This is a genomic window from Desulfonatronum thiodismutans, from assembly GCF_000717475.1.
Taxonomy (GTDB): Bacteria; Desulfobacterota; Desulfovibrionia; order Desulfovibrionales; family Desulfonatronaceae; genus Desulfonatronum; species Desulfonatronum thiodismutans.
Window position 1 is genome coordinate 1 of sequence record NZ_JPIK01000010.1, and the last position, 57,671, is coordinate 57,671.

Here is a 57,671-nt window from a genome sequence, read left to right on the forward strand (position 1 = left end):
TTCAAAACCTTGAAATATCATCCCTGTTTCCCTGGAAACTTTGGTTCACAAGAAGACGCTTTGGCCTACGGCAGAACCTTTTTCCCTTGGTATAACGAGGAGCATCGGCACAGCGGTATCGGATTCATGACGCCCGAGCAGGTTCATTACGGCATCGTCCCACAAATCCTGGAAACCCGGTCAAACGCCATGACACAAGCTTTCCTTGCTAATCCCATCAGATGGAATGGCCGTCACCCTGAACTGCCCAAAATCCTCCGGCCCCAAGAAGCGGTCTGGATCAACCCTCCAACCATGATGAAAACGCTACACTAATTTTATGGACCTGGCTGTCTCACTTTCATTGACACATTCCGATGCAGCTGAAAAGTGTTCTTTGCCAAGTCAATGCCGATTACGCTAACTGTACTCATGGGATGGCCTCCTTCAAGGGTTGGTGTGTCCTTGACGCATACCCCTTTTAAAGGGGCGGGGCCATCCCATCACTGTTAATGTCAATTAAGAACCTGTCCCCATTTTTGAGCATGAAGATTTTGACCAAGGGGTTGTTAACATTGAGAACTATAACTATTTCCCTGAATCCATTGGCACAGATGAATCATAGAGGGTTTCGGGCGCTATATCGATATTTCCCGGCCAGACTACTGTCCCATAATCAATAGAGGCACATGCAAATAAACCCGAAGATGTTAAACGATGAAAAGGCTTTTTCCGTAAGTACGGTTTCATGTCAAAAAGGCGTTGTTCGCCATTTTCAAATTCAAGTTCAAGTGTAAAGTCATTTTTCGCATTGACTTTAACCACGTCGAGTAAATCTTCCATGAATAACCTCACATTATTGCAAAGGAGCGATTTTGAAAGGTTCCTCTCCACTGACTGCAAGCTCCCAATTTGCCAAGAGTTCGTCACGGTGGATTTCGATCCATGCTTGAACAAGTTTCATCTGCTTTCCAGGAAGATGTCCCGCTAATATTTGGCCGTCTTCAATGGCTACTGACGCCTTGGCCCCTTGATAGCGGACATGAATATGCGGCAAATTATGACGTACATTGTCTTCGTAAAGCAAGGTAATCAGAATGCCGTAAAACATGCTTATTGTGGGCATACGTACTCCAAAATCAGATGAGAATGGTCAGCATATCCAGCCGGATATGCTCCAACACCTTTGCCGGAAGGTAGTTGGTCAGGAAGTCGGCGGCGACCTCCTTGTGGCTCATGGCTTCCCGGAAGAAGGTGTCGTGGATGTGAAGTCCTCGCGAATCTCGTGTACTCCTGCTCCCACCGCCAGCAACTTACGAAGGATGCGTTGATGAATGGTGCTCGTTGAAGTATTTCCGCAAGGCTTTATTGACCGCTTCCGAATCAGGGAAAAACTTGAATAGGTCGGGCTCGATATAAACCAAATTCGTACCCTCTTTCTGATATTTCTTGGCAAACTTGCCGCGTTCTCCAGATTTAATGAGTTCAGAGGGGTACTCAGAGCGTAAGGTTTCGCTATGATTCATATGCTGTACGCTCCTTGCGGGTCATGTGTCTTGCTGAAATGATTCGGATTACCCCTGTACGTTCTGTAAACGATACTACGAGATGCCTTCCTTTGGAAGATGAGCCGAAAAGCAGGTAGCGTTCTTCACCAAGTGAATGGTCTGGGTCTGGTACGCAGGACGAAAAATCATCTCCAAAAACTTCTGTTGCTTCGTTGAAAGACACACCGTGTTTTTTCAAGTTTAAGCGGGTTTTTGACTCATCCCAGGTGAAATCCATTGCTCACCGTTCTATTTGCCATAAAAAATCACCAGGAAGTCGGCGGCGATCTTCTATGGCTCATGTTTCCCGGAAAAATGCGACGTGTTTTTTGTTGATTTCGCTCATGAATCTCGATAGTAGACGAGCATTTACGTCAAGGCAAGACCGTCGGGCTACCCCCCGACAGCACCGCCCAACCGCTTCATCAAATGCACCTACCTCCATTCCGCCACAACCATGTTCGAACACCGTTCCCAACCCAGGCAGCGTCACCAGCTGATGACGTCCTCGACCTTGGGCCGGCCGGGGTGGTCGCCGTAGGTGGAGCTGCTGGCGGCATACACAAAGCGGCGCACTCCGGCGTCTCTGCCGACCATTAAATAAGGCAGGCTTTTTTAACCAGGAAGAACACACTCTTGACGAGACCCCGGCGTAAGGCATATCGACAACTTTCAGGAATTTGTGAAAGTAGAGTTCGGAGCGGGTGGGAAGATTGGCAGCTCATAAGCTCGTAAGCTAAGATAAAGATAATAAGCTGGTAAGCTGCGTAAGCCGCTCGTAAGCATCTCATCATCTCATCATCTCGCCAACTCAAAAATCGCCATGGACATCATTCGATTCGAAAACGTCGAGAGCAGGATTCTAGAAATCAGAGGGTTCAAAGTCATTCTGGACAGCGACCTGGCTGAACTTTACGGCGTGGAAACCAGGGACATCAATAAAGCCGTCAAAAATAATCCGGATAAGTTTCCAGTCGGATACCTGATTGAGCTGACCAAGCAAGAGTTTGACGATTTGCGGTGGAAATTTTCCACCGCAAAGTTATCAAAAACCAGGGTCATGCCCAAGGCCTTCATCGAGAAAGGGCTGTACATGCTGGCCACGATACTCAAAAGCCCGCAGGCTGTTCAGACTACTTTCACCATCATCGAAACATTCGCCAAGATCAGGGAGTTGTCCCGAAGCGTAAAAGCCCTTGCGGAGGTTAAAGACAAGGATGAGCAAAAGAGCCTGATGCAAAGAAGCGGGGAGATCATTGCCGAGGTTCTCGATGACGACTTGCAGACAACGGATACGGAAACGACCATTGAGATCAATTTTGCAGTATTGAAGTTCAAACACTTGATCAAGAAGAGGAAATAGATTGAAGATTGAAGATTGCGGGTGGGGAATGTCGCAGAGAGCAGATCAAGAGAATCTAGCCATCTTCCATCTTAACATCTTGTAATCTTAACATCTTGTAATCTTCAATCCGTAATCTTCCCATCTTCCCATCTTGAAATCTTCCCATCTTAAAATCTTCTAATCTTCCCATCTTGAAATCTTCCCATCTTAAAATCTTCTAATCTTCCCATCTTGAAATCTTCCCATCTTAAAATCTTCTAATCTTCCCATCTTGAAATCTTCCAATATTATGCCATGAAAAAGATAGAACAATTCGAGGATCTTGAAGTCTGGCAGTTGGCGCGAGAGTTGGCCAAGCAGGTTTATTGCTTGACAGCCGGCAAAAATGTGGCCAGGGATTTCGGGCTGGTTGGGCAGATGCAGCGGAGCGCCGTGTCCGTGATGGCCAATATTGCCGAAGGGTTTGAACGGAGATCAAACAAGGAATTCATCCACTTCCTCTCCATTGCCAAGGGATCCTGCGGAGAAGTGCGCAGCCACCTCTACGTTGCCCTGGATGTCGGCTACATCAACAACGATGAGTTCACCCAAGTGTCCAACCTCGCCGAAACCATCTCCAAATCCATCGCCGGCTTCACAAAATACCTCAAATCCAAGGATTCAAAATAATGCAATCTCCCCATCTTTTCATCTTCAATTTTGCAATCTTTAGTCTTTACGTCTTGCAATCTCCCATCTTCTAATCTTTAAATCTTCCAAATCTCCTAATCTTCAAATCCACAACCCATGATTTTTTCCCAAATCCTCCACTACTTCTCGGTCTACAAGAAATACATTGGCCGGCGGCTGTATATTGTCTTCATCCTGACCGCCCTGGCCGCGATAACCGAGGGGTTTGGCATTGCCATGCTTTTGCCGCTTATTGACGCGGCCGGCGTGGGCCTGGGTGGGGAGGGCATGGAGCAGTCCGGGGTCAAGGCTGCCTTGCAGGGGGTGCTGGATTGGTTGGGCATTGGCACGTCCATGGTTGGGATATTGCTATTCATTGCGTGCGTGTTTCTGTTCAAGGGATTGATCATTTTTTCTGCCGGGGCGTATCAAAGCCATCTCAAATCGCAACTAATGCGAGAAATGAAGGCCCTGATGTTTGATAAGTATTCAACTATGACTTACGGGTATTACACTAGGCGCAGCACGGGCCATTTTATAAATGTGCTAAATGGTCAAATTTCTGGCCTTATCGGATCATTCAGCAATTACAAGAAATTTCTTTGTACAATTATTACAACCTCTGCGTATTTCGGAATGGCTTTTTTTCTGTCCTGGCATTTTGCGCTTATGGCTGTGGTTGCAGGGGGAGTACTTCTGTTTCTTTTTCGAGGCCTGAACAACTATGTACATAATTTATCGCGAAAAGCTGCCAATGAAGCGACCACGTTGAATAAATTCATTGTCCAGGCCATGCAATCCTTTAAATATTTGGCATCCACGGCACAAATGGGTTATATTAGAACCGGGGTGATGCAGAGTATTCACAGATTGACTGCTTACATGCGGAACAAGGACATTGCCCAGGATCTGACCACGGCCTTGAACGAACCTGTGGCCATTTTTTTTATCCTCATGGTGATCGTCATTCAGGTGGCCGTGCTGGATGCCTCTCTGGCGCCGATTTTCGTAGCCCTGATTCTTTTCAACCGGGCTATTGGAGGGGTTTTGAACATTCAAAAATCTTGGCAGTCCACTTTGAGCAATATCGGTTCGCTGGAAGTCGTGGAAAAGGAGTTCAAGGCCCTTGAAGAATTCCAGGAAGACGCCGGCACGATTCAGCTCAAGCCGCTTGCCCAGGGCATTGAACTGAGCCATGTCAGCTTTGCCTACGGCAAAGGCAGTGACGACGTACTTAAGGACATTGCCTTGACCATCCCGGCCAACGCCACGGTTGCTTTTGTGGGCGAGTCGGGCGCGGGTAAATCCACTCTCGTAGACATGCTCACCTTGATGCTTCGGCCCCGTGGTGGGGAGCTTTTGATTGACGGGATTTCCAGTAGCAAGGTAAATCTTGCCTCGTGGCGCAGCCAGATCGGGTACGTGTCCCAGGAAACCGTGGTTTTTGACGACACCATTGCCAACAACATCAGCCTGTGGAAGGACGACTACAACCAAGATCCCAAGGCCCGTGAGCGGATTGAACTCGCCGCCAAACAGGCCTATGCTGAAAAGTTCATACAGGACTTGCCCGATCAGTTTAATACATTTGTTGGCGATCGGGGTGTGCGCCTGTCCGGTGGACAGCGGCAGCGGCTTTTTCTGGCCAGGGAACTCTACAAGAACCCCCGTCTGCTCATCCTGGATGAGGCCACCAGCGCCTTGGATTCCGAGTCCGAGAAATACATCCAGGAAAGCATCGAGGCCTTACGCGGCAGGACCACGGTGGTCATCATCGCCCATCGCCTGTCCACCATCAAGAATGCGGATTATATCTATGTACTGGATAAAGGCAAAATCATCGAGCAGGGATCTTTTAATCAACTTTTGTCCACGAACAATGGACGTTTCAACCGGATGGTGGCGTTGCAAAGCTTGTGATGCTTACTCTAACCAATAGCTCATCAGCTCAACAACTCATCAACTCAACAGCTTCTATCATGCTCAACAACAAATCCATTCTCATCACCGGCGGCACGGGTTCATTTGGCAAGGCGTTCGTCAAGACGGTTCTGGAACGCTATCCAGATGTGAAGCGTTTGGTGGTCTATTCCCGTGATGAACTCAAGCAGTTCGAAATGGAGCAGGAATTCGATAGTCGAAAATATCCGGCCATGCGCTTTTTTATCGGCGACGTTCGCGATTTTTCCCGCGTTCGCCGCGCCCTGGAGCAGATCGAGATCGTGGTGCATGCCGCGGCACTCAAGCAGGTACCTGCCGCCGAGTACAATCCCTTCGAGTGCATCAAGACCAACATCCTCGGCGCTCAAAATATCATCGAGGCCGGTTTGGATACACCAAGCGTCCGCAAGGTGGTGGCCTTGTCCACTGACAAGGCGGCCGCGCCAATCAATCTTTACGGCGCGACAAAACTTTGCTCGGACAAGCTGTTCATTGCAGCCAACAATATCAAAGGTGGACGGGATATTCTGCATACCGTGGTGCGCTACGGCAATGTCATGGGTAGCCGGGGTTCGGTGATTCCCTTTTTCCTGGACCGGCGTAAAACCGGCATCCTTCCGATCACCGACCCAGCCATGACCCGGTTCAATATCTCCCTGCAGGAAGGCGTGGACATGGTGCTTTGGAGCATTGAAAATGCCCATGGAGGCGAAATTTTCGTGCCCAAGTTACCTAGCTACAGAGTCGTGGATGTGGCCGAAGCCATTGGTCCTGAATGCGAAAAGCCGGTGATCGGCATCCGGCCTGGTGAAAAGATCCATGAGGAAATGATCACGACAAGCGACAGCCATTGCACCGTAGACCTAGGGAAATATTTCGCCATCCTGCCCACCACGGGCAAGCATGGTACGCAGCATTACTGCGACCAGAATGGATGCAAATTGGTTACGCCTGGGTTTGCGTATAATAGCGGGACGAATGACGAGTTCTTGACGGTTGACCAGTTGCGGGAACTGATCCGGTTGCATGTTGACCCTGATTTTGTCTCCAAATAGGATTGTTGTCCACGAATCGCACGAATTTTCACAAATAGATGCTTCATAAATTTGTGTCCATTTGTGCCAGTGTGGAAAAATTCTTCCCCCTTGGATGCATGATATGCAACACTATGAATACATTGGCGAAGTGCTACCCGACGGCAGGCTGCCTATTGCTCCTTCCATCGCCAAAAAACTGATTCCTGGTCAGAGGATCAGGGTCAGGATTGAGCAAATACCTGATGCACCTATTGCCACTGGGAAAAAGGAATTGGATGCTGCCACACTGCGGCTTCTGGAGCGAATGAAGAATGCCCGACCTCTTGGCGCTCCGGATGATCCTGAGAGCCTGCGTCACAGCGTGCTGTTCGAGGAAAGGATGGAGGAAAAATTTCCATGGAGGGGGTAGATAGCAATATCTTGATTTATGCCTTTGATAAATCTTCCCGCTTCCATGTCCAGTCACTGGAGTTTATCCAGGAAAAAACGCAAACAAGTCAGTTAGCCGTTACGGAATTCAGCTTGTTTGAATTTTACGGGGTCATCACGGACGGTCGAAAAATAGGGATGCCGTTGGCCCCTGGTGAGGCTTGGGATGTTATCCGCGATTTTTATGAAGCCCAAAGTTTTGCGGTGCTTCCCTGTACGTCCGCCTGTTTGCGCAAGGTACTGGAGAACGCAGAGCGTTTTTCCGTGAAGCGAAATGATATATATGATTTTCTCATCGCAACCACGTTTCAAGAGCATGAGACAACTACGGTCTATACGCTGAATACCAAGGACTTCAAAAAATTTGACTTCATCCAGGCTGTCAATCCGTTTTCTGATATTTCCCAGACTTCTGATCCCCGACCTCGGACTACCAATCCCGGATACATCCCCTACGGTCGGCAATCCATATCCGAGCAGGACGTTGCCGCGGTTTGCTCCGTGTTGCGCTCCGACTTTCTGACCCAAGGCCCGAAAGTCCCTGCTTTTGAACAGGCCGTGGCCGAGTACTGTGGGGCAAAACATGCTGTTGCCGTCAACTCGGCCACCAGCGCCCTGCACATTGCCTGCTTGGCCCTGGGGCTCGGGCCGGAAGATTGGCTTTGGACCTCGCCCATCACTTTTGTTGCCTCGGCCAACTGCGGCCTGTATTGCGGGGCCAAGGTGGATTTCGTGGATATTGATCCGCGCACGTACAATATGAGCGTCAGCGCCTTGGAGGCCAAGCTGGCCCAGGCCGAGCAGACGGGTTGCCTGCCCAAGGTGGTCGTTCCAGTGCATATGTGCGGTCAGCCGTGCGAGATGCAAGCCGTTCACGCCCTGTCCCGGGAGTACGGGTTTCGAATCATCGAGGACGCTTCCCATGCCATTGGTGGCAGGTACAAGGGCGAACCCGTGGGCAACTGCCGCTACAGCGACATCACCGTATTCAGTTTTCACCCGGTGAAGATCATCACCACGGGTGAAGGGGGCATGGCGCTGACCAATGACCAGGGACTTGCGGAGAAGATGGCGTTGTTGCGCAGCCACGGGATCACCCGTGACCCAACGCGGATGACGGGCGAATCAGACGGTCCGTGGTATTATCAGCAGATCGACCTGGGCTTCAATTATCGTATGACCGATATTCAGGCCGCTTTGGGTTTGAGTCAGTTGCAGCGCCTGGATGCCTTCGTTGCCCGCAGGCGTGAGCTTGCCCAGCGCTATGACGAGCTTTTGCCCGAGCTGCCCGTGGTCATCCCTTGGCAGCATCCGGACGGGGCCTCGGCGTGGCATCTGTACGTGATCCGGCTGCGAGCCGACGCGGGGCCTGCTACGCATCGCCAAGTTTTCGAGACAATGCGTCAAAATGGCATCGGCGTGAACCTGCACTACATCCCGGTGCACACTCAGCCGTACTACCGGGAATTCGGCTTTAAGTCCGGTGACTTTCCTGAAGCGGAAAGATACTACCAGGAAGCCGTCTCTCTGCCTCTGTTCCCGGCCATGGCCGAGGAAGAACAGGATCGGGTGGTGGGAGCTCTGAAAAGATTTCATCCCACGGAACACACGGAAGGACACGGATAGGATAATATTAGGATCAGACGACAGCATATATTATTTTCACTGCTTGAATAATTTAAACGAGGCCTCTGATGAATGAAACAAGTTATGCTACCGAACAGGAAGCTTTCTGGGCCGGACAATTTGGCGCGGAGTATATTGACCGGAATAAGAGCCATCAACTTATTGCTGCCAACATATCTCTTTTCAACCGTGCACTCCGCATGGCCGGACCGATTCATTCCTGTATTGAATTCGGCGCAAACATAGGCTTGAATTTGGCAGCCCTTCGTATGCTTTATCCGTCTCAAAAGCAGTATGCCGTTGAGATCAATAGACAGGCGACAGCGGAACTTCGAGCACATATTCCTGAGGACAATATTTTTGAGATGTCAATTCTTGATTTTGATGCAGAAAGCATTCCGGATGGCAAATGTGACTTGGTGCTCAGCAAAGGGGTGCTTATTCATATCAACCCTGATATGCTGCAGCATGTATATAGCCGACTTTATCAGGCTACGAACAGGCATATTCTTCTGGCTGAATACTACAATCCTTCTCCTGTTGATATTCCATATAGAGGGCATAAAGGTAAGCTTTTCAAGAGAGACTTTGCAGGGGAGATGCTTGATAGATTCCCGGATTTAAAACTTATTGACTATGGTTTTGTCTACCATCGGGAAAAAGCATTTCCGCAAGATGACATCAACTGGTTCTTGCTGGAAAAAATTACGGCATGAACATCGCCATCCGTGTTGACGCATCTTTGCACATTGGCACCGGCCATGTCATGCGTTGCCTGACCCTGGCCGAAGTGCTCCGTGCCAAAGGTGCCCGGGTTGTCTTTATCAGCCGTGAGCTTCCAGAGCATTTGCGGGAGCTTGTCGCAGGGAAGGGGATTGAAGTCGTCAGGCTGGGGGAGTCTGGTACGGATAACACCCCTGAGCAAGCTGATCCTTCACCACTTGCTCATGCATCCTGGCTTGGGACGACGCAATCCTCTGACGCCATAAAGACCATCACGGCCATGGAGAGCATCGCTCCCTGGGACTGGGCCATCGTTGACCATTACAGCCTGGATTATCGCTGGGAATCAGCCGTGCGCAGAGTTGCAGACAGAATCATGGTCATTGATGATCTCGCTGACAGAAAACATGACTGCGACCTGTTGTTGGATCAAAATTATTTTCAGGATACAGGGAAGCGCTATCAAGGCCTCTTGCCCGACAAGAGCCAAACGCTGCTTGGTCCCAAATACGCTTTGCTCCGCCCGGAATTCCGCCAGGCCAGGAAATTCTGCCGCATGCGCGGAAACGGCATTGCGCGGGTATTGATCTATTTTGGCGGCAACGATCCGGACAACCTGACCGGCATGGCTCTGGGGGCCATGAACGACATAAGCTTATGTCACCTGCTTGTAGACGCCGTGATTGGCCCCAACAGTCAGCATCAGGCGCAACTTGAGAAGCAAGCGGCCAATCGTCCCGGCACATACCTGCATATCCAGCCGGAGGGATTCACCGAACTCATGCTCAGGGCGGATATTTGCATTGGCGCGGGTGGTTCAACAACCTGGGAGAGGCTTTGTCTTGGCCTGCCCAGCCTTGTGATCACCGTGGCAGAAAACCAGGTGGCTTTTACTGTAGAGTTGGATCGGGACGGACTTGTTTCCTGGATTGGCAGAAAAAAGGACATTTCGGCCTCGGATATCAGAAAGGCCTTTGTTCATGAAATTGAGAAATTGAAGATACAAGCGCTTTTCTCGAATGCACCTGCTCCCGTGGATGGTCTTGGGGCCTTGAGGGTTGCGGAAAAAATTTTTCCTTCGGGAAAAGAGGAGCTTTCTCTTCGCAAGACTTGCCGTGAAGATATGGACCTTTTTTACTGCTGGGCTAATGACCCATTCGTTAGGGAAAATTCTTTTCAGAAAAACCCAATATCCTGGCATGAACATGTAGCCTGGTTCAACAACAAACTGGAATCAGGATTAGCAAATATTTTGGTCATGCAGACACGTTCTGGTTTGCCCGTAGGCCAAATACGCTTTGATAGAGATCAGGAAGTTTTGAATATCAGTTACAGTTTGGATCCAATCGCCAGAGGACGAGGATGGGGGGGGCAGCTGATAGAATTGGGAAGCAATGCAGTCAGGAGTACAGCCCAGGGAAAGTTCATTCAGGGCAAAGTGAAAACAAGCAATCCAGCCTCAATGCAAATATTTCGCAAACACGGCTACACCGAGACACTAGAAAACGGTGTGATCACTTTCAGGAAAAGTATCCAGTGATCAGTATTGCTCAGAGAAAAATTTCATTACGTGATGAGCCGTTCATTATCGCCGAGATGTCCGGCAATCACAATCAGTCCCTGGACCGGGCACTGGAGATTGTGGAAGCCGCAGCCAGGTCCGGCGCTCATGGGTTCAAGCTGCAGACCTACACTCCGGACACCATGACATTGGACCTGAGTGAAGGCGAGTTTTTTATTTCCGATGACAAAAGCCTCTGGAAGGGCCGCTCGTTATTCGATCTCTATCAGGAGGCCCATACACCCTGGGAATGGCATAAGCCTATTTTCGAGAGGGCCAGGGAGTTGGGGCTAATTGTCTTCAGCACACCGTTTGACGAGACGTCCGTGGATTTTCTGGATGCCCTGGATGTGCCTTGCTATAAGATCGCCTCTTTTGAAAATGCGGACATTCCCTTGATCCGCAAAGTGGCCTCCACGGGCAAGCCCATGATCATCTCCACGGGCATGGCCACCATTGCCGAGTTGGACGAAACGGTCCGCACTGCCAGGGAAAACGGGTGCCGGGATATCGTGCTCTTAAAATGCACCAGCACTTACCCAGCCACTCCAGAGAATACCAATATTTTGACTATCCCGCACATGCGAGAGTTGTATGGCTGTGAAGTGGGCTTGTCTGACCATACCTTGGGTATTGGCGCTGCCGTTGCAGCCGTGGCCTTGAGCGCAACGGTCATTGAAAAACATTTCACCTTGAGCCGGGCGGATGGCGGTGTCGATGCGGCTTTTTCGCTTGAGCCCCATGAAATGAAGAACCTGGTTGAAGAGACTCAGCGGGCTTGGCAGGCTATGGGGAAAGTGCAGTATGGTCCCATGGAGGCGGAAAGGAAGTCCATGGTCTTCAGACGTTCTCTGTATATAACTCGTGAACTCAAGGCAGGCGATGTCCTGACCAGGGAAAACGTCCGTTCCATCAGGCCGGGGCACGGTCTGCCGCCGAAATATTTGGACGTGGTGCTGGGAAAGTTCATGACCAGGGATGTGAAGATGGGCACGCCACTGTCCTGGGATTTACTGGGAGGACCACTGTCTTGAGGCGTATCGCGGTCATACCCGCCCGGAGCGGCAGCAAGCGCATACCGAACAAGAATATCCGGGAATTCGCCGGTCGGCCCATGATCTGCCATGCCATCAACGCCGCGCTGGAGGCGGACATCTTCGACAAGGTCGTCGTCAGCACGGACTCCGACGCCATCGCGGCCATTGCCGAAGCCTGTGGCGCTGCAGCGCCTTTTCGTCGACCGCCGGAACTTTCCGACGATCATACCGGGGTGGCACCCGTCCTGTTGCATGCCATTGATCAGTTGGAGCGTGTCGGCGAGATAATCCATGAGGCCTGCCTGATTTACGCCACAGCGGCCCTGGTAACAGCGGCAACTCTGCGGGCAGGGTTGATGGTTTTGCGGGAAAAAGGGGCTGATTCCGTTTTCAGCGTGACAACGTTTCCAGCACCCGTCTTACGAAGCCTTGTCCTGGATGACCAGGGGCGGTTGCGCATGGCATGGCCGGAGCATGAATTGACACGGTCCCAGGATTTGCCAGAGCATTACCACGACGCGGGGCAGTTCCATTGGGTGCGCGTGGATGCGTTTAGGAAATCGCAACGCATGTATATGGACCAATCCTGGCCGGTTTTCATCCCGCGACACCGCGTGCAGGACATCGACACCCCGGAGGACTGGCAACGGGCCGAACTGCTCTTTACGGCAGCGAACATTTCTCATCACTATGGACAAGGAGACGGGATAAGATGATCCGGTATTGCACTTCGTGCCTTTTTCCAGAGACAAAGCCTGACCTGGAGCTGGACAAGGATGGCGTATGCAGCGCCTGCATCTATTATGCGCGGCGCAAGGAAGTGGATTGGGACGCCCGGAAGGAAGAGCTGGTCGCGATTCTGGAGCGTTATTGCTGCCAAGATGGGTCGCGTTACGACTGCATCGTGCCCAGTAGCGGAGGCAAGGACAGCCATTTCCAGGTCACCAAGATGCTGGAGCTGGGCATGAATCCGCTGGTTGTCACAAGCACCACCTGTGCTCCTTCCGACATTGGGAAGCGCAATATCGACAACCTCAAAGACCTTGGCGTGGATTATGTTGAATTCAGCTATAACCGGCCGGTACGGAGAAGGCTGAACCGTTTTGCCCTGGAGCAGATCGGCGATATATCCTGGCCGGAGCACGTAACGATTTTCACCGTTCCGGTGCATTACGCCGTCAAGTTCAATGTTCCGTTGATCATCTGGGGAGAGAACTCCCAAAACGAGTACGGCGGTCCGGCCGGGGCCGCGGAGAATAACGCCTTGAATCGGCGCTGGCTGGAGGAATTCGGCGGGCTGCTTGGCCTGCGGGTCACGGATCTGATCGGCCAGGAAGGCATCGAGCAGAAGCATCTGATCATGTACACCTATCCCAATGATCTGGATCTTCAGCGCACAGGCGTCACGGGCCTCTTTCTGGGCTACTTTGTCCCCTGGGACGGTTTGCAGAATGCTCTTGTAGCCCAGAGCCGCGGCTTTGAAACTTGGCCCGGCTTTGTGGAAGGAACCATTGCCAACTACGAGAATCTGGACAACCACCAAACCGGCATTCACGACTATTTTAAATATTTGAAGTATGGTTTCGGCAGAGCCACGGACTTGGCCAACCTGCATATTCGTCGGGGACGGTTGCGTCGCGAGGATGCCCTGGAAATGGTCAAAATCCACGACGGTCGCTTCCCCTGGACGTACCTGGGCAAGCCCATCGAGGTAACGCTCACGGAGATCGGGCTGACCCTTGATGCGTTCATCGCCATTTGCGACCGTTACACCAACAAGCGCATTTTCAAGACCGATGCCAAGGGCAAGCTGGTCAAGGACAATGGGCGTCCGGTCAAGATCAACCACGACAACCCATGAAACGCATTGCCATTATGGATTACGGGATGTGCAACCTGGACTCCGTGGCCAGGGCCGTGGCGGTTTGCAAGGCAGAGCCGCGCATTGTCCGGGAAGCCGGAGACATGATCGACGTTGACGGCCTGATCCTGCCGGGGGTAGGGGCATTTCCGGACGCCATGGATGAGCTGGATCGCCTGGGCTTGAGCTCCATCATTCGCGAAATGGTCTTGGACCAGGGCCGCCCTTTTCTTGGCATCTGCCTGGGCATGCAGCTTATGGCGGACGAAGGCACGGAAGGTGTAAGCCGTGCCGGTCTTGGGTTGTTGCCGGGGAGGGCGGTTCGGCTTGTGCCTGATACCAACCAAACCCGCATCCCGCATGTCGGATGGAATGAGGTACATCATACAGCGCCGTCTGCGTTGTTTGTTGGAATCCCCAGCGGGACGGACTTTTATTTCGTGCATAGCTACCACGTTCAAACCGAACCTGACCACATATTGGCCACGACCCCCTATTGCGGCGGATTCGTCTCCGCGGTTGGACACGGGACTATTTTCGGCACCCAATTCCATCCGGAAAAAAGTCTCACGTCCGGACTGAAGCTTCTGGAAAATTTTCTTGCGCTATGTTGAAGATCCGGATCATTCCCACATTGCTGCACAAGGGGCTCGGGCTGGTCAAAGGGGTTGGTTTCAATTCCTGGCGCAGGGTGGGCAGTGCCTTGCAGAGCATCAAGGTGTACTCCCTGCGGGGGGTGGATGAGTTGCTCTTCCTGGACATCAGCGCCACCCCGGAGAACCGCCCGCCAGATTTTTCAACCATTGACGACCTCGCCGATGAGTGCTTCATGCCGCTGGCCGTGGGCGGAGGCGTTCGGTCCGTTGAGGATGTGCGCCGGATGTTGCTGGTCGGCGCGGACAAGGTTGTTGTCAACAGCGCGGCTGTGTACGACGAAGGCCTTGTTCATGAAGCAGCCAAGCGGTTCGGTGCCCAGTGCATCGTGGTTTCCATAGACTATCGGCAGCATGCCGATGGAAGCCGGGAAGTGTTTGCGCATTGCGGAACCCGCGCCACCGGGCTGGACGCCGTGCTGTTCGCCAGGCGCATGGCCGACGCGGGGGCCGGGGAAATTCTGCTTACTTCCATCGAGCGGGATGGGGCCATGAACGGGTATGATATTGAGGGCATAGCAAAGGTGGCTGAAGCCGTGGGCGTTCCCGTCATCGCGTCCGGGGGCGCGGGAAGCTACGAAGACATGTATCTTGCCATAACGCAAGGCGGCGCTGCCGCTGTTGCAGCCGCAAGCATCTATCATTTCACCGAAATGACACCCCGCGAGGCCAAGGTATATCTGCATGGAAAAGGTGTGGCCGTGCGGATGAATAACAACACATAAGCCAACCACTTTTGGAGTTCAAATGGAAAATCAAAAAGCAACCGTCTACATCGGCATGACCATCGACATCCTGCATCATGGCCATATCAACATCATTGAAGAGGCGCGCAAGCATGGTCAGGTCATGATTGGTCTTTTGACGGACGCGGCTGTGGCGGACCACAAACGATTGCCTTATCTGACCTGGGAACAGCGCAAAAAGATCGTGGAGAACATTGCCGGCGTTGTTCAGGTCGTACCGCAAGAAGAGTGGGAGTACGGGCCTAATCTGCGTCGATACAAGCCGGACTTTATGGTGCATGGGACGGACTGGCTTGAAGGGCCGTTGGCTCCATATCGTGACTCGGCCCTTGCGGCATTGAATGAGTATGGAGGCAAGCTTATTGAAGTGCCTTATACCCGGGATGTTTCATCCAGCGCCATGGCAGAGCAGCTCGTGGCGCTAGGCACGACCCCGGACATCCGGCGCGCCACCATGCGTCGCCTGCTTTCATCCAAGCCCCTTTCCCGGTTCATCGAGGCCCACAACCCTATCTCGGCCTTGATCGCCGAACATGCTCGGGCGGAGGTGGGCGGCAAGGTGCGGCAGTTCGACGGGTTCTGGTCCAGCTCGCTGACCGACTCCACGGCCCGGGGCAAGCCGGATATCGAGGCCCTGGACATCAACAGCAGGCTGGCCAACATCAGCGACATCTTCGATGTGACCACCAAGCCCTTGATCATGGACGCGGATACCGGCGGCAAGACCGAGCATTTCGAGCTGCATGTCCGCAGCATGGAACGGCTGGGCATTTCCGTATCCATTATCGAAGACAAATGCGGGCTGAAGAAGAATTCCCTCTTTGGTACGGACGTTTGCCAGACCCAAGAGGAAATCGAGCCCTTTTGCGAAAAAATCCGGGCTGGCCGGGCAGCGCGGGTCGGCGAGGACTTCATGATCATCGCCCGGATCGAGAGTCTGATCTTTGACAAAGGCGTGAACGACGCCCTCAGACGCGCTGTAGCCTATGCAGCGGCCGGGGTTGATGGGATCATGATTCACAGCCGGAAGAAAGCACCGGACGAGATCTTTGAATTTGCCAAACAGTTTCGTAATAGTTTTCCCAATCTACCTCTGGTTTCCGTGCCCACGAGCTACAACGTGGTGACGGAAGAGGAACTGGAGGAGCATGGCTTTAATATCGTGATTTATGCCAACCATCTGATGCGGGCCGCATATCCGGCCATGCAGAAAACGGCGCAACAGATATTGCGACATGGCCGGTCTCTGGAAGTTGATTCGGAACTGATGAGCATCAAGGATGTCCTTGAACTCATTCCTGGAACAAAGTGATGATCAACCCGCAAGATTTTTTATCTGCTTTGAAATCTGTTGGCATTGAATTCGTCGCAGGCGTGCCGGATTCCCTCCTGAAACATGTCTGCGCCTGCATGTCGGATTGCCTTGCCCCTGATCGGCATGTTGTTGCGGCCAATGAAGGTGCTGCCGTAGGGCTGGCCATCGGGCATTTCCTGGCAACAGGCCGCCCCGGGCTTGTATATATGCAGAATTCCGGACTGGGGAACACGGTTAATCCGCTGGCGTCTCTGACCGATCCTGACGTCTACGCCATCCCCATGGTTTTGTTGATCGGCTGGCGCGGTGAAATGCTTGCAAACGGTGCACAGAAAAAGGACGAGCCTCAACATGTCAAGCAGGGGAGAATAACCCCTGACCTTTTGGATGTCCTGGGCATTCCTTACCGCGTCGTGGGTGCCGACACGGACGTTTTGGTCTGCCTTCAGGAACTGAAAGCACACGCTGTTGCACGTTCAGGGCCGACGGCAATGGTTGTCCGCAAGGGGGCTTTTGCTCCCTACCAGTTCAAGGGTGCCAGAGAAGAAGGCCATCTTCCAAGCCGTGAAGAGGCCATTCATGCCGTTTTGAAAGCCCTGCCGAATGACGTGCCCGTTGTGTCCACCACCGGGATGGCTTCTCGTGAAGTTTTCGAGCACAGGAAATTTTCACAGGCAGGCCATCACCGCGACTTTTTGACTGTGGGCGGAATGGGGCACGCTTCCTCGATAGCGGCGGGGATAGCCCTTTGCAGGCCAGAGCTTAAGGTCGTTTGCATCGACGGGGACGGGGCTGTCCTGATGCACATGGGCTCGCTTGCCATCACCTCGCAGCGCCCCAACATGCTGCATATCGTGCTCAATAACGGTGCGCACGACTCTGTGGGCGGGCAGCCCACCAGGGCCGCCGAGATAAGCCTGGCCCGGATCGCTAAGCAATGCGGGTATGCTCTGGTCCAGGAAACAGCGAGTATTGAAGACACCACCGAGGCCCTCCGGGGAATGCTCGAATTCCCGAACAGCTGCCTGTTGGAAATTCGTTGTCGACGAGGCAACCGGCCAGACCTGGGCCGCCCGGATCGGACGCCTGTCCAAAACCGGGATGATTTCATGGAGTTCCTGGGGGCCGCAAAGAAATGAGTACCAAACAAACCATCCAGTCTTTGGTTGATCAGCGCAACAGCGCCAAGCTGCTTTTCACCGCCGGTCCGGCCAGCCTGTTGCCGGAAAACCTGACCGGGCTGCAGCCGTGCTTTGGACGTGGGGACCAGGAGTATCTTGCAGTTGAGGCGGATGTCTTAAACACGCTCATGGCAATGAGCGGGCACAAGCAGATTGTCAGGATGCAGGGCTCCGCGAGCCTAGCCTTGGAAATGTCCGCAATGAATTACCTGACCGGCGACGTCCTGATCGTGGCTACGGGTTATTATTCAGACCGGCTGCACTGGCTGGCGGAGTCAGCGCGCAGACGGACAGGCACCGTCAAGACGGTAACGCCTGTCTCCTGGCAGGACATGGACGGTGTTCAGGGCCAGTACGACTGGGTCTGGGCCTGCCCTACGGAAACCAGCTGCGGCCTTAAAATTCCCATTGACGCATTGGCCACCCTGGCTGAGCGGACCGGCGCAAGGCTGATGCTGGACGCCACGGCGTCCATCGGCCTTGAGTCAGGCCATCACCAAGCGGACGTCATTGCCTACAGCTCCTGCAAGGGACTGTTCGGGCTGACAGGGGCATGCTTCATTGCCTTCAATGAACTGCCGGACCATGAGCCTGATTCATTTTATCTCAACCTGGGCACGCACCTGGATAAAAAGATGACCGGCCCGTACCACGCCATCCTATCCTTGGCAGACGTTCTGCCCCGGCATGACTTTTTTCGGGAGAGCGTGGTCATCAACAAGGAGCGTTTTTTGCGGGAAGTGCGCGACTGGCTGAGCCAACCCGCGGAGCATCAGCCGTTTCTCTGCACCCATGTCCGCTGTCACATTACATCTACCGACCCGAGGGCGATCCTGTATCAACCCCGCAACAACCTGGGGGGCAGTGTTGTCTGTCATCTGGGCGAGGTGCATTTGGGTGGAGGCGCTCGAGGCGACATTCTTGGCGCACTTCAATGCGATACGCTCAACACAAGGGACATGTCGTCATGACAAACGAAAAACCAAAGAGAATCATGGTGGATATGTCGGCGACACTGCTGCACCATGGTCATATTCGGATTCTGAAGGCGGCAAAGGCCATGGGTACTGTGGTTGTGGCCCTGACCATTGACGAGGACGTAAAGGCTCACAAAGGGTATCTGCCTGAATTGCGATACGAGGAGCGCAGAGAGGTTCTGGAAGCGATCCGCTACGTCGATGAAGTTGTCCCGACCAGATGGCTCATTGACGAAGCCTTTCTGGACCAGCACACCATTGATCTCCTGGTGCACGGGGACGACAATACCAATCGCATCAATCCCGACAGGCTCGTTGTCTTGCCCCGCACTCAAGGAATCAGCAGCAACCTCATGCGGTGTCGGGTGCTCGAGTCCGTGTCACAAATTCTTCAGGCGAGGGAGAAAAAATGACGCAGAGCTGGAGAGAAATCTGGAATAAACGAACGGCTCATGGAAAACTAAATCTGGCAGACTTAATCAATTTGGACGGATTTGACTCCGGCGCCGGGAAGATTGCAGTAGAAGATTGGCGCTTATATGCGTTTGCAATGGCATCAAAGCTGGGATTGCGAGATGGGCATAGCATCTACGAGGTCGGTTGTGGGGCAGGAGCTTTCCTTTTTGCACTACGGGAGCGATTGAAGCTTTCAATCGGTGGTCTTGATTATGCCTCCGGTTTGATCCAGGCTGCATGTTCCGCATTGCCTGACGGCCATTTTGAGGAACGTACTGCTGATTCCCTGGAAGTGTGTCCGCAATATGACTTTGTGATCTCCAATGGCGTTTTTCATTATTTTGATATGGCTATTGGGGCAAAAGTGTTGGAAAAAATGATCCGAAAAGCACGAATTGCTGTTGCTGTCATGGAAATTCCGGACTTGGCGCACAAGGACAGCGCGGAGGCTATTCGAAGAGATGCCTTGTCTCAGCAGGAGTATGAGAAGAAGTACGCAGGGCTGGAGCATACCTATTATTCCAGAAGTTGGTTCATCGAACAGGCGAGGGGCAAGGGCTTGTCATGTGAAGTTTTTGATGGTTGCGTTCCAAATTATGCACAGAATTGTTTCAGGTTTGGTGTAATGATTTCTGTGGCGAGATAAGAAGTGATACAAAAAAAGATTACATTTTACTATCAGGATAAAACTGAGCTTCAGTGTTGGGAGACAATTGCAACCGAGGCTAAACGCCGCGGATATTCATTTGAATTTACCGATCAACTTCAAAAGCCGTCAAATATAGGGTTTTACTGTTCCCACAGGAACTACCCGAAGCATTCAAAGTTGTCCTTGATCATGTTGCATGGCATGGATCAGGGGCGCACGAAATGGCCTAACATATGGAAAAATGAGCCTTGGGATGTTTTTGATGTTGGCTTATTGCCCGGCCCTTCATGGGTTGAGCGGTGGCAGACCAGTTCATGGGACCCCAATGCTCATCCCCGTCGGGGTGTTTTTGAAGTTGGCTGGCCTAAAGCGGATTTGATTTTTAATCCTGCGTTTGATTTTCAGATAAAAATACGTGAACTTCGTGATTATTTAGAATTACCGTTTGAAAAGACCGTGCTTTACGCTCCGTCGTTTGAAACGGACGGTAAACAGAATGACGTGATTCAAGCTTTGGTTGATAAAAATATTAATATTCTTGTTAAGCATTGGGTCACAGAGTATGAACGAGGAAGCTTCCCGGACATCTGGGAGAATATTGTGCAGGCTAATGCCCGACATGCGCGTATGGGGAAACACATCCGGGTGCTCGACCCGAAACTGAGCATCATGTATTGTTTGGGACTGAGCGATGTGCTGATAACTGATGAGTCCAGCGTGGCGTATGAAGCTCTTTTGTTGAATATACCTTCGATCAGTGTCTCTAACTGGGTGATGCGGGTAAATAATAATGAAAAGTCCAGGCCTATTGAGCCTTCAGAAGTTGTTTTTGAGGTTTGTTCCCGAGATGAATTGGGTAATACGGTAGTTAAAACTATCCAAAGCCCTAAGGCTGCTGCTCATATGCGGCAAATACGGGATAAGCACTATGCCTTTCTTGGGCAAAGTGTTTATCGAATAATGGATATTGTAGACGCCATGGTGGCCCGTTCCCAAGTTAAAGGCAAGATAATACCCAGATTCAGGCCGAATCGGCCAATACTGTATTTGCAAAAGATGATTAGCATAGCCGCACGGATCGCAAACTCTGGTCCGCTAAAACCTTACTGGGAAAACTTGAAGAAACTCAGGCCGATAAATTCACTGCTACGCAAGGTCCGTAAATTGGATGAAAACTAATATGGATAAGCAAATTCAAAAGTTTATTGAAGAAAACGAGCCTCTTTGGACAATTCGTGATTCTGATAACGTGGCGTTGATAGAGGGAAGAGATCTACCTATACAGCTTGTTACTACAGGTATAATTGCCAACATTTTAAACCAAAGGTACGGCTATTACCCGACCGTTCTGGGTACTGGTGAGAGGATGCAGGCGATTTTCAAATCTTTTGGCATTCGTTCTTTTCAGGATATAAGTACCAACGGATTCTTTGCCAAAAAATATCAAATTATGCAGGCCTGCATTGAGGTTATCAGGCTGTTGTTGTGCTTTATATTCAAATTTTTCGATTTTAACTGGTTTATTTCTTCGGCAAAAATTAAGGGTGTGAAGATTGGTGATCTTGTTTATGACAGCTATGTTCGCTACGGTCATACATACATCAATCCCTGGAAACGAATGGACAAATTGTTTAAGATTTTATTCAAAACCTCTGTGCGCGTTTGCATGTTGCAGTATTTTTTTGCGAATAACAGAGTCAAGACTGTTGTTGTCACCACAACTGTCTATGCATCTCCCGGAGGGGTTTTAACCCGGGTTGCTCTAAAAAATGGTGTCCCTGTGATTATTTCCACTGGAACGTTTGCTAGAAGGCTGACAAAAGAGTCAGATGCATTGAAAAGCTGCTATCATGTTGAACCGGATTTTTTGAAACTAATTGAAATTAATCCTGATTGGAAGCAGCAAATCGATAAATACTTGGAGGATCGTTTCTCAGGTTCTATTTTGCAGCATGACGTAATAAACGCATATAAAGATAAAAAAGGATACTCCAGAGATGAATTGCTGATTAAATTAGGCAGGCCTGTGTCACTTAACCTCCCCGTCGTATTTGTCATGCCTCATGCATTCTCTGATGCTCCACATGGATTAGGTTTGATTCTGTTTAGGGATTACTACCAGTGGTACGTAAAAACGTTAGAACATATATCAACTATCGATAATATTTTGTGGATTGTAAAGCCACACCCTTCATCATATATGTACGGTGAAGATGGGATTGCCAAATCTGTTCTGCGTAAATTTTTAACCAAGAATGTAGTGCTTTGCCCAGAGGACATGACTACAGCATCCGTGTTTGATACGGCTGATGCGGTGGTCACGGTTCAAGGGACCATTGCCATTGAGGCGGCATGCATGGGGGTGCCGGCAGTGCTTGCCGGAGATGCGCCTTTTAGTGGATATGGTTTTACACATGACCCTAAAACACGCGAGGAATATTTTCACACCCTCTCTAATATAAATAGCTTGAAGCGACTTGCTGATGACCAGATGACCAAAGCCCGCCAAGTTCTTTACTGGTATCACTTCAACCAGCGCCCCAAGAGTCAGGTGCTTCCTGATATTAAGCTCATGCCTGGACAGACGAAGGTCGATGTTGAACATCACTGGGATACTTTCTTTTCTAAACTCAGTAATAGTATCAAAAAAACACCTTTTATTGAAGATAGTTATTATAACAAACTGGATAAGTTTTTATCAAGTTCAGATAGTGTTATCGAGTTTTAATGATGATGAATTCTATCGATTTCGTAAATTCGTTTTTTTTTGAAAAAAATACTTTAGCGAATGCTTTTGAAAAAAATAATTAACGTGAAAATTTTGTTTTTAAAGTTTAATCGATCATCGCCTCAAGTGTGATAAATCAGTAATTATTGGTCTAAATTTTATGATTATTTTTTTTTTAAAAATTTTTGTAATTCATATCATAATTTTTTTTACAGAAAGTATATTATGCACAACTATATAGAGGTTTCTGTATATCCAGATTTAAACATTGTATATAATAAAATTGCAAAATCTGGAAATACAACTATTTCTAAGATTTTAGACGATACACAGATGCATATTAATCGAAATTTAGTTAAATGTTCACCTGCTGATTTGCATTCATTAAAATTATTAAGTATGATGTATAAATTTACTATAGTACGTAACCCTTACAGCCGTTTGCTTTCATGTTTTCTTTCAAAAATTGCTTCTGGAAGACACTTGTTGGAGCGATATATGCTACCTGGTTTTGGTGAAAACTCAAGTAATGGATTTGCTGATTTTGTTAGCTTCCTTGAAGGGGGGGGCTCTACACAATAGACATTGGTGGCCGCAATCAAAATTGCTATTTTTTCCATTATCTTCATTTTCGTATATAGGAAAATTAGAAAATCTAGAATTCCATTTATCTACTATTTTTAAGCAGAATGGAATAAATATGCACTTTCAATACTCACTTAGTAATCCACATCCATATGAACTAGACATACAAAAAAATAACCCTGATAAAATCACGAATGCAAATCAAAAAGAGGTTTTATATTATTCAGATAGACTTCGTGAAAGAGTATTCCAATTGTATCGTGAAGATTTTGTTAATTTTAAATATGAAAAATGAAATTCATATATTGTATTTCGCTACAATGATTGGCATTAATTTTTATGGCAAGGTCTATCGAATTTTTAGGTCTTCCTGGTTCAGGTAAGAGCACCATTTCGGATGCATTTAAAACTGAGCTCAGAAAAAGAGGATTCCGTGTTTCTTCTGCAAGGGAATTACTACATGCTCAGGAATGCAACAATCCTTGGCATATAGTTTATTCTAAATTTCTGATTATATTCAATATCCTAAGATATGGTGGACGATACAAGTTTGTTGAGAATCAAAAAGACGCTTACTTCAACTTTTTTTTACGTAACCATCCTCGCTACGTAGAAATATGTAATGATTTGATATTAAAGTTGCCATATTCTGTAGATCTTAAAACACAAATGATTAGATGGCTGAAAGATGAAGGTGCTGGTTGGTCAAAATACAAAAAAGAAGTCAATTCTAAGTTCATTTATCTCAATGACGAAGGCTTTCTTCACCGGGCTTTAACATATTTTAGTTTTAATTATGATAATGTAGTTTTTCGTAATTACATGAATTTATGCCCTAAACATGATATTGTCGTTGTTGTTAATACACCTGTGAATATTGCAATGGATAGGCGTCTTTCTAATTATGATTATACATTTAAGCCAATGGGCATATCAGGCACAGGTAACATAATTAAAATGTATAAATTATTTGATTCTATTATAAGCAAGATCACTGAGTCTATTTGTCATGAAAAAATAATCTATCTTGATGGGACAAGGCATGTATTTTTCAATGTTGAAATACTAAATAAATATATAAAAATGTTTAGTAATTATAATACGTTCACAAATTCAAACGGATAATTTTTTTATGTTGAAAATTCACTATGAAAAGTATTTCTCAGAGAGCTTTAATTTACTTATCTTTCAAGAGAAATCAAATGATATACTTACTGGGGAATTAATTTCAAAATGTCAAAAAAAAAGTAAGTTTTTAATAAAAAATGGGATTCCAAGGTTTGTTTCCGGAAGTAATTATGCAAGCAACTTTGGATTACAATGGAATAAGTATAAATCAACCCAGTTAGACAGTTTTTCTGGATTGTCTTTAACCGCAAATCGTTTTTGGAAGAATACAAAGTGGGACCAAACAGGGCTTGCAGGAAAGACTGTACTAGAAGTTGGGGCGGGAGCTGGCAGGTTTACTGAGATTTTATTGCAATCAGGCGCAAGTGTTGTTAGTTTTGACTATAGTGATGCAGTTGACGCGTGCTATGACAACAATCAGGGTAAGGGGGATCTTTTTTTATTTCAAGGCGATGTTTACGACATCCCTTTTCCGGACAGCTACTTTGATTATGTGTTTTGTTATGGTGTTCTGCAACACACACCATATCCAGAAGCTGCATACAAAGCAATTTTTTCAAAACTAAAAAATGGTGGTAAAATCTCAATAGACTACTATAGAAAAATGGATAGACCTACTCCATGGTCAACACCAAAATATTTTTGGCGCCCAGTTACTGCAAAAATGAACCCAGGAAAATTATTGAAAATTATTCATTTTTATATTCCTTTGTATCTGCCAATAGATACAGTAATTAAAAAAATCCCAAAAATCGGTGAAAGGTTGTCAGCGTTGATCCCTATCCCATGCTGGAATTATCTCGACATTGGCCTGAGTAAAAAACAACGCTTGGAATGGGCTATAATGGATACTTTTGACGCTTTAGGAGCTAGATTTGATACTCCGAAAACGTTGGAGGAGGTTAAAGAAATGGTTTCTTTGGAAGGAAGTTGCGCTGTTGATGTGTTTTATGGAAGTAATGGCATTGTTGCAAATTCAAGTAAAATTGTGATTAGTAATTAAGTTTTGCCATTTTTCAATAATTTTAATATTTTTATATGGTTGTATCGTAAAATGTGTGGGATCGTCGGATATACGGGACTGGATGAAGGGTCATTTCTTCAGCGGATGAACCAGGTTCAGCGCCATCGTGGACCTGATGATGCCGGTGAGTATTGGGATGCGGAAGCTCGTGTCGGATTGGCGATGCGTCGTTTGAGCATCGTGGACATCCAAGGGGGACGCCAACCCATGATGTCCGGAGATCATTCATGTAGTATCGTTTTCAATGGTGAGATATTCAATGCTCCTGAATTACGTAAAGATTTGGAGTTTTCGGGTGTCCGGTTTGCAACCGACCACTCTGACACGGAAGTGATTCTTCGCCTGTATGAAACTGAGGGGCTTGCATCGGTAGAGAAATTGAACGGAATGTTTGCGTTTGTCATTTATGACAAGCGGAGACAATGTATTGTGGGGGCGCGGGATCCTTTTGGCATCAAGCCTTTATACCTGCATCAACATGGCCAAGGCATTGCTTGGGCATCAGAACTCAAATCCCTGATGGTTTTACCAACATTTTCCAGGGACCTGGATGCGCGTGCCGTTCAGGAGTATTTAGGCTTGCAGTATGTACCACAAGAGCGGTCGATATTCGCATGCGTGAGAAAACTACGCCCTGGACACCTTTTTTCGTATTCCCTCGCAACCGCTGACTTGGATATCAAGGCCTACTATCAACTGCCGTTCAGCACTTCCAATCCCGAAGATTCAATTGTCCAACCCGAGATCATGCGCGAGCGTTTCAGGGTGGCCGTCAACCGATGGCATCTTTCCGATGTCCCAGTGGCGTGCAGTCTCTCGGGAGGGGTTGACTCCGCTGCCGTGGTGGCCGCACTTTCCCTGAGCGGGCATAAGGTGAGGACATACTCCCTGGGGTTTAGCCATCAAGACGATCAAACCATAAATGAGACTGTTGAGGCCCGCCAGGTTGCTGAATTGTATGCAACTGATCATCATGAGATTATTCTGGAGGTTGATGACCTTATTGATTCGTTGGAGGACATGGTCTGGCACCTTGATGAGCCATACGGGGGCGGTTTGCCGTCCTGGTATGTCTTTCGCGAGATGGGGCGAGATGTCAAAGTTGCTATGACAGGAGTCGGCGGGGATGAATTGTTTTCCAATTACAACAAGTTTTGCGCTCTGGAGACAAGGCCGCATTTCGCATTGGCAATGAAACTCCGCGAAATGGGGTTGGGGATTCATTCCGTTCTAAGCCTTGCTTCGTATGGATTGTTGGCAGCGAAGAAATTGTTGCATGCACATCATGGCGTGACGGGCCTTCGCACCATTCATGAATTGACGGATGCGCCGGTTTTCTGGAGCCATCCTTTTGGAATAACCTATCCTACGGCACACGGGAAGGGCTATAATGAACGTGTCGCTGTACAGCAGCCTGGCCCACTTTCAGCAGGAAGAGAGGTGTTGGAACGAACCGCGGATGAGTATTCTCATTTGGACTTGAGGGACCGATGTGCTGCGGTGGACTTCAATAATCAATTACCGGATGAATTTTTGCAGATGACGGATCGCTTTTCCATGGCGCATTCAGTCGAAGCCCGGACGCCATTCTTGGACAAGGATTTTGTGGGTTATGTCCTTGGCATTCCATCCGACATCCGCCTAACTCCGCATACACCCAAAGCGCTTTTCAAGGCCGCTGTTGAGCCTTGGTTGCCGGCAGGTTTCACCAAGATCCGAAAGCGTGGCTTTGTCATTCCAGCAGCTAGATGGTTACAAGGACCACTAAAACGGCTAGCCGAGGAATTGTTTGATGAACATGAACTAAAAACTGATGGATATATCCGTTCGGATTTCAGGGAAGTTTTTTTTGATCCACTCCTCGAAGGTCAGACAAAATTGACCGAAACCGTCTGGACAGCATTCATGTTTCGGCTGTGGCAAAAAAGGTTTTTGATGTGAAAACTGAATTAATACTTTCGCTCATCTGTCTTCCGCACATACATTCTTTTTTTGGGTGATTCATGCGAATTTGTCATATTTCATATAGCGATGGCCCGTTTGGTGCTGGGCGGAGTGCATATCAACTGCATCATCAATTATGCAGGCATGGAATTGATTCAATTTTTTTTACAAAAAAGAAGACGTCTTCGGATAAAACGGTAATATCTTTTAATCAATCAAATAGCATTGTGGCAAACATTCGGCGTAATTACTATATAAAGAAATATAATAATGAAATAATAAGTAACGATTTTGAATCAAACAAAAAAAAATTCGAAATAATGAGTTTTCATCATCATGTTTTGGATACAAGAGATGTTTTACGTCAGATACCAAAAGCGGATATTTACTGCTTGCATTGGGTAGCTCGTTTTTTCGATGTGCGAATAATTCAAAGACTATCAGGTATTGCGCCAGTCATTTGGCGTCTTTGCGATATGAATCCTCTAACTGGCGGGTGTCACTATAGCAATGGTTGTATTCGTTTTTGTAGTCAATGTGGTGCATGTCCTGCGCTGGGTAGCAACAATGAATTCGACATTTCAAGGATTTCTTGGAAATATATTGCAGCGGCATTGCAAGAAATTATACCTAATCGATTTTTATGGCTGGCTCAAAGCCAATGGGTTGCTGATCTAGTTCGTAACCATCCAGTTGCTTCGTTGTTCCCTGTGCACCTTGTTAGAAACGGTGTTGATATTAATATATTTTTTCCTAGAGACAAAGCTATAGTTAGGAAATCGCTTGGATTACCTATTAATAGCTTTATTATTTTGTTTATTAATGACTCATCTGGGAAAACAGCTCGAAAAGGTTCGCATTTTCTGGAGGGTATTGCAAGAAAGCTGAAGGGTATTGATAATTTACATTTCATCTGCATGGGTAGTGAAAGTATTCCTAACATTCCAAAAAAATTTCCGATTACTAACTTTGGGAGACAATATTATAGCCTTTGGGTATCATTGATAATGAACTCTGCGGACATTTTAATCTTTCCATCGATGGAGGACAATTGCCCCAATGTTGTTCTAGAAAGTATGGCATCAGGAACAGTTGTTGTTGGATGGGATATTTTGGGTGTCAAAGAGCTGATCCAGGATGAGATTACTGGTCTTATCGCAACTAATTTCAATTTGGATGATTTTGTAACTAAGATTAAATTCCTATACGATAATTGTGAGGCTAGACAGCGTATTGCTCACGATGCTTGGGAATATATCAAGGTTTATAGAAATCGCAATGTACAGGTAGATGAGTTTTTGGGATTAGTGAAAAAAATATTGTAGGCGTGGAGAGGAACAAAACTTGAACACCGATTTTTTACTTCTCTCCATCATCACCGTCTGCCTCAATGAAAGCGACCGCATTGAGCAGACGGCGCAATCAATCGTCAATCAAACATGTCAGGACTTTGAATGGATCGTCATTGACGGCGGATCGACGGACGGCACGCTGGAGGTTTTGGAAAAATATCGAGATAGGATGCAGGTATTCCTCTCCGAAAAGGATGGAGGTGTCTACCATGCCATGAACAAGGGGATAGATCTGGCACGCGGAGAGTATTGTCTGTTCATGAACGGCGGGGACAAGTTGTATGATGAACATGCTCTCAAGAATTTTTTTGATTTTGAAGAGAAGGCTGACATTAATTATGGCGGAATTGTTGAAGTAAGAAGGAGTAGTGTTAAAATTTTTAAGTACGCTCAGCCAATTATGAATGCTAAAGATTTTTGGTATCGAAGTACACTTCCTCATCAGGCGTGCTTTATCCGCACTAATTTATTTTTGAGTTGTGGTAATTATGACACAAGCTATTCGCTAATTGCCGACCGTGATTTTTTTGTGCGTGCATTTTTCAATTATAACGCTAAGTTGCAACATATGCCGTTTATTGTATCATTTTTTTACTTTGACGGATTAACTGCCAAGTATAAGAAAACGAAATATTTCAAGAGAGAAGTTAAAAGATTTCGCAATAATCATTTTGGGTATATATTTAGCGTCAGATATTATACTAATGTATTTATTAGCAAGATAATTGGTCGCTCAATTTGAAATGTTTATTGTATTGATTTTAATTTAGGGTGTCATTATTATGAGTAATTTTTCAAATATCACTTTTGATAAGAAAAACTCGAAAATTGTGCTTATCATTGTTTATATTGGGAAAGCTCCTTTTTGGATGCCTGCTTTTCTTTTATCATGTGGGTATTGTTCTGACATCCAGTGGTTTATATACACTGATATAGATAGACCAGCTTGCTGTCCACGGAATGTTCACTTTATTCCGATGGATTTGGAGAAGTTTAATGCTCTTGTATCAAATAAATTGAATATGAACGTTCGAGTACATCATGATTTTACATATAAAATTGCTGACTTTAAATCTGCCTACGGTGTAATTTTTGAGGACGATATTCTTCCATTTTCTTTCTGGGGGCATTGCGATTTAGATATTGTTTGGGGGAGGATTGAAAGATTTATTTATCAAGAGTTGCTGAATAGCTATGATATTATTACATCGCGTGTTGGTCGCATATCTGGACATTTTTGTCTTTTTCGAAATACTCCCGTGATTAATTCTACCTATAAATGGATACCAACTGTTTCACAATATTATTCTGATTTTTCAAATTACTCAGGCGTTGATGAAGACCATATCACCGACTACCTGCACGTGCACAACAATCCAAATTGGATCGTTCGTATGAAGCAGGCGATAATGGGTAAACAACCCGTGCGACCGCGGGTGTATTGGGACAAGGTGTTGGCCCCAATCGGAGCGCATCAGCGTACCATGGGGCAAGGCACTGATCGCTGTTGGTGGTGGAAAGAAGGGAAAACGTATGACTCAGATGGACAGGAGATGATGTATCTGCACTTCCATAAGATCAAGCAGACCATGAAGAGCATTAATTTCGGGTACGGGGACAGGCCCAAGGAATTCATGATCACCAGGGATGGCATTTTTGCTCCGTGACGTATCAAGGTGAATCAGGATTGAAAATTGAACCGCCTGCTTTTCATCCTACCTTGAGTAACCACCGGGAGCGGGTGGTTAAAGATTGTTTTACCACGGAGGACACGGAGGGCACGGAGGGAGAGGGTTTTTAACGCTTCGCGTAGAATATCTCTGTGTCCTCTGTGATCTCCAGCGCAGCGGGTGGTTAAAGATTGTTTTACCACGGAGGACACGGAGGGCACGGAGGAAGAGGGGTCTTAACGCTTCGCGTAATATACCTCTGTGTCCCCTGTGACCTCCAGCGCAGCGGGTGGTGAAGATTGTTTTACCACGGAGGGCACGGAGGAAGAGGGGTCTTAACGCTTCGCGTAATATACCTCTGTGTCCCCTGTGACCTCCAGCGCAGCGGGTGGTGAAGATTGTTTTACCACGGAGGGCACGGAGGGAGAGGTTTTTTAACGCTTCGCGTAGAATATCTCTGTGTCCTCTGTGATCTCCAGCGCAGCGGGTGGTGAAGATTATTTTACCACGGAGGGCACGGAGGGAGAGGTTTTTTAACGCTTCGCGTAGAATATCTCTGTGTCCTCTGTGATCTCCAGCGCAGCGGGTGGTGAAGATTGTTTTACCACGGGGGAGAGGGTGGCGAAGTGCTGAACCGCCCGCTTCGCTCAAGACGCAGGTTACGCAAAGAAGAGATGTTTTTGTCTAACGATGGGAAAATAAGGAGATAATTCCATGTATAGCGTGTTGATTTACGGCGCCGGCTCCATAGGCAACCATTTGGCTTATGCCTGCCGCTGCAAAGGCTGGCGAGTGACCATCGTGGATATTGATCCCGAGGCATTACGGCGGACAAAAGAGGAGATTTACCCTGTCAGATATGGCCGATGGGATGAAGGGATAGCGCTGGTCTCCTCTGCGGGTGTTGACGAGGTTTTGCCGGACGTGGTTATCATCGGCACCCCTCCGGACACGCACATGACTATAGCCCTGGAGGCCCTCCAGAAAAGAACCCCCAAGGTGCTCTTGATTGAAAAACCGCTGTGCACGCCGGACTTGAAGGGATACGCGGAACTCGCTGCAGCTACGAGAAAGGCCGAAACAGTCGTCTTGACAGGGTATAATCATGTCCATACACGAAACACGCGCGAAGCGGAGAACGTATTGCGCAACGGGGACATCGGAAACCCTTTGTCGATCTCAGTTCGTTGGTTGGAGCACTGGGGCGGGATATTTGCTGCCCATCCATGGCTGAGCGGCCCAGCGGATACGTACCTGGGCTTTTCTGCTCTCGGCGGCGGGGCCTGCGGGGAGCATTCCCACGGCATCAATCTGTTTCAGCATTTTGCCAGGATACTTGGCGTCGGTCGGATTGCCGAGCTTTCCTGCACCATGGACAGGGTCCGGCAGGGGGAAGCGGATTTTGACCGCAACTGTCTGATCAACGTGACTCTGGAATCCGGTTTGGTGGGCAGCATTGCCCAGGATGTGATCACCAGCCCGGCGGTGAAAACCCTGCGCGTCCAGGGAGAAAAGGGCTTTTTGGAATGGTATGCGAACTACCGGGGGGGCAATGATGCCGTGGTGTGGGGCGTTGACGGGCAGGAACCGCGGGAGATTCTGATTCCTCGAAAGCGTCCTGACGACTTTACCGGCGAAATTGATGAGGTCGAGGCTGTTTTGCAAGGCAAAAGCAGCGGGGCGTCCTTGTCCCTGGAAGCTGGCTATGAGACCATGCAGGTTATCGCGGCGGCGTATCGTTCGCATGAATTGAAAAAGACCGTTCAGGTGGAGTATTAAGGCTTATCCGGCTGGAGCGTATTTATGAAAATTGAACCGCTCGCTTCGCTTAAGACGCAGGGTACGCCAAGAAGAGTTGTTTTCCTTTGCGACCTTGGCGTCTTGAGTGACCAACGGGAACGGGCGGTAAGATTTTTTTTACCACGGAGGACACGGAGGGCACGGAGGAAGAGGGGGGGGAATAGGCCGCTTTGCGGCTTATTCGCTCTGTGATCTCTGTGACCTCGAGCGTAGCGGGTGGTAAGAATATTTGCATCGGAACAGGCATGGGACAAACCCACCAATCGTTGAGGCAAGATATGCCTGAATCTCAGTTGACTGAAATCATCCAGACCAAGATATACTTCATTCGTGGCCATAAAGTCATGCTGGATACTGACATTGCCGAAATTTACGGTGTGGAAACCAAGCGCATCAATGAAGCCGTCAGGAATAATCCTGAGAAATTTCCTGAGGATTTTTATTTTGAGCTAAGCCCTGAAGAGCAGGACTCTTTAAGGTCGAATTTTTCGACCTTAAAAAAAGGCCGGGGACGTCACAGCAAGTATCCACCGAAAGCTTTTACCGAGCATGGTGTGTATATGCTGGCGACCATCCTGAAGAGTCCGGTTGCTACACAGGTTACCGTGGCCATCATGCGCGCCTTTGTATCCCTGCGCACTTTTACCTATACCTATGGACAAATAGTGAATAAGCTCAATGAGCTGGATGGCAAAGTATCTGATCATGACGACGTGCTTAAAAAGATCATTCAGGCATTGTCAGATTTGGTTCAGCAATCACAGCCTGAAGAAACGAAAAAGATTGGCTTTTTGTCGTAGGACCATCTTCTAGCGGAGCGGGTGGTTAAGGACTTTTTTTACCACGGAGGACACGGAGAACACGGAGAAGGGTGTTTAACGCTTTGCGTTTTTATTCCTCTGTGACCTCTGTGAACTCTAGCGTAGCGGGTGGTGAGTTTTTTTAGCACGGAGGACACGAAGGGCACGGAGGAAGAGGGGTTTTAACGCTTCGCGTAGTATACCTCTGTGTCCTGTGTGTCCTCTGTGCCCTCCAGCGCAGCGGGTGGTTAAGGATTTTTTTTACCACGGAGGACACGGAAAACACGGAGGTAGAGGTTTTTAGCCGCTTCGCGGCAAAGATACTCTGTGTCCTCTGTGCCCTCCAGCGAAGCGGGTGGTTAAAGATTTTTTTTTTACCACGGAGGACACGGAGGGCACGGAGGAAGAGGGGTTTTAACGCTTCGCGTAGTATACCTCTGTGTCCTGTGTGTCCTCTGTGCCCTCCAGCGCAGCGGGTGTTTGAAACATGATTGAAAAGACATTGACCGAAAAGATCATTGGCGCGGCCATGGAGGTGCATAGCTACTGGGGGCCGGGGCTTGTGGAAAGCATTTATGAGAAAAGCTTGGCGCACGAATTGAGTCTTCGAAGGCTAAATGTCTACAGGCAAGTGCCATTGAATCTGCGGTATAAAGAATTGGATTTGGACGATGACTTTCGCATTGATCTCATGGTCGAGGACAAGGTCATTGTCGAATTGAAGGCGATCAAGGAGCTTGCACCGATTCATGAGGCGCAGTTGCTGACATACATGAGACTCGCCCAGTACCGGGTGGGTTTGCTCATCAATTTCAACGTGTTGAAATTACGAGACGGCATCAGGCGTCTCGTTTTATAATTCTCCGTGCCCTCTGTGTCCTCCAGCGCAGCGGGTGGTGAAGAATGTTTTACCACGGAGGGCACGAAGGGCACGGAGGAAGAGTTTTTTTATAGCCGCTTCGCGGCAAAGATACTCTGTGTCCTCTGTGCCCTCTAGCGCAGCGGGTGGTGAAGATTGTTTTTACCACGGAGGAATCTTCCGCTGGAAAGATGCGGAAGCAAAAAGGCTTCACGCCTGTCGGCTGTTTTCATTAGCTTTTTGCATATTTCTGGCCACGTGCGCTTAAACCGGATGAGCCAGTAGTAAGGAGATGCATTATGGAACGTTTTGATTACCAGGGGTTGTTTGTACTTGATCTGGCCAACAACCATCAGGGCGATGTGGTGCACGGGCTGAACATCATCAATGGATGCGCCAAGGTCGTCACGGAAATGGGCGTGCGTGCGGCGTTGAAATTCCAGTACCGCAACCTGGAGAGTCTGATCCATCCGGACTATCGAGAGCGCAAGGACGTGCCGCACATCCCCAGGTTCATGGAGACCCCACTGCCTGTTGCGGATCTCAAACGCCTGGCTGACGCAGCCCGCGAGGGGGGGCTTGTGACCATGTCCACGCCTTTTGACGAGCCGTCCGTGGACTTGCTGGACGAGTTGGGCATCGAAGTGCTCAAGATCGCCAGTTGCTCCGCCACTGACCGCCCGCTGCTGGAGCGGGCCGTGAAGTCCGGCAAGCCCATGGTCGTGTCCACGGCCGGGCTGAGCATGAAGCATATTGACCAGTTGGTCAGCTTTCTGGAATCCAAACGGGCTCAGTTCGCCTTGATGCACTGCGTGGCCCTGTATCCCACGCAGCGCGACAAGCTGAACCTGAATCAGATCGAGCAGTTGCGGGAACGTTTCCCCAATGTGCCGGTGGGCTTTTCCACCCACGAGGAGCCGGACAATCTTGATTCCGTGCGTATCGCCTATGCCAAGGGGGCACAGCTGTTTGAGCGTCATGTCGGCCTGGCGACCAAGAAGTATAAGCTTAATGCCTACTCTTCAACGCCGGACCAGGTGCGGGCCTGGATCGCCGCGTGCAAGGACGCCCAGGCCATGTGCGGGGGGGAAGAGCGGGCTCCGTCGCCCGTGGAGGAACTCAAGTCGCTGCAATCCCTGATGCGGGGAACATATGCCAAGGAGGCCATAGGCAAAGGTTCCACAATTACCAAGGACCAAGTCTTTTTCGCCATGCCATTGCAGGATAAGCAACTTACCAGCGGCAAATTCCGGGAGGGCATGGTCGCTGACCGGGACTATGCAGCACTGGAAGCACTGAGTGATGCACTTGCCGATTACTCCTCATCGCGGGAGGACATCATCTACCAGATCCTGTTGCAGGTGAAGGGCATGCTCAACGAGGCGCGTATTCCTTTGGGCCGCGACAGCGCGGTGGAGCTGTCCCATCACTACGGGCTGGAGCGCTTCCGGGAATTCGGCTGCGTGCTCATTGACTGCGTGAATCGAGCATACTGCAAGAAGCTCATTGTGATGCTGCCCAGGCAGAAACATCCCTATCACTACCATGCCAAAAAGGAAGAAACCTTCCAGTTGCTGCACGGGGACATGGAGATCGTCATGGAGGGCCATAAGACCAAATTGTCCCATGGCGACACCTTTCTGGTCATGCCCGGCCAGTGGCATAAATTTCACACCCTTGACGGCGCCATTGTCGAGGAGGTGTCCACGACGCATTACAACAACGACTCGTTTTACCAGGATGAACAGATCGCCAAGATCCCGCGCGAGCAGCGCAAGACTCCCATCAGCAACTGGACGTGGAGTTAGGGCTGCCGGGAAACAGGTCATCCGGCTGGAGCGTCCTTTTGAAAAATGAACCGTCCGCTTCGCTCAAGTGGCCAACGTGAATGGGCGGTATGATTTTTTACCACGGAGGGCACGGAGGGCACGGAGGAAGAGTTTTTTTAACGCTTCGCGTAATGTACCTCTGTGTCCTCTGTGATCTCCAGCGCAGCGGGTGGTTAAAGATTGTTTTACCACGGAGGACACGGAGGGCACGGAGGGGGAAGGTTTTAAAGCCGCTTCGCGGCTGACATACTCTGTGAACTCCAGCGCAATAATCAAGGAGAAGAAATTGTCGATTCGGGTGATTGTGTTTGATTACGACGGGACTCTGGTCTTTTCCAATGAGATCAAGCGGCGGGCTTACTGGGATATTTTCCAGCATGAAGGCGTGAGCCATCAGTTGGTTGCCGAAGTGTTGGCGGATTTTCCTAATGGCAGCCGGTTTGACATCATCCGGAATATTCTGGTTCATCATCACAAGGGCGCGCTTTTCGCGGAACAACTCGAATCCGAAGTCAATAGATTCGCAGGTGCGTATGACCGGATCGCCACGGAAGGCGCGGCCACCTGCCTGGAGCGCCTCGGAGCAAGCGAAGAATTGAACATGCTTTCTCAGCGCTATCCGTTGTATCTGCTCTCAGCCACACTGGAAACAAGCCTGAAAAGCATCGTGCAACGACGCGGCTGGGAACGTTTTTTCCGCTTGGTACGAGGTTTTCCCTGTGAAAAGGCGGATGAATTGTTGACCATTGCCCGCCTTGAACAGGTCGATATTTCCTCGGTTTTGATGGTCGGGGACAGCGACATGGACCGGGATGCAGCGTCTAGTGCTGGAGCACGGTATTGCCAGTTTGACGATGCCACGCCCATGAGTGCCGTGCGGGCACGTTTGGGGTGTCAAAATGAGCAGTAAATTTCTGGTGTGAGAGAGGCTGGAATGGTTGCGTTATGTCCGATTTGCGGAGCAGATGGCATTGATATGGTTTATCAGGGTTTCATACGCATGGGGCGCTATGGAGATTCGTCTGATCGATCCTTCTGTGTGCCGCACTGTTTGAGCTGCGACACCGCATGGCTTGACGAAGCGTTCTTTGACTACAGCCAAGAGCACTACCGTAAACAGGTCGACGGTGAAGCGTCGATTGAGGCGTATCATCGGTTACACGACCGAGACCAGGTCAACGCCCTGGAGGTCGTGGGCACGGGGGAGGTGCGAGGGGCTGTTGTCGCCGATATCGGGTGCGGCGGAGGCTCTTTTCTCGATGCAGTCAAAGGCTTTGCCTCGAAAACTTTGGCCATAGAGCCGGCAGCCTTTTACCATGAAGGTTTAAAGAAAAAAGGCCATTGTCCGTATCCCGGCCTGGAGCAGGCGCTTGAGACACATGCCGGTGAGGTGGATTTGGCCACCTGTCTGAGCGTGATCGAACATGTGGATGATCCTGTAACGTTGCTGGGACGGGCCAGGCAGTTGTTGAAGCCGGGTGGCCGCCTCGTGGTCAGCACGCCCAACCGTAATGACTGGCTGCTGCAACTGCTTCCCGAGGAATACGGGGCATTCTTCTACAGGGCGGCCCATCGCTGGTACCTGACCGGAAAAAGTCTTGAGGAGATTGGGCGGCGTGCGGGTTTCAACATCGCTCAGGTGCGACATCGACATCGCTTCGGGCTTGCAAATATGTTGCTGTGGCTGCGCGACAAGCGGCCAACAGGCCATGACGCGGTGGCGGTTCCGCCAGTTTTGGATGCCGCGTTTCGTGGCACGTTGGATCACGTCGGCTTGGCCGACTATATATATGCGGAATTGAAATCAACATGTTCATGAAACCGGGCTGACCATGTACAGAGAAAAACGCATTTTGGCGGTGGTTCCGGCGCGCGGGGGCAGCAAAGGCATCCCGTTGAAAAACATTCATATGTTGGCGGGCAGGCCGTTGATCGCCTTTACAGCCGAAGTGGTGCGGCAGTTGCCGGAAGTGGACCGAGCCGTGGTTTCCACTGATCATGATGACATTGCCCGGGTGGCGGAGCGATACGGCCTGGATGCCCCGTTTCGCAGGCCCGATGACCTGAGCGGGGATCGTGTAGCGGATTGGGACGTTTTGGAGCACGCCTTGCGGACCATGGAAGAGAAGGACTCCTGTGTCTACGATGTGCTCTTGATGCTCCAGCCGACCTGCCCTTTGCGCACGTCCGAGCATGTTCGGCAGGCCTTGCGCATGTTGGTTGACGGCGGACACGATGCTGTCTGGACCCTGAGCCCGACCGACAGCAAGGCCCACCCTTTGAAACAGCTGGTCTTGGACGGCGAACTCCTTGACTACTACGACCCGCAGGGGGCGGCAATTATCGCGCGACAACAGTTGAGGCCTGTGTATCATCGCAACGGCGCGGCCTACGCCATCACGCGGCAATGCCTGCTTGAACAGAAAACCATCAAAGGTGGGCGCTGTTCAGGCCTGGTCATTGAGGAGCCGTTGGCCAATATCGACACCGTGCAGGACATCTTGTTCGCGGAGTTCCTCTTGAACAGCGGGGGGGCACGTTGAGCAAGGATTCAATCCAGTCGAGGAAAAGTCTGCCTCATTTGATCATCCCGATTGAAACCAAGGTGCGAGAGTTGCATGCCAAGTTTTACCTGGGGTGCGTGGCCGCTGAGAGGGGATTTCGCGTCATCATTGGTGGGGCGCGAGCGCTACGGGATCGTGTGTGCTGGCTTCCTCGGGGGGCCTTTTTTTTGGATAAAAGTGTTGCTCCCTCACGTGCCGAATGGTTTGCCGGTTGCCGCAAACTGGGCCTGAGAGTTGTGGCCTGGTGCGAAGAAGGCTTGGCTTTCAGTGATGATCAAGAGTATTTGCGGCGCAAGGTCGATCGCGATGCATTGTCTCAGGTTGAGTGCTTTTTTGCATGGGGAGACTACCAGGCAGGACTGATCCGACGTCATGCGCCGGAATCAGCCGCACATGTGCTCAGCGTCGGCAATCCCCGCATTGATATTCTGCATTCGTCCTTACGCCAGGTATTCCAGCCGGAAGTTGAGCGCATCAGGTTTGATTATCCTCGCATGATCCTGGTCAACGGCAATTTTTCCCTGTGCAACCACAAGAAAGGAAAAAACGGCTTTCTCAATGATCTGAAAGCCAACGCCAAAGTGAAAACACCGGAGGATGAACAATTTGCCCTGGCCTGGGTCGCTCATAAGCAAGTCTTGTTTGATGCCTTTAGGCTGGCAATTTTTAAGCTCAGTAAATCATTTCCCGATAATACCATTGTCCTGCGCCCGCACCCTTCAGAAAACCACGAAACATGGCATCGGTTGCTGGCACCCCTGCCAAATGTAAAAGTTGTGTTTGATGGAAGCGTCATCCCCTGGCTTATGGCTGCTGAAGTGCTTGTTCACAACGGCTGCACTACAGGCTTGGAGGGGGTTCTCCTGGAACGTCCGGTGTTGGCATATCAGCCTCTAACATCTTCCGAATACGATACGGAACTTCCCAATCTTGTCAGTGAACGTATTCATGATTTGCCGGCGCTGGTGTCCGCCGTGCGCAGTATTGTCGATGGGCAGCAACGGTCGTTGGCTCCGCCGGTGGATGCGCTTCGTGTTCTCAATTCATACGTAAACGATATTAACGGTGGGGCCGCCGACACGATTGTAGACCATTTATGTCGTTGTTACGCTGAAAAAGATAGGTCAAGATTGCTGACGAATAGTCTCTGTGAGTTGCGCAGAAGATACTGGCAGTTTCAGTTTTCGCGACGTCCCAAACGCAAAGTTGACCCGCACGTCATCCAGAAGTTCCCGGGTTTGTCTCATGATGAGATGCTGGCACTGCTTGGGACATTTCAGCAGGTTGCGGGGCGTTTTCACGGGGTGACCGTGGAAGGATTCATGGGAGAGCACTTCGCGTTGCAGTCGACCCACGCCGAAACCGGGGGCCTTCCGAGTTGTGCCGGGAAAGGTCGGCAGTTCGATAGTCGTGGACATGATCATGTATTCGCGAATTGAATTCATGGGGCTGCCCGGCGCGGGAAAAACAACGTGCTCGCGAACTTTTTTGCAAACGCTCCGGGCACGTTCCTCGGATGTGGTAACGAAAGAGGAAGGGATTACAAGGTGTATCCGCCAGAGAAACGACGGAATAATCCGCAACTTTGCAAAAAGTTTCCCGAGGTCCGTTTGGGAGCCATTATGCGGGATGCGCAATGCCCTGTCTGAATTGAATCAGTACGTCTGCGATAATACCGCGATGATGGCCAGGATTTTTCAAGTGCTCGACCAAGAGCCCATGCCTGAAACAGCGCGGGAATGTATTGTGTACAATTTTTTACTCCTTTTTGCCGAGCATCAGTTGTTGCTGAACCACTGTCGACCAAGCGACGTTGTCTTTGCGGAGGAGGGGTTCGCGCAGGTTGGGTCCATGTTATACGGCTATTTGCCCTCGCGTGTTCTCATGGCCGACTCCGTGGCGGCATATCTCGATCAGCTGCCCCCTCTGAGAGCAGTCGTCTGGATCGATACCCCCCCGGAGGTCTGCTGCGAACGTTTAAAACAGCGATCGGCCATGCCTATTGTCCTCCAAAAAGATAGTGAAAAGGAAGTCCTAGCCTTTTTGGAGCAAGCCAGAAACTGTTTCCAGAGAATTGCCAATGGGCTCACCGATCGGAACATCGAAGTTTTCACAATACCCCATCTTCCGGGAGCCGTTGAGGAAGCCTTGTCAATGGTCAGCCATGTTGCTCGCGAGATTGCGTCGGCAGGGCTTCTACAGGAACGGGTGGATAGATGTGCGGTATAGTCGGCTTTGCCAGCCATAAACCGCTGTTGGAGCATGACACCCTGGTGGCCATGCGCGACACATTGGTCCACCGAGGACCGGATGATGCCGGCGTGATGATTTGGAATGCTTCAGGCAAGCAATGCCGGCATGAACCGGGTGTCGTGGGACTGGGGCACAGGCGTCTGAGCATTATCGACTTGTCTCAGGCAGGCCGCCAACCCATGAGCAATGAAACCGGAGATGTCTGGATTACCTATAATGGGGAGTTCTATAATTTCTCTGAATACCGCAAGGAACTTGCAAAGCGCCATGGTTTTGCCTCCAATTCGGACACGGAGACCATCATTCATCTCTTTGAGGACTACGGTATATCTGGAACCTTGGAGCGTATGAACGGCATGTTCGCCTTTGCTCTGTGGGATGTGGCGTCCAAGACAATGTACCTGGCCAGGGACCGCCTGGGCAAAAAACCTCTATATTATTCGCATCAACCTGACGGCACCTTGATTTTTGCATCAGAAATCAAGGCGTTGCTTCAAAGCGGGATGGTTGACCAAGCCAGGATAGACCCCATCGCTTTGATTCAATTCTGGACCTACGGGTATGTCATTGGGGAGAGGACAGTTTTCGAGCAGATCAAACGTCTTTTGCCGGGGCATCACGCAACGTGGCGTGATGGAGAGTTATCCATTCGGGAGTATTGGGACTGCCCATTCGGTGTAGATGTATTCACGGGAAGGAGTCTGGACGACTTGGCGGAGGAACTGGAGGAGTTGCTCTGCGACGCCATCCGGTTGCGCATGGTTGCTGATGTACCCGTGGGGTTGTTTCTTTCCGGAGGGGTCGATTCCAGCTTGGTGGCCGCACTGGTTGCCAAGGCGGCGGGAAGAAGCGTCAACTCCTACACCATCGGGTTTACGGATCAAGCGTATGATGAGTCAGCTCAGGCCGCGGAAATTTCCGGCCGCCTGGGATTATCAAATACCATGCTCGCTGTGACGGACGAAATGGAACCTTCCTTTGCAGCCATTGTCCGACAGTTTGACGAGCCTTTCGGCCATAAATCAGCAATACCCACATACTTTGTCGCAAAGTTGGCGAAAGAACACGTGAGTGTCGCCTTGACAGGCGACGGCGGAGATGAATTGTTTGGCGGGTATGACTTTTACGCCAAGGCACTCTCTCTTTGGGGCGATTCTGAGCAGCGCAAGTTTTTTTCCAAGCCCGGAACGCTGCTCCAGAAGGTGTCTGATTTGTGGTTCCGGCATGTTTTGAAAAAACAAAAGCTTACCGTGTTGGAAATGCTTGTCAGCCCCAGGAATTTGCGGAAATTGCTCTGCCAAGAGGTTTGGGAGGGTGTGCGGGGGAAATCGTGGTATGGGGACCGGGAACAGTGGTATGCAAGGGTGGCCGTTGCTGATGTTCTCAGCCAGTTCCAATATGTCAACCTCAAGACCTATCTTCCGGATGGCGTGCTGGTGAAAGTAGACCGAATGTCCATGGCGCATGCTCTGGAATGCCGGAGCCCGATTTTGGACCACAGAGTGGTTTCTTTTGCAGCTAGGCTTCCGTATTGGGCAAAAATCGATGGCCAAGGCCGTAGAAAAAGCATTTTAAAGCACATTTTGCGGAAATATCTTCCGGAGCATCTCGTGGACCTCCCCAAAAAAGGTTTTTCCCCGCCGTGGGATCAATGGTGCCGGGGGCCGCTGGGAATGCACCTCAAAAATTCGTGGCTTCGCCAGGACAACGGTTACCAAAATCCGGCGGCCGCCGCTTTGTTATTCCCTGGTCGAGGCGTTGGGTCGGATACTTTGCAATGGAACGCGTTTAGCTCATTGCATTTTTTTCGGGCATTTTCATGAATGTCTGCATGCTCATCTGGAATTATTGGCCGGTTCCGGCAGGTGGGGCTGAATCTCAATGCCGGAAGCTTGTCCATGCTTTATCAAAGCATGAAGTGGACTGCTGTGTGCTGACTGCGCGTCTTTCGAGAAATACCCCAGTTCAAGACCAAGATGGCAGGAGCCGGGTCCGTCGCATTGCTGTTTTGCAAATGTGGCTTGATGCTGTTTTGGCATGGAGGGCAGGGCGGAACAAAATCCCAGGGCGAACACAAAAAAAAATACGACCCGCCGACACAGAAGAAGTGTCCTTTTCATCTTTACGGCAATCCGTCGAGATGCTGGTGCGCTGGATCAATACCATGAGTTTCATGGTTGGTGCAACGTGCTGGTTGTTCTACCATCGCAAAGAGTTTGATGTAATTCACGTGCACACAGGGGACTGGTTGGCCGGATATGCAGGCTGGGTTGGGAAATTTCTCCAAATCCCCGTGGTTTGCAAGGCGTCCAATATGCCGGCATTGCCGATATTGGACAGATCGGTTCCGTTTCGCAATATTCTCGACAAGTCTCGGCTTCGAATCAACTTTGTTGCTCTTCACGGGGCCATTGAGGATGAATTGGCGGCAAGAGTATTCCGAAAGGACCAGATCGTTCAGATTCCAAATGGGGTGCTTGTTCCAGAAGCCCCCGTTACATGTGTCAAAGGCGATTATGTGCTGTATGTTGGAAATTTTTCTCAGGGCAAGGCGCATAAGGCTTTTGACGTCTTGCTCAAGGCATGGGTTTTGGTGATTAAACGGCTTCCGTCAGCGAGGTTGTGCATGGCGGGAGGAGGGGATGCGACGCCTTGGCGGGAAATGGCCGGCGAACTTGGGTGTGCTCATGCTGTTCACTTTGCGGGGTACATTAAGGATTTGAGCCAACATTACCAAAAGGCCTCTGTTTTTGTTTTGCCTTCAAGGCATGAAGGCATGTCAAACGCCCTTTTGGAAGCACAAGCCTGGGGTGTGCCGGCTGTCGTATCCGACATTCCTGGTAACCGCGCTGTTGTCAATAATGGGGAGACTGGATTTGTTGCCCCTGTCGGAGACCATATCCGCCTTGCAGAAACCATTTTGTTCCTGCTTGAGAATTCTAGTAAAAGGCAGGAAATGAGACATAATGCACGGGAGCGCATCATGAAGAATTTTTCAATGGCGATAATTGCTCAAAAATATGTTGATATGTACAAGAGTATGGCGAAATTTCCTTCGTCCGGGATCTAAAGAGGAATTATATAATTTGCGAGAGGCTTTCGGTTGGCAACATGTATATTTTTTTTAAAAAACTTGCTCACCATTTCCAAAATGGTTCATGTACCTTTGTGGCCAAGAATCTTTTTTTGGCATTCGTACGGACTGTTGGGAGATATGGCCATATAATAAAAAGAGATATAGGCAATCGTTTCTTCTATGGAACAGAGGCTCCGACGTTTTGCGAGAGAATATGGGTCGATGCAACAAAGGTGGATTGGTATATCACAAACCAAGAGATAATCAGAGTCACGGGTGAGCATCGAAATTTAGCCAGTGGAAGGGTTGTTGACTGGAGCAAGTTGAAAGAGTTTAAGCCGTTACGAAATGAATCCAAGATAGATTTTTGTTACAGACATTGGGATGAAGGGCATTCATGGGATGAACTTGGCTATTATGAATACATGAGCCGCGCTCATCGTCACCGAAACGACACGCGGCAAACAATCATTGATCGCTTTGCCATGCTCGACCATGCTTTTGAGCAAAGTCGCGCAACGGGCACGTTGCAAACACGCTCTGAGCTTGACCCTTCCAGTTTTCGTGAGGAGAGCGGTGTTTTGATACATATCGGAGAAAACGGCGTGCCGTATTTCGGAGGCAATGGTTTCCACAGAATGGCCATTGCAAAAATTTTGAATTTGAAAAGATTTCCCGCGTGCATTGGGGTGGTCGATAGAGCTGCTATTCCGTTATTGAATCGATACCGTTCGTAACTTTTTAACGACTGCTTGGAGTTTCTGTTTTGAGAGTTTATTGCGCATATTTTCATCCAGGTCTGCATAGCTCTAAGGTTTTCCAAGGAAGTTATTGCCGTGAGTTATGACTTAAAGGTCGCCATGCTTATCTGGAGCTATTGGCCTGGCCATGAAGGTGGTGCTGAGCGGCAGTGTCGAAAAATTATCCCATATCTGGAGCGTCGAGGAATTCAGGTTGTTGTCTGGACGGCGAGGACGCAGAGAAAGCAACGCCGGAGGGAAATGGTTGGTGATCATGAGATAGTTCGCATGGGAAGGGCTGTTCCACTTATGACCGCAGCCCGTGGGTGGGTGGAAAAACTGTTGGCGATTGTTCTTCGGAGAACGAACCTCCAGGGGCGTGGCCAAGCACTCAGACGAGAGGCGTTATTGTTTTGGCTTGGTTTGCCGCTGATGTTCATAGCCAAAGCCATTTTCTTGCTGGAGTTGTGGTTTTGGCTGCGTAGGGCTGAAAACCGCCCTGACGTAATACATGTCCACGAGTCTTCCTGGCTGGCTGGAGCCGCGGCATTTTTTGCCCGGCGTTATGGAATCCCTGTCTTGGCCAAAACGGCGTTATACCCTGCGTGGAATGTTCTGGGTTATGATGTCCCAATGAGACGCACCTTTTCGAAAGCCCGACGGGAATGCCATTTTGCTGCTCTGGCCCCGTATCTTGCCGAGGATCTCATCACTCACGGAGTCCCTCGGGAGCGAATTTTCGAGGTACCTAATGGAGTTGAGATACCGGAGCGAATCGCTGATTTTTCTTCAGAGAAAGTTGTTTTGTTCGTAGCCAATTTCTCCCAGGGCGTGGAGCACAAAGCGTTCGATGTTTTATTGAATGCGTGGAATATTGTTGTTAGGGAGGAGCCTTCAGCGTTGCTGAAAATATTGGGTGGGGGAGATCGTACTCAATGGGAAAACATGGTTAAGTTTTTGCGATTGGAATCTTCAGTGGATTTTGTTGGATGGGTTGATGCTCCTTCAGAGCATTATCGTCTTTCCTCAATATTTGTTTTACCATCAGGTCGAGAGGGGATATCCAATGCTTTGTTGGAGGCGCAGAGCTACGGACTTCCCTGTGTTGTTTCAGATATCCCAGGAAATATTGCAATAATAGAGCATGGAGTAAATGGAATCGTTGTTTCAGCTGGAAATGTCGAGCAGCTTGCAAAAGCAATTCTGCTTTTACTAAGCGATTCAGAATTGATTAAAAAAATGGGATATGCTGGTCGATATAAAATGATTAAGAATTTTAATCTGCAAAATGTTGCGGATATTATTGTAAATGTTTATGAGAAAATTTATTTTGTGCGTTAATCGATTGAAACTCATAAAGATGGATTGCATGTTGTAAAAAATGTTTTATTTAAAAAAAAATTTCTTAGTAGATTTTATTGGTCAATCTGGAAGTGGAAAAAGTACAATAATAGAGCTTGTTGCAGATAGTATCAACAAAAGCATAGCACTATCTGGAAGTAGATGTTATGTGGCGCGTAACGTTGATTTTTTTTCATATTTTATGATTTTTAATTTTCTTTTGCATCATCCGCGGATACTAAAATATTATAAGCTAATTTGCAAAAATAGTAAGCTTAGTATTCCGATATATTCGCGTTGGATTTTGCTTCTTGCAAGACATTCTTGGTATAAGAATAGTTTTTCATTTTATAAAGAAAATACTATATATCTTTTTGATGAAGGCTTGGTGCACCATTTGCCAAAATGGAGTGACAATGTGTCTGACGATTTTTTATTATCCTGTTCATTGCCGAACATTGTAGTGCAGCTTAATACAAATCCAATACAGGCAATTTATAGAAAATTGAATAGATCGAAGCCTTTGGGCCAGCATAAAATTAAGAAAGGGAAAAGGAAGTTTGAGAAAGCACTTCAATTGACGAAAATTCTCTTAAAAGAGCAGAAAGATGATGATGTTCGGATATTTTTAAGAGACTGGTCAATGAAAAATTGTTATACATCTTTTACAGATTTTGAAATTAATTCTATTTTATATCGTGCAAAAGATAATAGTTTTAAAGAAAAAAAAATGATTTTTAGAAAATCTAGCACGGACTCATTGCGGGTTTCTCTTGAAAAAAATGGCATTTCATTTTTGAAATTTGATACAAGTGATAATTTTTTAATGGATAGTGTTGTTCATTCTATTTCTTGTAAAATTGTCGAACACATTAAAAATTATACTAATGTTTAAATTTAAAGGGAATTTTTGGCAAATCGCCATTTATTTTATTTGCCTGGCGCTTCATGTCGTCTATTTATTTGTATTGTTGTATTTAGCGCCGCTTGATCAATGGAACTGGCAGAGTGGGGACACGGGATCGTATCTTCGTCCTGCGGAATCATTTCTGCAGGAAGGCGTGTTTGCCCGCCATGGAGAGCCTGATTATCGGAGGACTATTGGGTATCCGCTTTTTCTCGCAGGGACGCTCAAAGTGGCAGAAGTCACGGGTGTCGAATGGCGAATTGTGGTTTATGCCGCGCAGGCTCTGATGTTTGCCCTTGCCTATCCGGCTATTTTTATTATCGCGACCACATTGTTTGGCATGGGGTGCCGCTCAGCATTGGCATGTGTTGCCTTGACCATCTTATGCGGGGCTTTTGTCAGTTATGTGCCCATCATCCTGTCCGATGCCTTGTTTGCAACGACGTTAATCTGCGGAGTCGCCTGTGGATTGATGGCATTGGAACGTCGTAGCCTTGCCTGGGGCATGGCCCATCTTGCTTTAATCACCTATGCCGCGAATGTGCGGCCCATGCTGGCTTTTTTTCCGCTTGCGGCTGTTTGCATGCATTGGGCTTTGGTCAAGAGCCGAGGGTGGGCCGAAGAGCGCGGTGTCCGAGTTTTAATCGTGTTTATGTTCGTGACCACCTTGGTGGGCGTGCAAACCCCGGCATTGCGGAACTGGGTGAATCATGGCGTGTTCACACCGACGGAAATCGGTTCGATCAACCTCTATGATTATCTGGCCAAGGACGTATTAAGAATGAAGGGGCAGACGGATCGATATGAGGAGACACGAGAGCGTATCCAGCAACTTGCAGGGGCGGAGAATCTTGAAAAACGGATAGCTTTTCGAAAGCAGGAAGCCTTGCAGGTTTACTATGAATATCCTTTAGAGACGGCTGGATTCCTGAGTTACTTTACAGTTGTAAATTCTATCGAGATGCACTGGCAGAACTTTTTCTATCTGTTCAAGCAAACATGGCATCGTGATTATGAAGATGGTTCCGTTTTGTGGAGTCCAATTCCTTTTTTGTTAGCCATTTTTTTTATTATATTTTATGGCAATGTTTACTTAATCGCTCTGTTGCAATTTCTAGTCTCAAGAAAGAATATCTATGTCTTTCTTTCCATTTTTTTCTTCATAATTCCGTATGCATTTTGTGGGACAAATTACCAGGGTGCCCGTTTTAGGCTTTGGCTGGAGCCTTTTGTTCTTATGGCTTTTGTATTTCAATTAGTTAACATTAAAGAAAAATTTCTGACAAGGTAATTACAATGGGTTCTTATTCCACACAAGTTTCTTTATCATTAGTCATCCCCTGCTATAACGAAGAGAAAACGCTGCAAAAATGTGTTGAAAGAGTTCAGGGCATTGCCGATACATGGCTCAACCTGGAATTGATCATAGTTGATGACTGTTCACGGGACAGCAGCGTGCAGGTGGCGGAGGAACTTGTCAGGCGGTATGACAATGTACGGCTTCTGCGCCATGACAAGAACCAGGGCAAAGGTGCAGCCTTGCGCACCGGCTTTGCCCAGGCTTCCGGGGATTTCGTAGGCGTTCAGGACGCGGACCTGGAGTATGACCCCATGGACCTGCGCCGGCTTGTTGTGCCGTTGGCTGAAGGCCGCGCGGACGTTGTCTTCGGTTCCCGTTATCTTTATTCAGGGGAGCGTCGTGTCCTGTATTTTTGGCACAGCCAAATGAACAGGGTCTTGACGTTCCTCTCGAACATGTTCAGCGACCTCGGGCTCACGGACATGGAGACCTGCTACAAGCTCTTCCGGCGTGAAATTATCCAGTCAATACCCATTGAAGAGAATCGTTTCGGATTTGAACCCGAAATAGTGGCCAAAATCGGGGACAGAGGGTGCCGTGTCTACGAGATGCCTGTTTCCTATCAGGGCCGGACGTATGCGGAAGGCAAAAAAATAAATTGGAAAGATGGAGTTCGCGCACTCTATTGTATTTTGCACTACGGAGCGCACAGGTCGCCCCTGCCCATGCAATTCTTGATCTATGTTTTCATCGGCGGCATAGCCGCGGTGTTTAATCTTCTGCTTTTTCTCCTTCTCATGCCGCACCTTTCCGTTGGATTTTCGGCAATCACAGCGTTTTATGCCGCGGCGGCAGTGAATTACTGGCTGTGCACCCATCTTTTGTTCAAAAAGCATGTTCGCTGGAAATCGTGGACCGAACAGGCTGTGTACTATGCGGCTGTAACCGCTATTGCCGTCGTGGACATGACAATGACCAAAGGATTGATAGCCATTGGCATGACAGCGGCAGGCTCAAAGCTGGCCGCCTCCGGCATTGGCCTGATCCTCAACTTCCTGGCCAGGCGTTATTTGGTATTCCCGGAAAAGCGGGTGAAAGTGTGACTTCAGATGACCAGCAATCTTCATCCTGGGCCGCACTGATCCAGAGCATGCCGCTTATGCTCACGGTCGGCGCCGGGTTCCTTCTCGCATTGGCCGCGGCTGTTTCCCTGCAACTGCACGACGACTCTTTTGCGCATTTCGTGCGCAGCATTCAACATGTTGCTGGCTTTTCATGGAATGATTTCGTGCTGGACACCTGGAACCGGCCCTTGCCGACCCTGATCTACGGAATCGTCGGACAGCTGGGAATTTTTCCGGCCCGGGCCGCAAGCGTGGCCCTGGTCGTCGCCATGGCCTACTGTGTTCATCGCAGCGCCCAAACCTTATGGGGGACAAAGTTTCCGGCCATAGCGACGCTGGCGTTTGTTCTGGCCCAGAGCGCGCTTTTGACCCATGCCCACTTGACCATGACCGAGCAGTTGGCCGCTTCTTTTCTGGGCATGGGCTTGTTTTTGATACTTTCAGGCCGTTTCTATCTTGGTGCAGTCCTCTGGGGCTTGATGCCCCTGGCTCGGGCAGAGACCGTGCTCTTTTTGGCATGGCTTAGTCTTTGCGTTTTGTGGCTTTTTGTTCAACGCCATGGGCTTGGGGAAGCCTGTAGAAAGATCATCCCATGGGGGATCTTCGCCTGGGCACCGTTTGGCATTTGGTGGGTTTCCGGCTTCTTGATCAAGGGCGAGCTGGGGTGGATGACCCCTGGTTATGTCTATCTGCGTTCGTTTCCACCGGACTCGTTCTGGTTGATCAACGGGTTCAGCGGCTTGCCTTCCGCGTTGCAGGCACCGCTGATTTTTTTGTCCATCGTCGGGCTCTGTGGGGTTGTTTCCGGCATCAAATCCAGGGAAACATTTTTTTTATCCAACCTGCCTTTGTGGGGCATGGCCTTGGGTTGTATCCTGATCCACTTGGTTTTCGTCTCTCTTGTGGTGGTTTATCCACGGAGCAGCGGTTGGGCGGATATCGGCTTGGCGGCGATCAATTACAGAAACTACGTGAATATTGCTCCACTGCTGGCGCTGCTCGTCTATGGCGGTGCGCACATGCTTCTGAGTGCCGTGCCGATGGCGCGACGTGTTCGCTTTGCGGCATTGTTGGCGACACTCCTCCTGTTGATTGCGTTTTGGCTCTTCCACTGGCGGCTCAAGTTCGGGCCGGACTGGATCATTGCCGCCTGGTGCGTGGTGCAGGGGGGCTTTGCTCTGTTGGCCTATTGGTGTTTCTGGCCGCCCAGGGGCAAGGCTTCATTTGCTTGGCTCAAAGTGGCCGGCGTGTGCCTCCTGGCCGGATTTCTTTCATACCCATTTTACTGGTACCCGTTGCGGTTTCAGGACAGAGCGGAAATCATGCACCGTGAGTTGGGTGCCTGGTTGCAGCAGAACGAGCCCAAACCCTGGCCGAGGATCATTCAGGACTTGTCCGGAAGCGGAGCTTCGGAGTGGTTGTGGGATGTTGAACCCGGGAGCACACTTTGGAGCTATCCAGCCCAGTTTGGGCGTCGGATTGCCGCGGCCGCGCCGGGGACGCTCATTGTCCTGGAAACAGATTCTTCGGGCGTCCCGCTAGGCAAGTATCCCCGTGACCTTGTGCAGGTGCTGCAAGCCCCTGGGTTTGAAATGACGGCGATATACCTTCCGGATAAGCCATTGGGACGATTGGAGTATGTGTTGACCAATTTTTCCAGGTATAACAAGTTAACCGGTTGGATAATATTTAGGAAAGACATCGATACTGTCAGGTAAGGAAAGCTTTGTGAATATCTTGTTTTTATTCGATGCAGAGGCGTTTGGCGGGCATGAGATCACTGCATTGGCGGCAATGGAGGGGCTTGCCGATGACGCTAGATATTCAGTAACTGCTTTGCATACCAAACGAAATCAACACTTGATAACTGCCCTGAAGGAATTGTCCCGGCGCTACACTCGGGTCCGGACAGTTTTTGTGACAGTGAATAATTGCTTCTCAGAATCTGTTGACGCTCTGCGGCATGGAGGTCGTACTCGCACAATTGCTCATGCAATCCGTTCTTTGAATCCGGAGTTGGTTGTCAATGTCCAGGGATTCATAACAATCGGGCTTTGCGCCACGGCGGCATGTCGGCTTTTGGGCGTCCCGGTTGTTTCATATGTCCCGATGGTTCATAAGCTCTGGCGTATTCGCCCCTCAGTGATGTCCTTTGTTCATGACGTTGCGAACCGATACTGGTATTCATGTCCTTCGGCATATATTACAACCAGCGAAAGAATGAAAATTAAGCTTACGCATGAGCATTGCGTGGATGTAAAAAAGGTTGGTGTCGCTGAGTATGGACCGAATATTTCGACTCTTCCAGCAATCGATAAAAATGCGGCCAGGGCTGAGTTGGGCTGGTCAAATGGATATCATGTCGGCATTGTTGGAAGAATTGAGTTTGTCCAAAAGAGACAAGATTTTTTGATTCGTGCTATATCAAAGTATCAAAAAGAACTTCGAGGGCTCCAGTTTGTGATCGTAGGTGACGGGCCAAACTTGGATGATGCTGTTCAGTTGGTCCACAAACACAATCTTGGAGAGATGATTCGCTTCATGGAATGGCAAAGCGACATGTGGAGGGTTTACCCAGCATTGGATGCTTTGCTCCTGCCCTCAAGATATGAGGGGGTGCCTCTCGTGATGATGGAGGCTATGTTTTATCGGGTTCCAGTATTGGCTTCTAATGTGGATGGTATGCGTGACTTCTTGCCTGTTGAGTGTTTGTTTCGTGAGGGGTGTGATTCGGATATGATATCAAAAATGAAAAAACTGTCCACCACTGTGACCTCTGAAACGCTGGACCAGCTTGCCGGTCTCGTCAGGGATAGACTTAATACCAAGATTTTTCGCGACTCCTTTGTTCGAGAAATTTTGCGGATCCACGAACTGTTGACAATAAAAACGGATAGCACTCAAGTCCTTTAACATCCTGTGGATTTAGAATTTGTCAATACTCTGTAACACCGTCGACTTGCAGGTTTTTGTTGGCAAACGTTGAGATCATTCATGCGTTCGGTAGTCCTTATCCCTTACTGTCCGCTTCCCATCAATACGGGCGCAAAGGCCGAGATGTGGAAGCATTTGAATATCCTTCACGGATTGGGGCCGTGCACCATCGCTTCCGCCAGGAGACGACCGGTGGGGTTGGGATGGACACCGCGGTATGAGCAAGAGATCCGGAATCGCGGCTTTGACCTTGTTTTTCGCGAAGATTGCATCAGGCTCGGCCTCCTTCAGGTTTATGGCTTTTTTTATGGTCTTTTTTGCAAGGGGCTCGGCCTGGATCGAGCCTTTGGTCATTCCAACCCCTATCACCGCCACGCCTTTCCCGCGGGATGGCTGCATGAGCTGTCAACGCAGTTTGATCTGGCGGTGATTAATTATAGTCACTGGGGGCACTTGCCCTGTGCTTGTCCCAAGGTCGTGGTTCTTCACGACCTGGTTTCCGATGTTTCCTGGGAAGGGGCGAAGCGGGAAACGATAGATCTTGGCTCAGCCGATCTTTTGGTCGTTATTTCCCTGGATGAGGAAAAAGCGCTAAACCAACGCGGCATTTTCAAGACATTATGGAGCCCGCCCTCGGTCGATGCAACGGAAATTCCGCTAAACTCCACAGTAGGTTTGGTGGGTTCGGGTAGCCTATTTAATATTGAAGGCCTGCATTGGCTGGAGAGGGCTCTGGGTAGAGACGGGACGGCAAATATTCCGATCCGGGTGTATGGAGGTCTTGCCAACCATGTCCGTTCCAAGGCATTTGCCCCTGTTGGTTGCTATGAAGATCCGATGCAACCGTATATGGATTGCGGCGTCGTCCTGATGCCTACAGCCGAGGGAACAGGCGTGCAAATCAAGGCCGTGGAGGCCCTGGCCGCAGGCCGGGCCATTATTGCCAGAAAAGGGGCCATGCGCGGGTTGCCGCCCGGAGAAGGGGCATGGATTGAAGTGGATTCCCCGCGGGACATGGTTCTAGCCGCTTTGCGGCTGCAAGCTGATCAGTCGTCAAGAGAGGCGCTGGCGAGCAAGGCCAGGTCGTACTATGAGCAATGGCTGGACAGTGCTCAAATCAAGGCTTCGCTCAAAAAAGTCTACACTCGGCTTGGCATGGGGATTGTGCCGCGTCGATAAGGGCGCTTTCGGCGAGTCCCTTGGCCAGGAAGTTCAAACGCAAAGAATGTCCAATGTTCACGTTCATGATGCAACTTAACTTGAAAGCAAAACCTTTTTTCGAACGCCATGCCAAGGCCCTCTCTTGGGTTTTCGCGCTCTTCTTGCTTCTCTCCGCCATAAAGACGGCCCCTTTTCTCATTGGCACATCAATTCAGATTGTCCAACGTGTGTACGTGGAACTTGCCCCAGGTGGGCTTGTTGTTCAATACTATGAAGACACGGAGTTCAAATCTTTGGTGCGTAGCCGAAGCGAGCGAGCGGTTGATAAGCGGTATTATGTGGACAGAATTGCCAGAGGGGTGTCCACCGCCCATTTTGGGGCTGTTTGGGAGGGATACCTGGTCGTTCCGGAGGATGGCGAGTATGGCTTCTTTATGCAGTCCATGGATGGATCCAGGATGTATCTCAATGGTGAGCTCATAGTAGATCATTGGGAGAGCAGGAATTGGGCTCCAGGGAAACATGGACGGGCGGACTTGGAGTCTGGAAGGCAACATATTCGCATTGAACATGTTGTCTATGAAGGGCCTGCTGCGATTCGTCTGCGCTGGGTCGGCCCCACAATACCTCCGGACACGGTTTTATCCGTGCCACATATTGTCAAGGAATAGAGCTATGCGCGAGAAATACCGCACGCTCGTGCGAATTACGATACTGTTCAGAGGGGAAACACGTGTTTTTGCTTGAGTGGCTGTTGTCCTCAAGCTTTTTGTGGGCCCTGGCGATTCTTTTTTGGCGCGGGGTTCGGGGCTTAGGGGCCGGGTTGGACATTTTAAGTCTTGTGTTTTTAAACCTTTTCCTGGTCAGTGGGGCTGTCATGGCCACAGGTCTAGCCGGTGTTTTCAGTGCCCACTGGCTGGCCGGCTTGTCGGGCGCCGGTTTGATCGTGCTGCTCACGGCCGGACGTTCGTCTCTATGGCGTGGCCTTCGTTCCCTGCGGTTGACGTTGCGGCGCATGGAGGTTCGTGCTCGCCCGCATCCCGTGCATCTGACCCTTTTGGCTGCATGCGTCACGATTCTGCTGGTCAGGATGGGGGTGCACATCTGGTTTCTGCCCCCATATATTTGGGATGTGAACACGTACCATCTTCCGAAGGTGGCGGAATGGATTCAGAGTGCCAGCCTTGCGTTGCCTCACATGCCGGTTAAACGTGTTTACTGGCCTGGAGGATTCGAGCTGGTCCAAGCGTGGTGGGCTGTCTTTCCGCACCATGATGCAGTCATTGAGGCCGCGGGCCTTCCCTTCTACGGATTGGCCGTTGGCGCTGTTTATGTTCTGGCAAGAGGACTTGGCCTGGGGCCTGCTCCCTCGGCATGGTGCGCGTTTGCCTACGCCTTGACGCCGGGGCTGGCCATGAATGCCGTGAGCGCCAAGAATGACATTGCTGTGGCAGCGCTTTATCTCTTTTTGGCAGCCCTGTGGATCAGGCCGGTGCCCTCGAAGCTTGCGGCAAGAAGGTGGTTGTTGTCTTTTGCAGCTGTCTGCATGGGAGTCGGCGTCAAGCCGACCATGGTGTTCATTTTTCCCGGTCTTGCCCTGATTGCGTTGCTGGGTTTACGCAAGAGCGATTTTCTTTTTATACGCCATATTCGTTTTTCCGGTTGGGTGTTGAGCATTGTACTGATTTCCTTGATGCTCGGGGGGTACTGGTATGCCCGCAATGCAGTCGTTTACGGAAACCCCTTTCACCCGACCTCCCTGCGCGTGGCTGAACAAGTAGTCACTGGACGTGGTGGAAGCGGAGGTGGGCAGCAAGGTTCCTTTAGCATTGAGTCGGCCAAGGAGGACATCCGAAATCTTTTTTCACGCAAGATTTTTGATGCCGGTGGTCAGTACAATTCTGACTTGGCGTCTATGACAGGCTGGGGGTGGTTTGCTTTTGCTTGCGGATGGCCTGCCGTATTGTTCTGCTTGTTCCTGCACCGGTCTTTTCTTCTGCTTGCCGGAGGGTTTTTGTTTTCCTTCCTTCTTCTCCTGGGCTGGGTTGATCCGGACCCGTGGAACATGCGCTTTGCGCAATGGTTTCCAGCCATCGCGGCCCTTGGCGTCGGCGTTCTGCTCAGCCATACCATTATCGTGCCGACCATCAGGCGAGCTCTTATCCTGTTGGCGATCTGGACAACCATGCTCAACGGTCTTGGAATTGTTGGGAACGGCTACTCTACAGTCGATGACTGGAGAAATTTTATTCAAACCCCGGTGAAGGATCGTTCAAGTAATGCACCATTGCAGAGGCAGATTGCTGAAAGGGTGCCGGAGGGTGAACGGATGGCTTTTTTCGTGGAAAGCAATGACCGGTTTTACCCGCTTTATCATCCTGATTTTTCTCGAGATCTTGTTTACCCGGACGACAGAAGCAGAGGGTTTGCCGTGGCCATGCGCGAGTACGGGGTGAGATATTTATTTTTTGGGGAATGGGTCAAGCACAAGAGAATGCGTGCAGTCCTTGATGATGATTTGGAGAATGAGCGCCTCGTGCCTCTCGGTCGAGGTGTTTTCGTGCTTGCTGACGAGAATTGAATGCTGTAATGGCCTGCCATGATTAAAAGAAATTTTTGTAAGACAATTGCCCATTGGGCATGTGGCTTGGTACTTCTTTTTGCTTCCTCGTATTTGTATATGATGTATTTTGAGAAGAAATGGAAAGATACAATTACGTTCACATTATCATTGGTTGATTATTTTTTCTGAATATTTACTGTGTAACGCTGAAATCATTTAGCATAAAATGCGTTCATTTTTTCTTCGCCGCGGTACGAATATCATTCTTGCCTTGTGGGTCATGGTAAGTATTGCATCTGTTGCTGCCATGTATCATCTCTGGTTTGAAAGAGAATTTGCAATTTATTTTGGAAAAACAGCTTCATCAAAGCAAGAGCAGATTTTTATATTGTCTGGTCTGCCCTTGAAATCATTAAGTATTGCAAAAGACATTGATCTCTGTTGGCCAATAGATGCCGAATATAAATTTGATGGCTCTGGGGTTATGTCGTCATACATGAAGTATCTTGTCATCCCACGTATCCCATCTGGTTCAGAATACTATAAAATATCAGAAGAAAAAAATAAATATCATGCCCAGCCCCCTCTTGATGAATGCGTCAATTCTGAACAGGTGGCTCAATTTTCCACAGTAAAGCCGACTCCGTCAGGCCTTTTTTTCTCATTGCTCATCATTATTCTTGTCTCCACCGGGCTTCGGAATGGAATTAGGCAATTGAAATTAAGCATTCCCGAGTCCATGGCAGTAGCGATTTTTGGGATCTATTTACTTGTTGTTCTTAGCAAGGGGGTGTTTGGCTCCATGCAGTGGGCAGGTTGGGCCGCTGTGGGGGCAAGCCTTGTTTCCTTGGGATATATTGCTAAGACTCGAGTCCAGTCAGGGCCTGTCTCATTTGGTCTTTCCAGTTTCAAGTTTTCTTGGGAGTCGGCATTACTTATCTTGCTGATTTTCTTTTTCTGTTTGTGGTCTTTTCTGATGGCCGTGATTGTTGGGCCGGATGACTGGGATGCCTGGGCGCAGTGGGGACCAAAGGCAAAAATACTTGCCATGGAATACGCTTCTCTTGCGAGTGTCCGATATTTCGTGCCGGGCTCCGGAGATTATCCCTTGTTATGGCCTGCCTTGTGGGCGTTCAGCGGATGGGCCGCCGGCGGCTGGGAAGACCAGTGGAGCAAGGGCTGGGGACCGATACTGCTCGTGTTGACATCATGGCAACTGGGACTGATTGCCTTTAGAGCTTCCGGGCGGGCAGCATATGGATTGCTGGTTGCTGCTTTGTGGGTGAGTATGCCGGCCGTCCCTCTGGTCGCTTCTTGGGCTTACGCCGAGGCGCCGTTATGGCTTATGCTGGTTTGCGCGATGTCTCGGTTGTTGAGCTGGCAGGTGTCCAAGAACCCTGTGGATATATCCGTTGCAGGTATCTTTGTTGCTGCTGCGGCATGTACGAAGAATGAGGGCGTACTTTTTGCGTTTATAGTTTGCATCTGGACGCTTATGCAAAGCAGATCAGTCCGCGAAGCCTTCGCCCCCCTGGCTGCACTGTGTATCCCTCTGGCGTTTTTCTGGGGGCCATGGATGCTCTATACCCGTTTGGTCATGGAGACGTCGAATCATGCGCTCTGGTTTTTGGGGAGCGGCTGGGTACCGGCCTTTTCGGACTTTGGCAGCGCAGCACTGCAAGTCTTTACAATTTGGAAGGATATCCGGCAATGGAATTTGGTCTTGCCAGTGCTGATACTTGCTTCGATGGTGTTGGTATTCCGTGGCGATCGAGCAAGTAGGATCAATCTCTTGATTCCTTTTGCGATGTTGTTTTCCAGTTTTATTATTGCACTATTCCACGGCCCAAACTGGTCCTGGCAGATCGGAGTGGCCTGGAATAGATTGACCATGCAGAGCCTTATCTTGCTCCTGCCGGTTTTGGTTCATGGATTTCTGATGCAAGGGCTTGCAAAGGTGAAAAAACCGCTGGCTGGCTGACGCCTCTGAGCGCATCCCACTGTGAACGGCATCAAATGTTCATTCTTCTAAAAAACACACCAGGAATACTGCGAATAATCGCCATGATCCACCGCCAGAACCATGGCGTATAGACGATGGACTTTCCTTTATCCACCGCCTTGACGATATCCGCGGCGACCCTGTCGGGGCCGACCAAAAGCAGTTTCGGCAAGGCCAGTCCCTGGGTCATGGGCGTGTCCACAAATCCAGGTTTGATGGTCAGGACATGCACGCCGGACTTGAACAACCTGGCTC

At 49.5% G+C, this 57,671-nt stretch carries 55 protein-coding genes and 1 pseudogene (1 of these 56 running past the window's edge); 50 read left to right on the forward strand and 6 right to left on the reverse strand.

Going from position 1 to position 57,671, the window contains the following annotated elements; genetic code table 11:
• Positions 1-315 (forward strand): annotated as a pseudogene (locus GY33_RS21325) (IS3 family transposase); the annotation flags it as partial.
• Positions 316-567: 252 nt separating this feature from the next.
• Here the strand turns inward: GY33_RS21325 and GY33_RS20370 are convergent.
• The 5 genes from GY33_RS20370 to GY33_RS20380 are packed head-to-tail and all read right to left on the reverse strand — an operon-like array spanning position 568 to position 1,764.
• Positions 568-822 carry a DUF2442 domain-containing protein gene (locus tag GY33_RS20370; RefSeq protein WP_084184944.1) on the reverse strand — a complete coding sequence of 85 codons (255 nt, stop codon included), beginning with the start codon at positions 820-822 and terminating at the stop codon, positions 568-570.
• A gap of 13 nt (positions 823-835) precedes the next feature.
• Complete coding sequence (locus GY33_RS0107120; protein WP_031386674.1) at positions 836-1,105, reverse strand: DUF4160 domain-containing protein; 270 nt, start codon at positions 1,103-1,105, stop codon at positions 836-838.
• A gap of 13 nt (positions 1,106-1,118) precedes the next feature.
• Entirely contained in the window at positions 1,119-1,244 is a 126-nt protein-coding gene (locus GY33_RS20375) for an Rpn family recombination-promoting nuclease/putative transposase (RefSeq protein WP_268746638.1), read from the reverse strand.
• A 48-nt stretch (positions 1,245-1,292) separates the two neighbouring features.
• On the reverse strand, positions 1,293-1,505 hold the full coding sequence (locus GY33_RS0107130) for a hypothetical protein (RefSeq protein WP_031386675.1): 213 nt from the start codon (positions 1,503-1,505) through the stop codon (positions 1,293-1,295).
• Entirely contained in the window at positions 1,495-1,764 is a 270-nt protein-coding gene (locus GY33_RS20380; RefSeq protein WP_084184899.1) for a BrnT family toxin, read from the reverse strand. Before GY33_RS20380 ends, GY33_RS0107130 begins: the two co-directional genes overlap by 11 nt.
• Positions 1,765-2,349: 585 nt before the next feature.
• Here GY33_RS20380 and GY33_RS0107140 point away from each other — a divergent pair.
• The 49 genes from GY33_RS0107140 (at position 2,350) to GY33_RS0107370 (ending at position 57,395) form a co-directional block, all read left to right on the forward strand.
• Complete coding sequence (locus GY33_RS0107140) at positions 2,350-2,889, forward strand: ORF6N domain-containing protein (protein ID WP_031386676.1); 540 nt, start codon at positions 2,350-2,352, stop codon at positions 2,887-2,889.
• Between the two features lie 276 nt (positions 2,890-3,165).
• On the forward strand, positions 3,166-3,540 hold the full coding sequence (locus GY33_RS0107145; RefSeq protein WP_031386677.1) for a four helix bundle protein: 375 nt from the start codon (positions 3,166-3,168) through the stop codon (positions 3,538-3,540).
• 117 nt (positions 3,541-3,657) lie between these two features.
• Positions 3,658-5,460, forward strand: coding sequence for an ABC transporter ATP-binding protein (locus GY33_RS0107150; protein WP_031386678.1), 1,803 nt, complete (start codon positions 3,658-3,660; stop codon positions 5,458-5,460).
• A gap of 59 nt (positions 5,461-5,519) precedes the next feature.
• A complete protein-coding gene (gene pseB / locus GY33_RS0107155; protein WP_031386679.1) occupies positions 5,520-6,536 on the forward strand; it encodes a UDP-N-acetylglucosamine 4,6-dehydratase (inverting) in 1,017 nt (338 codons plus the stop codon).
• A gap of 103 nt (positions 6,537-6,639) precedes the next feature.
• Complete coding sequence (locus GY33_RS0107160; RefSeq protein ID WP_031386680.1) at positions 6,640-6,927, forward strand: hypothetical protein; 288 nt, start codon at positions 6,640-6,642, stop codon at positions 6,925-6,927.
• Entirely contained in the window at positions 6,915-8,573 is a 1,659-nt protein-coding gene (gene pseC / locus GY33_RS0107165) for a UDP-4-amino-4,6-dideoxy-N-acetyl-beta-L-altrosamine transaminase (RefSeq protein WP_084184901.1), read from the forward strand. Before GY33_RS0107160 ends, pseC begins: the two co-directional genes overlap by 13 nt.
• A 68-nt stretch (positions 8,574-8,641) precedes the next feature.
• Positions 8,642-9,289 carry a pseudaminic acid biosynthesis-associated methylase gene (locus tag GY33_RS0107170; protein WP_031386682.1) on the forward strand — a complete coding sequence of 216 codons (648 nt, stop codon included), beginning with the start codon at positions 8,642-8,644 and terminating at the stop codon, positions 9,287-9,289.
• On the forward strand, positions 9,286-10,836 hold the full coding sequence (gene pseG, locus GY33_RS19700) for a UDP-2,4-diacetamido-2,4,6-trideoxy-beta-L-altropyranose hydrolase (RefSeq protein WP_051822389.1): 1,551 nt from the start codon (positions 9,286-9,288) through the stop codon (positions 10,834-10,836). Before GY33_RS0107170 ends, pseG begins: the two co-directional genes overlap by 4 nt.
• Positions 10,833-11,891, forward strand: coding sequence for a pseudaminic acid synthase (gene pseI, locus GY33_RS0107180; protein WP_051822390.1), 1,059 nt, complete (start codon positions 10,833-10,835; stop codon positions 11,889-11,891). Before pseG ends, pseI begins: the two co-directional genes overlap by 4 nt.
• Positions 11,888-12,610: a pseudaminic acid cytidylyltransferase gene (gene pseF / locus GY33_RS0107185; RefSeq protein WP_035271527.1), complete on the forward strand. Its 723-nt coding sequence runs from the start codon at positions 11,888-11,890 to the stop codon at positions 12,608-12,610. Before pseI ends, pseF begins: the two co-directional genes overlap by 4 nt.
• The gene (locus GY33_RS0107190) at positions 12,607-13,755 is read left to right on the forward strand and encodes an N-acetyl sugar amidotransferase (protein ID WP_031386686.1); all 1,149 of its coding nucleotides are present in this window, start codon (positions 12,607-12,609) and stop codon (positions 13,753-13,755) included. The genes pseF and GY33_RS0107190 overlap by 4 nt, the downstream gene beginning before the upstream one ends.
• Positions 13,752-14,369, forward strand: coding sequence for an imidazole glycerol phosphate synthase subunit HisH (gene hisH, locus GY33_RS0107195; RefSeq protein ID WP_031386687.1), 618 nt, complete (start codon positions 13,752-13,754; stop codon positions 14,367-14,369). Before GY33_RS0107190 ends, hisH begins: the two co-directional genes overlap by 4 nt.
• Positions 14,363-15,133 carry an imidazole glycerol phosphate synthase subunit HisF gene (hisF, locus tag GY33_RS0107200; RefSeq protein ID WP_031386688.1) on the forward strand — a complete coding sequence of 257 codons (771 nt, stop codon included), beginning with the start codon at positions 14,363-14,365 and terminating at the stop codon, positions 15,131-15,133. The genes hisH and hisF overlap by 7 nt, the downstream gene beginning before the upstream one ends.
• Positions 15,134-15,155: 22 nt before the next feature.
• Entirely contained in the window at positions 15,156-16,466 is a 1,311-nt protein-coding gene (gene aepX, locus GY33_RS0107205; RefSeq protein WP_031386689.1) for a phosphoenolpyruvate mutase, read from the forward strand.
• Positions 16,466-17,608 carry a phosphonopyruvate decarboxylase gene (aepY, locus tag GY33_RS0107210; protein ID WP_031386690.1) on the forward strand — a complete coding sequence of 381 codons (1,143 nt, stop codon included), beginning with the start codon at positions 16,466-16,468 and terminating at the stop codon, positions 17,606-17,608. The genes aepX and aepY overlap by 1 nt, the downstream gene beginning before the upstream one ends.
• On the forward strand, positions 17,605-18,621 hold the full coding sequence (locus GY33_RS0107215) for an aminotransferase class V-fold PLP-dependent enzyme (protein ID WP_051822391.1): 1,017 nt from the start codon (positions 17,605-17,607) through the stop codon (positions 18,619-18,621). Before aepY ends, GY33_RS0107215 begins: the two co-directional genes overlap by 4 nt.
• Positions 18,618-19,040: an adenylyltransferase/cytidyltransferase family protein gene (locus GY33_RS0107220; RefSeq protein ID WP_031386692.1), complete on the forward strand. Its 423-nt coding sequence runs from the start codon at positions 18,618-18,620 to the stop codon at positions 19,038-19,040. The genes GY33_RS0107215 and GY33_RS0107220 overlap by 4 nt, the downstream gene beginning before the upstream one ends.
• Positions 19,037-19,729 carry a class I SAM-dependent methyltransferase gene (locus GY33_RS0107225; protein WP_031386693.1) on the forward strand — a complete coding sequence of 231 codons (693 nt, stop codon included), beginning with the start codon at positions 19,037-19,039 and terminating at the stop codon, positions 19,727-19,729. Before GY33_RS0107220 ends, GY33_RS0107225 begins: the two co-directional genes overlap by 4 nt.
• A 3-nt stretch (positions 19,730-19,732) precedes the next feature.
• Entirely contained in the window at positions 19,733-20,911 is a 1,179-nt protein-coding gene (locus GY33_RS0107230) for a CDP-glycerol glycerophosphotransferase family protein (RefSeq protein ID WP_152555119.1), read from the forward strand.
• 1 nt (position 20,912) lies between these two features.
• Positions 20,913-22,460 carry a capsular polysaccharide export protein, LipB/KpsS family gene (locus GY33_RS0107235; RefSeq protein WP_031386695.1) on the forward strand — a complete coding sequence of 516 codons (1,548 nt, stop codon included), beginning with the start codon at positions 20,913-20,915 and terminating at the stop codon, positions 22,458-22,460.
• Between the two features lie 225 nt (positions 22,461-22,685).
• Positions 22,686-23,042 carry a sulfotransferase family 2 domain-containing protein gene (locus GY33_RS20385; RefSeq protein WP_084184903.1) on the forward strand — a complete coding sequence of 119 codons (357 nt, stop codon included), beginning with the start codon at positions 22,686-22,688 and terminating at the stop codon, positions 23,040-23,042.
• Entirely contained in the window at positions 22,990-23,340 is a 351-nt protein-coding gene (locus GY33_RS21955; RefSeq protein ID WP_084184905.1) for a sulfotransferase family 2 domain-containing protein, read from the forward strand. Before GY33_RS20385 ends, GY33_RS21955 begins: the two co-directional genes overlap by 53 nt.
• 44 nt (positions 23,341-23,384) lie before the next feature.
• Complete coding sequence (locus GY33_RS20955) at positions 23,385-24,170, forward strand: hypothetical protein (RefSeq protein WP_152555121.1); 786 nt, start codon at positions 23,385-23,387, stop codon at positions 24,168-24,170.
• Between the two features lie 7 nt (positions 24,171-24,177).
• Positions 24,178-25,176 carry a class I SAM-dependent methyltransferase gene (locus tag GY33_RS20395; RefSeq protein ID WP_084184907.1) on the forward strand — a complete coding sequence of 333 codons (999 nt, stop codon included), beginning with the start codon at positions 24,178-24,180 and terminating at the stop codon, positions 25,174-25,176.
• Between the two features lie 51 nt (positions 25,177-25,227).
• Entirely contained in the window at positions 25,228-27,138 is a 1,911-nt protein-coding gene (gene asnB / locus GY33_RS0107250; RefSeq protein WP_084184909.1) for an asparagine synthase (glutamine-hydrolyzing), read from the forward strand.
• A gap of 62 nt (positions 27,139-27,200) precedes the next feature.
• Complete coding sequence (locus GY33_RS20400) at positions 27,201-28,466, forward strand: glycosyltransferase (RefSeq protein WP_084184911.1); 1,266 nt, start codon at positions 27,201-27,203, stop codon at positions 28,464-28,466.
• Positions 28,467-28,485: 19 nt separating this feature from the next.
• A complete protein-coding gene (locus GY33_RS0107260) occupies positions 28,486-29,235 on the forward strand; it encodes a glycosyltransferase family 2 protein (RefSeq protein WP_031386700.1) in 750 nt (249 codons plus the stop codon).
• A gap of 40 nt (positions 29,236-29,275) precedes the next feature.
• Positions 29,276-30,160 (forward strand): DUF6625 family protein, encoded by an 885-nt coding sequence (locus GY33_RS20960; RefSeq protein WP_152555122.1) that lies wholly within the window; start codon positions 29,276-29,278, stop codon positions 30,158-30,160.
• Positions 30,161-30,877: 717 nt separating this feature from the next.
• Positions 30,878-31,942 carry a Gfo/Idh/MocA family protein gene (locus tag GY33_RS0107270; RefSeq protein ID WP_051822392.1) on the forward strand — a complete coding sequence of 355 codons (1,065 nt, stop codon included), beginning with the start codon at positions 30,878-30,880 and terminating at the stop codon, positions 31,940-31,942.
• 266 nt (positions 31,943-32,208) lie between these two features.
• Positions 32,209-32,763 carry an ORF6N domain-containing protein gene (locus GY33_RS0107275; protein ID WP_235185488.1) on the forward strand — a complete coding sequence of 185 codons (555 nt, stop codon included), beginning with the start codon at positions 32,209-32,211 and terminating at the stop codon, positions 32,761-32,763.
• Between the two features lie 487 nt (positions 32,764-33,250).
• Entirely contained in the window at positions 33,251-33,622 is a 372-nt protein-coding gene (locus GY33_RS0107280; protein ID WP_031386704.1) for a GxxExxY protein, read from the forward strand.
• Between the two features lie 299 nt (positions 33,623-33,921).
• The gene (locus GY33_RS0107285; RefSeq protein ID WP_031386705.1) at positions 33,922-35,430 is read left to right on the forward strand and encodes an N-acetylneuraminate synthase family protein; all 1,509 of its coding nucleotides are present in this window, start codon (positions 33,922-33,924) and stop codon (positions 35,428-35,430) included.
• A gap of 307 nt (positions 35,431-35,737) precedes the next feature.
• Positions 35,738-36,361, forward strand: coding sequence for an HAD family hydrolase (locus GY33_RS0107290; protein ID WP_031386706.1), 624 nt, complete (start codon positions 35,738-35,740; stop codon positions 36,359-36,361).
• Positions 36,362-36,385: 24 nt separating this feature from the next.
• Entirely contained in the window at positions 36,386-37,270 is an 885-nt protein-coding gene (locus tag GY33_RS0107295) for a class I SAM-dependent methyltransferase (protein ID WP_031386707.1), read from the forward strand.
• 13 nt (positions 37,271-37,283) lie between these two features.
• Positions 37,284-37,994, forward strand: coding sequence for an acylneuraminate cytidylyltransferase family protein (locus GY33_RS19045; RefSeq protein ID WP_035271530.1), 711 nt, complete (start codon positions 37,284-37,286; stop codon positions 37,992-37,994).
• A complete protein-coding gene (locus GY33_RS19705) occupies positions 37,991-39,454 on the forward strand; it encodes a surface carbohydrate biosynthesis protein (protein ID WP_084184915.1) in 1,464 nt (487 codons plus the stop codon). Before GY33_RS19045 ends, GY33_RS19705 begins: the two co-directional genes overlap by 4 nt.
• 190 nt (positions 39,455-39,644) lie before the next feature.
• Positions 39,645-40,244: a shikimate kinase gene (locus tag GY33_RS0107310; RefSeq protein ID WP_031386710.1), complete on the forward strand. Its 600-nt coding sequence runs from the start codon at positions 39,645-39,647 to the stop codon at positions 40,242-40,244.
• Positions 40,232-42,091, forward strand: coding sequence for an asparagine synthase (glutamine-hydrolyzing) (gene asnB, locus GY33_RS0107315; RefSeq protein ID WP_051822394.1), 1,860 nt, complete (start codon positions 40,232-40,234; stop codon positions 42,089-42,091). Before GY33_RS0107310 ends, asnB (GY33_RS0107315) begins: the two co-directional genes overlap by 13 nt.
• A gap of 8 nt (positions 42,092-42,099) precedes the next feature.
• Positions 42,100-43,338, forward strand: a complete 1,239-nt coding sequence (locus GY33_RS0107320; protein ID WP_161788451.1) for a glycosyltransferase family 4 protein — start codon at positions 42,100-42,102, stop codon at positions 43,336-43,338.
• Positions 43,339-43,379: 41 nt separating this feature from the next.
• On the forward strand, positions 43,380-44,081 hold the full coding sequence (locus GY33_RS19710) for a hypothetical protein (protein ID WP_051822395.1): 702 nt from the start codon (positions 43,380-43,382) through the stop codon (positions 44,079-44,081).
• 99 nt (positions 44,082-44,180) lie between these two features.
• Entirely contained in the window at positions 44,181-45,425 is a 1,245-nt protein-coding gene (locus GY33_RS0107330) for a glycosyltransferase family 4 protein (protein ID WP_031386714.1), read from the forward strand.
• A 40-nt stretch (positions 45,426-45,465) separates the two neighbouring features.
• The gene (locus GY33_RS20965; protein ID WP_152555124.1) at positions 45,466-46,320 is read left to right on the forward strand and encodes a hypothetical protein; all 855 of its coding nucleotides are present in this window, start codon (positions 45,466-45,468) and stop codon (positions 46,318-46,320) included.
• Positions 46,313-47,623, forward strand: a complete 1,311-nt coding sequence (locus GY33_RS0107335; RefSeq protein WP_152555125.1) for a hypothetical protein — start codon at positions 46,313-46,315, stop codon at positions 47,621-47,623. The genes GY33_RS20965 and GY33_RS0107335 overlap by 8 nt, the downstream gene beginning before the upstream one ends.
• A gap of 5 nt (positions 47,624-47,628) precedes the next feature.
• Positions 47,629-48,735 carry a glycosyltransferase gene (locus GY33_RS0107340; RefSeq protein WP_031386716.1) on the forward strand — a complete coding sequence of 369 codons (1,107 nt, stop codon included), beginning with the start codon at positions 47,629-47,631 and terminating at the stop codon, positions 48,733-48,735.
• A gap of 1,749 nt (positions 48,736-50,484) precedes the next feature.
• A complete protein-coding gene (locus GY33_RS0107350; RefSeq protein ID WP_031386718.1) occupies positions 50,485-51,669 on the forward strand; it encodes a glycosyltransferase family 4 protein in 1,185 nt (394 codons plus the stop codon).
• 81 nt (positions 51,670-51,750) lie between these two features.
• A complete protein-coding gene (locus tag GY33_RS0107355) occupies positions 51,751-52,869 on the forward strand; it encodes a glycosyltransferase (protein WP_084184919.1) in 1,119 nt (372 codons plus the stop codon).
• 20 nt (positions 52,870-52,889) lie between these two features.
• The gene (locus GY33_RS0107360) at positions 52,890-53,522 is read left to right on the forward strand and encodes a PA14 domain-containing protein (RefSeq protein WP_161788452.1); all 633 of its coding nucleotides are present in this window, start codon (positions 52,890-52,892) and stop codon (positions 53,520-53,522) included.
• A gap of 62 nt (positions 53,523-53,584) precedes the next feature.
• On the forward strand, positions 53,585-55,432 hold the full coding sequence (locus tag GY33_RS0107365) for a hypothetical protein (protein ID WP_031386721.1): 1,848 nt from the start codon (positions 53,585-53,587) through the stop codon (positions 55,430-55,432).
• 208 nt (positions 55,433-55,640) lie between these two features.
• Positions 55,641-57,395 (forward strand): hypothetical protein, encoded by a 1,755-nt coding sequence (locus GY33_RS0107370; protein WP_152555126.1) that lies wholly within the window; start codon positions 55,641-55,643, stop codon positions 57,393-57,395.
• Positions 57,396-57,426: 31 nt separating this feature from the next.
• On the opposite strand, the gene GY33_RS0107375 is transcribed toward GY33_RS0107370, so the two are convergent.
• Positions 57,427-57,671, reverse strand: the end of a protein-coding gene (locus GY33_RS0107375) for an SDR family oxidoreductase (protein ID WP_031386723.1). 493 nt of this gene lie beyond the right edge of the window; only the last 245 of its 738 coding nucleotides appear in the window; its start codon lies off the right edge, out of view — the gene reads right to left on this strand; its stop codon occupies positions 57,427-57,429.

Excerpts from the sequence above, each read along its gene's own strand:
- pseG (WP_051822389.1), top strand. The coding sequence starts at position 9,286 with ATGAACATCGCCATCCGTGTTGACGCATCTTTGCACATTGGCACCGGC.
- GY33_RS0107295 (WP_031386707.1), top strand. The coding sequence starts at position 36,386 with ATGGTTGCGTTATGTCCGATTTGCGGAGCAGATGGCATTGATATGGTT.
- GY33_RS0107120 (WP_031386674.1), bottom strand. The coding sequence starts at position 1,105 with ATGCCCACAATAAGCATGTTTTACGGCATTCTGATTACCTTGCTTTAC.
- GY33_RS20395 (WP_084184907.1), top strand. The coding sequence starts at position 24,178 with ATGTTGAAAATTCACTATGAAAAGTATTTCTCAGAGAGCTTTAATTTA.
- GY33_RS0107270 (WP_051822392.1), top strand. The coding sequence starts at position 30,878 with ATGTATAGCGTGTTGATTTACGGCGCCGGCTCCATAGGCAACCATTTG.
- GY33_RS19710 (WP_051822395.1), top strand. The coding sequence starts at position 43,380 with ATGTATATTTTTTTTAAAAAACTTGCTCACCATTTCCAAAATGGTTCA.
- GY33_RS0107170 (WP_031386682.1), top strand. The coding sequence starts at position 8,642 with ATGAATGAAACAAGTTATGCTACCGAACAGGAAGCTTTCTGGGCCGGA.
- pseB (WP_031386679.1), top strand. The coding sequence starts at position 5,520 with ATGCTCAACAACAAATCCATTCTCATCACCGGCGGCACGGGTTCATTT.
- GY33_RS0107335 (WP_152555125.1), top strand. The coding sequence starts at position 46,313 with ATGTTTAAATTTAAAGGGAATTTTTGGCAAATCGCCATTTATTTTATT.
- GY33_RS20380 (WP_084184899.1), bottom strand. The coding sequence starts at position 1,764 with ATGGATTTCACCTGGGATGAGTCAAAAACCCGCTTAAACTTGAAAAAA.
- pseC (WP_084184901.1), top strand. The coding sequence starts at position 6,915 with ATGGAGGGGGTAGATAGCAATATCTTGATTTATGCCTTTGATAAATCT.
- GY33_RS0107160 (WP_031386680.1), top strand. The coding sequence starts at position 6,640 with ATGCAACACTATGAATACATTGGCGAAGTGCTACCCGACGGCAGGCTG.
- GY33_RS0107225 (WP_031386693.1), top strand. The coding sequence starts at position 19,037 with ATGACGCAGAGCTGGAGAGAAATCTGGAATAAACGAACGGCTCATGGA.
- hisF (WP_031386688.1), top strand. The coding sequence starts at position 14,363 with ATGTTGAAGATCCGGATCATTCCCACATTGCTGCACAAGGGGCTCGGG.
- GY33_RS0107285 (WP_031386705.1), top strand. The coding sequence starts at position 33,922 with ATGGAACGTTTTGATTACCAGGGGTTGTTTGTACTTGATCTGGCCAAC.
- GY33_RS20960 (WP_152555122.1), top strand. The coding sequence starts at position 29,276 with ATGAGTAATTTTTCAAATATCACTTTTGATAAGAAAAACTCGAAAATT.
- GY33_RS0107275 (WP_235185488.1), top strand. The coding sequence starts at position 32,209 with ATGGGACAAACCCACCAATCGTTGAGGCAAGATATGCCTGAATCTCAG.
- asnB (WP_084184909.1), top strand. The coding sequence starts at position 25,228 with ATGTGTGGGATCGTCGGATATACGGGACTGGATGAAGGGTCATTTCTT.
- GY33_RS21955 (WP_084184905.1), top strand. The coding sequence starts at position 22,990 with ATGGATTTGCTGATTTTGTTAGCTTCCTTGAAGGGGGGGGCTCTACAC.
- GY33_RS0107280 (WP_031386704.1), top strand. The coding sequence starts at position 33,251 with ATGATTGAAAAGACATTGACCGAAAAGATCATTGGCGCGGCCATGGAG.
- GY33_RS19045 (WP_035271530.1), top strand. The coding sequence starts at position 37,284 with ATGTACAGAGAAAAACGCATTTTGGCGGTGGTTCCGGCGCGCGGGGGC.
- GY33_RS0107220 (WP_031386692.1), top strand. The coding sequence starts at position 18,618 with ATGACAAACGAAAAACCAAAGAGAATCATGGTGGATATGTCGGCGACA.
- GY33_RS0107150 (WP_031386678.1), top strand. The coding sequence starts at position 3,658 with ATGATTTTTTCCCAAATCCTCCACTACTTCTCGGTCTACAAGAAATAC.
- GY33_RS0107145 (WP_031386677.1), top strand. The coding sequence starts at position 3,166 with ATGAAAAAGATAGAACAATTCGAGGATCTTGAAGTCTGGCAGTTGGCG.
- aepX (WP_031386689.1), top strand. The coding sequence starts at position 15,156 with ATGGAAAATCAAAAAGCAACCGTCTACATCGGCATGACCATCGACATC.
- GY33_RS20965 (WP_152555124.1), top strand. The coding sequence starts at position 45,466 with ATGTTTTATTTAAAAAAAAATTTCTTAGTAGATTTTATTGGTCAATCT.
- GY33_RS0107370 (WP_152555126.1), top strand. The coding sequence starts at position 55,641 with ATGCGTTCATTTTTTCTTCGCCGCGGTACGAATATCATTCTTGCCTTG.
- GY33_RS0107235 (WP_031386695.1), top strand. The coding sequence starts at position 20,913 with ATGGATAAGCAAATTCAAAAGTTTATTGAAGAAAACGAGCCTCTTTGG.
- GY33_RS0107310 (WP_031386710.1), top strand. The coding sequence starts at position 39,645 with ATGCGCAATGCCCTGTCTGAATTGAATCAGTACGTCTGCGATAATACC.
- GY33_RS0107130 (WP_031386675.1), bottom strand. The coding sequence starts at position 1,505 with ATGAATCATAGCGAAACCTTACGCTCTGAGTACCCCTCTGAACTCATT.
- GY33_RS0107215 (WP_051822391.1), top strand. The coding sequence starts at position 17,605 with ATGAGTACCAAACAAACCATCCAGTCTTTGGTTGATCAGCGCAACAGC.
- GY33_RS0107190 (WP_031386686.1), top strand. The coding sequence starts at position 12,607 with ATGATCCGGTATTGCACTTCGTGCCTTTTTCCAGAGACAAAGCCTGAC.
- hisH (WP_031386687.1), top strand. The coding sequence starts at position 13,752 with ATGAAACGCATTGCCATTATGGATTACGGGATGTGCAACCTGGACTCC.
- asnB (WP_051822394.1), top strand. The coding sequence starts at position 40,232 with ATGTGCGGTATAGTCGGCTTTGCCAGCCATAAACCGCTGTTGGAGCAT.
- GY33_RS0107355 (WP_084184919.1), top strand. The coding sequence starts at position 51,751 with ATGCGTTCGGTAGTCCTTATCCCTTACTGTCCGCTTCCCATCAATACG.
- GY33_RS20385 (WP_084184903.1), top strand. The coding sequence starts at position 22,686 with ATGCACAACTATATAGAGGTTTCTGTATATCCAGATTTAAACATTGTA.
- aepY (WP_031386690.1), top strand. The coding sequence starts at position 16,466 with ATGATCAACCCGCAAGATTTTTTATCTGCTTTGAAATCTGTTGGCATT.
- GY33_RS20370 (WP_084184944.1), bottom strand. The coding sequence starts at position 822 with ATGGAAGATTTACTCGACGTGGTTAAAGTCAATGCGAAAAATGACTTT.
- GY33_RS20955 (WP_152555121.1), top strand. The coding sequence starts at position 23,385 with ATGGCAAGGTCTATCGAATTTTTAGGTCTTCCTGGTTCAGGTAAGAGC.
- GY33_RS0107340 (WP_031386716.1), top strand. The coding sequence starts at position 47,629 with ATGGGTTCTTATTCCACACAAGTTTCTTTATCATTAGTCATCCCCTGC.
- GY33_RS20400 (WP_084184911.1), top strand. The coding sequence starts at position 27,201 with ATGCGAATTTGTCATATTTCATATAGCGATGGCCCGTTTGGTGCTGGG.
- GY33_RS0107140 (WP_031386676.1), top strand. The coding sequence starts at position 2,350 with ATGGACATCATTCGATTCGAAAACGTCGAGAGCAGGATTCTAGAAATC.
- GY33_RS0107320 (WP_161788451.1), top strand. The coding sequence starts at position 42,100 with ATGCTCATCTGGAATTATTGGCCGGTTCCGGCAGGTGGGGCTGAATCT.